General features: G+C 33.2%; 54 protein-coding genes (1 of these 54 running past the window's edge). 39 read left to right on the plus strand and 15 right to left on the minus strand.

The window, feature by feature from the left end; genetic code table 11:
* The first annotated feature begins 160 nt into the window (after positions 1-160).
* Positions 161-1,813 (plus strand): M1 family metallopeptidase, encoded by a 1,653-nt coding sequence (locus GXM16_RS11390; RefSeq protein ID WP_163394568.1) that lies wholly within the window; start codon positions 161-163, stop codon positions 1,811-1,813.
* Between the two features lie 50 nt (positions 1,814-1,863).
* Here GXM16_RS11390 and tpiA read toward each other — a convergent pair whose 3' ends face one another.
* Both tpiA and GXM16_RS11400 read right to left on the minus strand, forming a co-directional pair.
* Positions 1,864-2,616, minus strand: a complete 753-nt coding sequence (gene tpiA / locus GXM16_RS11395; RefSeq protein WP_163394569.1) for a triose-phosphate isomerase — start codon at positions 2,614-2,616, stop codon at positions 1,864-1,866.
* 59 nt (positions 2,617-2,675) lie between these two features.
* Positions 2,676-3,170 carry a TlpA family protein disulfide reductase gene (locus GXM16_RS11400; RefSeq protein WP_163394570.1) on the minus strand — a complete coding sequence of 165 codons (495 nt, stop codon included), beginning with the start codon at positions 3,168-3,170 and terminating at the stop codon, positions 2,676-2,678.
* Positions 3,171-3,522: 352 nt separating this feature from the next.
* Between GXM16_RS11400 and GXM16_RS11405 the strand changes: the two genes are divergently transcribed.
* From GXM16_RS11405 to GXM16_RS11420, 4 genes are all read left to right on the plus strand, one after another.
* Positions 3,523-4,941, plus strand: a complete 1,419-nt coding sequence (locus GXM16_RS11405; protein ID WP_163394571.1) for an amidohydrolase family protein — start codon at positions 3,523-3,525, stop codon at positions 4,939-4,941.
* A gap of 16 nt (positions 4,942-4,957) precedes the next feature.
* On the plus strand, positions 4,958-5,431 hold the full coding sequence (rlmH, locus tag GXM16_RS11410; protein ID WP_163394572.1) for a 23S rRNA (pseudouridine(1915)-N(3))-methyltransferase RlmH: 474 nt from the start codon (positions 4,958-4,960) through the stop codon (positions 5,429-5,431).
* 83 nt (positions 5,432-5,514) lie between these two features.
* Positions 5,515-6,828: an MFS transporter gene (locus tag GXM16_RS11415; RefSeq protein WP_163394573.1), complete on the plus strand. Its 1,314-nt coding sequence runs from the start codon at positions 5,515-5,517 to the stop codon at positions 6,826-6,828.
* A 90-nt stretch (positions 6,829-6,918) separates the two neighbouring features.
* The gene (locus GXM16_RS11420) at positions 6,919-7,491 is read left to right on the plus strand and encodes a pentapeptide repeat-containing protein (RefSeq protein WP_163394574.1); all 573 of its coding nucleotides are present in this window, start codon (positions 6,919-6,921) and stop codon (positions 7,489-7,491) included.
* Here GXM16_RS11420 and GXM16_RS11425 read toward each other — a convergent pair whose 3' ends face one another.
* On the minus strand, positions 7,492-7,989 hold the full coding sequence (locus GXM16_RS11425) for a GNAT family N-acetyltransferase (protein WP_163394575.1): 498 nt from the start codon (positions 7,987-7,989) through the stop codon (positions 7,492-7,494).
* A gap of 43 nt (positions 7,990-8,032) precedes the next feature.
* Positions 8,033-9,073: a GMP reductase gene (gene guaC / locus GXM16_RS11430; RefSeq protein WP_163394576.1), complete on the minus strand. Its 1,041-nt coding sequence runs from the start codon at positions 9,071-9,073 to the stop codon at positions 8,033-8,035.
* A gap of 198 nt (positions 9,074-9,271) precedes the next feature.
* On the opposite strand from guaC, the gene GXM16_RS11435 reads away from it, so the two are divergent.
* The 20 genes from GXM16_RS11435 to GXM16_RS11530 all read left to right on the plus strand — a co-directional run bounded on the left by GXM16_RS11435 (position 9,272) and on the right by GXM16_RS11530 (position 33,214).
* On the plus strand, positions 9,272-10,501 hold the full coding sequence (locus GXM16_RS11435; protein ID WP_163394577.1) for an HD domain-containing protein: 1,230 nt from the start codon (positions 9,272-9,274) through the stop codon (positions 10,499-10,501).
* Between the two features lie 130 nt (positions 10,502-10,631).
* On the plus strand, positions 10,632-11,675 hold the full coding sequence (gene lpxD / locus GXM16_RS11440) for a UDP-3-O-(3-hydroxymyristoyl)glucosamine N-acyltransferase (RefSeq protein ID WP_163394578.1): 1,044 nt from the start codon (positions 10,632-10,634) through the stop codon (positions 11,673-11,675).
* Positions 11,668-13,056 (plus strand): bifunctional UDP-3-O-[3-hydroxymyristoyl] N-acetylglucosamine deacetylase/3-hydroxyacyl-ACP dehydratase, encoded by a 1,389-nt coding sequence (locus GXM16_RS11445; protein WP_163394579.1) that lies wholly within the window; start codon positions 11,668-11,670, stop codon positions 13,054-13,056. The genes lpxD and GXM16_RS11445 overlap by 8 nt, the downstream gene beginning before the upstream one ends.
* 68 nt (positions 13,057-13,124) lie before the next feature.
* Positions 13,125-13,910, plus strand: a complete 786-nt coding sequence (gene lpxA, locus GXM16_RS11450; protein WP_163394580.1) for an acyl-ACP--UDP-N-acetylglucosamine O-acyltransferase — start codon at positions 13,125-13,127, stop codon at positions 13,908-13,910.
* Between the two features lie 84 nt (positions 13,911-13,994).
* Entirely contained in the window at positions 13,995-14,561 is a 567-nt protein-coding gene (gene efp, locus GXM16_RS11455; protein ID WP_095929274.1) for an elongation factor P, read from the plus strand.
* Positions 14,562-14,680: 119 nt separating this feature from the next.
* Positions 14,681-15,610, plus strand: coding sequence for a UDP-3-O-(3-hydroxymyristoyl)glucosamine N-acyltransferase (locus GXM16_RS11460; RefSeq protein ID WP_163394581.1), 930 nt, complete (start codon positions 14,681-14,683; stop codon positions 15,608-15,610).
* Between the two features lie 2 nt (positions 15,611-15,612).
* A complete protein-coding gene (locus tag GXM16_RS11465; protein WP_163394582.1) occupies positions 15,613-15,975 on the plus strand; it encodes a nuclear transport factor 2 family protein in 363 nt (120 codons plus the stop codon).
* Positions 15,976-16,061: 86 nt separating this feature from the next.
* Positions 16,062-16,934 (plus strand): succinate--CoA ligase subunit alpha, encoded by an 873-nt coding sequence (sucD, locus tag GXM16_RS11470; RefSeq protein ID WP_110308046.1) that lies wholly within the window; start codon positions 16,062-16,064, stop codon positions 16,932-16,934.
* Positions 16,935-17,070: 136 nt separating this feature from the next.
* Positions 17,071-17,499 (plus strand): hypothetical protein, encoded by a 429-nt coding sequence (locus GXM16_RS11475; RefSeq protein WP_163394583.1) that lies wholly within the window; start codon positions 17,071-17,073, stop codon positions 17,497-17,499.
* Positions 17,500-17,829: 330 nt separating this feature from the next.
* The gene (locus GXM16_RS11480; RefSeq protein WP_163394584.1) at positions 17,830-18,438 is read left to right on the plus strand and encodes an RNA polymerase sigma factor; all 609 of its coding nucleotides are present in this window, start codon (positions 17,830-17,832) and stop codon (positions 18,436-18,438) included.
* 91 nt (positions 18,439-18,529) lie between these two features.
* Positions 18,530-19,639, plus strand: a complete 1,110-nt coding sequence (locus GXM16_RS11485; RefSeq protein WP_163394585.1) for a FecR family protein — start codon at positions 18,530-18,532, stop codon at positions 19,637-19,639.
* Between the two features lie 186 nt (positions 19,640-19,825).
* Positions 19,826-23,554 (plus strand): SusC/RagA family TonB-linked outer membrane protein, encoded by a 3,729-nt coding sequence (locus GXM16_RS11490; RefSeq protein WP_163394586.1) that lies wholly within the window; start codon positions 19,826-19,828, stop codon positions 23,552-23,554.
* Positions 23,555-23,565: 11 nt separating this feature from the next.
* A complete protein-coding gene (locus GXM16_RS11495; protein WP_163394587.1) occupies positions 23,566-25,038 on the plus strand; it encodes a RagB/SusD family nutrient uptake outer membrane protein in 1,473 nt (490 codons plus the stop codon).
* Positions 25,039-25,060: 22 nt separating this feature from the next.
* A complete protein-coding gene (locus tag GXM16_RS11500; protein WP_163394588.1) occupies positions 25,061-25,921 on the plus strand; it encodes a zinc-binding metallopeptidase in 861 nt (286 codons plus the stop codon).
* Between the two features lie 32 nt (positions 25,922-25,953).
* Complete coding sequence (locus tag GXM16_RS11505) at positions 25,954-27,324, plus strand: DUF4302 domain-containing protein (protein ID WP_163394589.1); 1,371 nt, start codon at positions 25,954-25,956, stop codon at positions 27,322-27,324.
* A 270-nt stretch (positions 27,325-27,594) separates the two neighbouring features.
* The gene (gene fabG, locus GXM16_RS11510; RefSeq protein WP_163394590.1) at positions 27,595-28,341 is read left to right on the plus strand and encodes a 3-oxoacyl-[acyl-carrier-protein] reductase; all 747 of its coding nucleotides are present in this window, start codon (positions 27,595-27,597) and stop codon (positions 28,339-28,341) included.
* 79 nt (positions 28,342-28,420) lie between these two features.
* Positions 28,421-30,448 carry a hypothetical protein gene (locus GXM16_RS11515; protein WP_163394591.1) on the plus strand — a complete coding sequence of 676 codons (2,028 nt, stop codon included), beginning with the start codon at positions 28,421-28,423 and terminating at the stop codon, positions 30,446-30,448.
* A gap of 33 nt (positions 30,449-30,481) precedes the next feature.
* Positions 30,482-31,270 carry a hypothetical protein gene (locus GXM16_RS11520; RefSeq protein WP_163394592.1) on the plus strand — a complete coding sequence of 263 codons (789 nt, stop codon included), beginning with the start codon at positions 30,482-30,484 and terminating at the stop codon, positions 31,268-31,270.
* A gap of 6 nt (positions 31,271-31,276) precedes the next feature.
* Positions 31,277-32,173 carry a LysR family transcriptional regulator gene (locus tag GXM16_RS11525; protein ID WP_163394593.1) on the plus strand — a complete coding sequence of 299 codons (897 nt, stop codon included), beginning with the start codon at positions 31,277-31,279 and terminating at the stop codon, positions 32,171-32,173.
* 75 nt (positions 32,174-32,248) lie between these two features.
* Positions 32,249-33,214: a YeiH family protein gene (locus GXM16_RS11530; protein ID WP_163394594.1), complete on the plus strand. Its 966-nt coding sequence runs from the start codon at positions 32,249-32,251 to the stop codon at positions 33,212-33,214.
* Position 33,215: 1 nt separating this feature from the next.
* On the opposite strand, the gene GXM16_RS11535 is transcribed toward GXM16_RS11530, so the two are convergent.
* Positions 33,216-34,172, minus strand: a complete 957-nt coding sequence (locus tag GXM16_RS11535; protein ID WP_163394595.1) for a hypothetical protein — start codon at positions 34,170-34,172, stop codon at positions 33,216-33,218.
* Positions 34,173-34,356: 184 nt separating this feature from the next.
* Between GXM16_RS11535 and GXM16_RS11540 the strand changes: the two genes are divergently transcribed.
* Positions 34,357-35,358: a zinc dependent phospholipase C family protein gene (locus GXM16_RS11540; RefSeq protein ID WP_163394596.1), complete on the plus strand. Its 1,002-nt coding sequence runs from the start codon at positions 34,357-34,359 to the stop codon at positions 35,356-35,358.
* A 67-nt stretch (positions 35,359-35,425) separates the two neighbouring features.
* Here the strand turns inward: GXM16_RS11540 and GXM16_RS11545 are convergent, their stop codons facing one another.
* From GXM16_RS11545 to GXM16_RS11555, 3 genes are all read right to left on the minus strand, one after another.
* The gene (locus tag GXM16_RS11545; protein WP_163394597.1) at positions 35,426-36,328 is read right to left on the minus strand and encodes a right-handed parallel beta-helix repeat-containing protein; all 903 of its coding nucleotides are present in this window, start codon (positions 36,326-36,328) and stop codon (positions 35,426-35,428) included.
* Positions 36,329-36,729: 401 nt separating this feature from the next.
* The gene (locus GXM16_RS11550; protein WP_163394598.1) at positions 36,730-37,362 is read right to left on the minus strand and encodes an MCP four helix bundle domain-containing protein; all 633 of its coding nucleotides are present in this window, start codon (positions 37,360-37,362) and stop codon (positions 36,730-36,732) included.
* A gap of 188 nt (positions 37,363-37,550) precedes the next feature.
* The gene (locus GXM16_RS11555; protein ID WP_163394599.1) at positions 37,551-39,641 is read right to left on the minus strand and encodes an LTA synthase family protein; all 2,091 of its coding nucleotides are present in this window, start codon (positions 39,639-39,641) and stop codon (positions 37,551-37,553) included.
* A 204-nt stretch (positions 39,642-39,845) separates the two neighbouring features.
* Here GXM16_RS11555 and GXM16_RS11560 point away from each other — a divergent pair, with 204 nt between their 5' ends.
* The 11 genes from GXM16_RS11560 (at position 39,846) to hisIE (ending at position 50,325) form a co-directional block, all read left to right on the plus strand.
* Positions 39,846-40,508 (plus strand): response regulator transcription factor, encoded by a 663-nt coding sequence (locus tag GXM16_RS11560; protein ID WP_163394600.1) that lies wholly within the window; start codon positions 39,846-39,848, stop codon positions 40,506-40,508.
* A gap of 3 nt (positions 40,509-40,511) precedes the next feature.
* A complete protein-coding gene (locus tag GXM16_RS11565) occupies positions 40,512-41,915 on the plus strand; it encodes a sensor histidine kinase (protein WP_163394601.1) in 1,404 nt (467 codons plus the stop codon).
* A 295-nt stretch (positions 41,916-42,210) separates the two neighbouring features.
* Positions 42,211-43,068, plus strand: coding sequence for an ATP phosphoribosyltransferase (gene hisG / locus GXM16_RS11570; protein WP_163394602.1), 858 nt, complete (start codon positions 42,211-42,213; stop codon positions 43,066-43,068).
* Positions 43,069-43,202: 134 nt separating this feature from the next.
* Positions 43,203-44,486, plus strand: coding sequence for a histidinol dehydrogenase (gene hisD, locus GXM16_RS11575; RefSeq protein WP_163394603.1), 1,284 nt, complete (start codon positions 43,203-43,205; stop codon positions 44,484-44,486).
* A 77-nt stretch (positions 44,487-44,563) separates the two neighbouring features.
* Complete coding sequence (hisC, locus tag GXM16_RS11580; protein WP_163394604.1) at positions 44,564-45,613, plus strand: histidinol-phosphate transaminase; 1,050 nt, start codon at positions 44,564-44,566, stop codon at positions 45,611-45,613.
* A 133-nt stretch (positions 45,614-45,746) separates the two neighbouring features.
* The gene (gene hisB, locus GXM16_RS11585) at positions 45,747-46,883 is read left to right on the plus strand and encodes a bifunctional histidinol-phosphatase/imidazoleglycerol-phosphate dehydratase HisB (protein ID WP_163394605.1); all 1,137 of its coding nucleotides are present in this window, start codon (positions 45,747-45,749) and stop codon (positions 46,881-46,883) included.
* Positions 46,884-46,964: 81 nt separating this feature from the next.
* Complete coding sequence (locus GXM16_RS11590) at positions 46,965-47,315, plus strand: nuclear transport factor 2 family protein (RefSeq protein WP_163394606.1); 351 nt, start codon at positions 46,965-46,967, stop codon at positions 47,313-47,315.
* An 89-nt stretch (positions 47,316-47,404) separates the two neighbouring features.
* The gene (gene hisH / locus GXM16_RS11595) at positions 47,405-47,986 is read left to right on the plus strand and encodes an imidazole glycerol phosphate synthase subunit HisH (RefSeq protein WP_163394607.1); all 582 of its coding nucleotides are present in this window, start codon (positions 47,405-47,407) and stop codon (positions 47,984-47,986) included.
* Positions 47,987-48,110: 124 nt separating this feature from the next.
* Positions 48,111-48,839 (plus strand): 1-(5-phosphoribosyl)-5-[(5-phosphoribosylamino)methylideneamino]imidazole-4-carboxamide isomerase, encoded by a 729-nt coding sequence (gene hisA, locus GXM16_RS11600; RefSeq protein WP_163394608.1) that lies wholly within the window; start codon positions 48,111-48,113, stop codon positions 48,837-48,839.
* An 86-nt stretch (positions 48,840-48,925) separates the two neighbouring features.
* Entirely contained in the window at positions 48,926-49,681 is a 756-nt protein-coding gene (gene hisF / locus GXM16_RS11605) for an imidazole glycerol phosphate synthase subunit HisF (protein WP_163394609.1), read from the plus strand.
* Positions 49,678-50,325 carry a bifunctional phosphoribosyl-AMP cyclohydrolase/phosphoribosyl-ATP diphosphatase HisIE gene (gene hisIE / locus GXM16_RS11610; RefSeq protein WP_262892357.1) on the plus strand — a complete coding sequence of 216 codons (648 nt, stop codon included), beginning with the start codon at positions 49,678-49,680 and terminating at the stop codon, positions 50,323-50,325. The genes hisF and hisIE overlap by 4 nt, the downstream gene beginning before the upstream one ends.
* An 82-nt stretch (positions 50,326-50,407) precedes the next feature.
* On the opposite strand, the gene GXM16_RS11615 is transcribed toward hisIE, so the two are convergent.
* The 7 genes from GXM16_RS11615 to GXM16_RS11645 form a co-directional block, all read right to left on the minus strand.
* The gene (locus GXM16_RS11615; protein ID WP_163394611.1) at positions 50,408-51,340 is read right to left on the minus strand and encodes a transglutaminase-like domain-containing protein; all 933 of its coding nucleotides are present in this window, start codon (positions 51,338-51,340) and stop codon (positions 50,408-50,410) included.
* A gap of 21 nt (positions 51,341-51,361) precedes the next feature.
* Positions 51,362-52,213, minus strand: a complete 852-nt coding sequence (locus GXM16_RS11620; RefSeq protein ID WP_163394612.1) for a substrate-binding domain-containing protein — start codon at positions 52,211-52,213, stop codon at positions 51,362-51,364.
* Positions 52,214-52,323: 110 nt separating this feature from the next.
* Positions 52,324-52,800, minus strand: a complete 477-nt coding sequence (locus tag GXM16_RS11625) for a DUF4265 domain-containing protein (RefSeq protein ID WP_163394613.1) — start codon at positions 52,798-52,800, stop codon at positions 52,324-52,326.
* Between the two features lie 8 nt (positions 52,801-52,808).
* On the minus strand, positions 52,809-53,189 hold the full coding sequence (locus GXM16_RS11630; protein WP_163394614.1) for a VOC family protein: 381 nt from the start codon (positions 53,187-53,189) through the stop codon (positions 52,809-52,811).
* Between the two features lie 45 nt (positions 53,190-53,234).
* Positions 53,235-54,104 (minus strand): nucleoside phosphorylase, encoded by an 870-nt coding sequence (locus GXM16_RS11635; RefSeq protein ID WP_163394615.1) that lies wholly within the window; start codon positions 54,102-54,104, stop codon positions 53,235-53,237.
* A 64-nt stretch (positions 54,105-54,168) separates the two neighbouring features.
* Positions 54,169-54,501 (minus strand): translation initiation factor, encoded by a 333-nt coding sequence (locus GXM16_RS11640; protein WP_163394616.1) that lies wholly within the window; start codon positions 54,499-54,501, stop codon positions 54,169-54,171.
* Between the two features lie 108 nt (positions 54,502-54,609).
* Positions 54,610-55,560, minus strand: a complete 951-nt coding sequence (locus tag GXM16_RS11645) for an isopenicillin N synthase family dioxygenase (RefSeq protein WP_163394617.1) — start codon at positions 55,558-55,560, stop codon at positions 54,610-54,612.
* A gap of 245 nt (positions 55,561-55,805) precedes the next feature.
* Between GXM16_RS11645 and GXM16_RS11650 the strand changes: the two genes are divergently transcribed.
* Positions 55,806-56,555, plus strand: a complete 750-nt coding sequence (locus tag GXM16_RS11650) for a 4-hydroxy-tetrahydrodipicolinate reductase (RefSeq protein WP_163394618.1) — start codon at positions 55,806-55,808, stop codon at positions 56,553-56,555.
* 147 nt (positions 56,556-56,702) lie between these two features.
* A protein-coding gene (locus tag GXM16_RS11655; RefSeq protein WP_163394619.1) for an alpha-ketoacid dehydrogenase subunit alpha/beta crosses the window boundary here: on the plus strand, positions 56,703-57,671 show its 5' end (the start). The gene runs 1,008 nt beyond the window's last position; only the first 969 of its 1,977 coding nucleotides appear in the window; the start codon lies at positions 56,703-56,705; its stop codon lies beyond the right edge, outside the window.

Genomic DNA, 57,671 nt, shown 5'->3' on the forward strand with positions numbered 1-57,671 from the left:
TGCAGTTTTGTGGGAGAGTATGTCGTCGCCTTTCTTTAAGAACCCTATTCTGGATAAGAATAGGGTTTTTTGTTTTATAAAAGTTTCTGATTTTGAGTTAGAAATACATAATTAAATGAATTGAATGTTTACTTTTGTTATAAATTTCAAATTTGTATTAATGAAAAGTTATATTATTACTTTTATCTTCCTATTTATAGTTTTTACTTCAAATGCACAAGGACTTCTTAATAAGTTAGAAAAAACGTTTACCCATCAGGATACTTTGAGAGGAAGTATAACAAAAGAAAGGGCGTGGTGGGATTTAAAATATTATCATTTGGATATAAAAGTAAATCCGGTTGATAAAACTATTTCAGGGTCAAATAAAATTCGGTATACAGTTTTAAGCAAGTATAGTAAAATACAAATTGATTTGCAGGAACCAATGCAGATATACAAAGTCACCCAGGATGGAAAAGAGTTGAAATTTGAAAGAAATGGAAATGCTTTTTTTATTGAGCTGGTTGCGGATCAAAAAGCAGGAGAAGTTAAAGAAATTATTGTTTCATTTGGGGGAAAACCAAAAGAGGCTGTTAATCCGCCATGGGATGGCGGAATTACCTGGCAAAAAGACAAAAATGGGAAAGATTTTATAGCTTCGTCCTGTCAGGGATTGGGTGCTAGTGTTTGGTGGCCATGTAAAGATCATATGTATGACGAAGTAGAAAATATGTTGATAAGTGTAAATATCCCTGGAGATTTGACAGATGTTTCAAATGGAAGATTGCAGAGTGTCAAAAAACAAAAAGATGGTACAAAAACATTTAATTGGTACGTTTCTAATCCTATTAATAATTATGGCGTAAATATAAATATTGGTGATTATGTAAGTTTTTCTGAGAAATATAAAGGAGAAAAAGGTAATTTAGACTGCAGTTATTATGTTTTGAGTTATAATTTAACTTTGGCTAAAGAACAATTTAAAGATGTTCCAAAAATGTTGAAGGCTTTTGAAAATTGGTTTGGACCATATCCTTTTTATGAAGATAGTTACAAACTTGTTGAAGCACCTTATTTAGGAATGGAACATCAAAGTAGTGTGACTTATGGGAACCAATACAAAAATGGATATTTAGGACGTGATTTGAGCGGAACTGGGTGGGGATTAAAATTCGATTTTATCATTATTCATGAATCAGGGCATGAGTGGTTTGCAAATAATATTACCTATAAGGATATTGCAGATATGTGGATTCATGAGAGTTTTACTAATTATTCGGAAAGTCTTTTTCTGGAATATTATTATGGCAAAGATGTTGGAGCGGAATATGTTATAGGATGCAGAAAAAATATTGAAAATGATATTCCAATTATAGGGAATTATGATGTAAATGATGAAGGATCAGGTGATATGTATCCAAAAGGGGCAAACATGCTACATATGATTCGTCAGGTAATTAATGATGATACGAAATGGAAATCTATTTTAAGAGGTCTGAACAGTACGTTTTATCATCAGACTGTTACATCGAAGCAGATTCAAGATTATATTAATAACCAGTCTGGAATTAATTTCAACAGAGTATTTGTACAATATTTGACGACGACTAAAATTCCGGTTTTAGAATATATTTTTAAAGACGGATTTTTTGGCTATCATTGGTCTAATTGTGTAGCTAAATTTGATATGCCGGTAAAGGTAAAATTAAATGGGATTGATATTTGGTTAAAACCAACAACGGAATGGCAATCTGAAAAAACTAAAGGCGATCAAAAAACAATTGAAGTAAGTAAAGATTTTTATGTGACTACATCTAATATTACGGAATAATAAAAAAACCGATAAATTAAGTTATCGGTTTTTTTTATTTTATGTAATAATTAAATAGCTGTTACAATAGCAAGAAAATCCTCTGCTTTTAAAGCTGCTCCTCCAATTAGTCCACCATCAACATCAGGTTTAGAGAAAATTTCTTTTGCATTTTCCGGTTTTACTGAACCACCGTATAATATAGAAACAACATCAGCGATATCATTTCCAAAAGCTTTACGGATTGTTTCTCTGATAAATTCGTGCATTTCCTGTGCCTGCTCTGGAGAAGCTGTTTCACCTGTACCAATAGCCCAAACTGGTTCATAAGCCAAAACTACCTTTGACCATGATTCTTTTGAAATATGGAATAATCCATCACGTAATTGATTTTCAACAATATTAAAATGATTGTCTGATTGACGGTCTTTTAATTCTTCTCCAAAACAAAAAATAACAGTCATTTCATGTTTTAAAGCTGTATCAACTTTATTAGCGATTAGAGCGTCAGTTTCGTTAAAGATAGCTCTGCGCTCAGAGTGTCCTAATATTACAGTATTTACTCCAACACTTTTAAGCATGTCAGCAGAAATTTCTCCTGTAAAAGCGCCACCTTCTGCCTGATGTACGTTTTGTGCGGAAACTCCAATTGGCGTATTTTTTAATTTATTAGCTGCAGCAGCTAAATTTATAAAGGTTGGTGCAACAATAACCTGTGCGTTTGTTTTTGCAGGAATTTTTGAAATTAATTCATTTAGTAACTCTTCTGTTTGACTAGCATTTTTATGCATTTTCCAGTTTCCTGCAACAATTTGTTTTCTCATTTTGGATAGGTATTAATTTTTGTTTTTTATGAATTTTAAAGGTTGTTTTAAATTGAAATTTATTTAAGACTTTTTAGTGTCTCATTGATTTTATCAAAGTCGGTTTCTATGGCACGATACAAAACTATTTTGCCGGTTTTGTCAACAATAATGTATCTTGGAATCCAGTCTAAATCTATTGCTTTTCCAAAAATACCTTTCATTCCATCATTCATCATATAATGATCTCCTTTCAACTGGTGTTTTTCAATTCCGATTTTCCATTTGTCAGCGGTTTTATCAGCTGAAATGAATAAATAAGATACATTGGTATTGTTGGCTTGAAGTTCTTTTACCTTCGGCATTGCTTTTACACAGTCACCACACCAGGAAGCCCATACTTCAATTACTAAAGTTTTTCCTTTGTATTTATTTAATATGTTTTTAAATGCAATCTGACTTTCATCTGTAGATAATAATTTTTCAGATAGTGCTACTTCTGAAAAAGTGTTCTTTTGAGCATTTGTACATGAAAATGTAGCAAAAGCAATAAGTAATATAACTAATTGTTTCATTTTTATATGTTTCGAACAAAGTTAAACAAACAAATTGAAACATATATACCCAATATAAAAATTCAGAAAACGCTCAATTTTATATTCAAAAAGAGAAAAATTGCTTATTAAAGAAAAAATGAAATCGTAATAGTTATATCTTAAATTTTAATTTTTTGATAATTCTATAAATCAATCTAATAATAAAAGATTATTTATTCGCTTTTTTATCTATAAAAACAGAAAACAAATGTCAAAAAGGCTTCTTTGAGGTAATTAAAATGTCGGTTTTTAAAGAATATGATTGTGTAATATAATTGTCATCCAGATTTTTCAAAATTAGCTATATTTGTATGTAATTTAAACTTAAAGTATGACGAGGATAATTACACTTTTCTGTGTTCTGATAGTACAATTTAATTTTTCTCAATCTGCTGAGAATTATTTAGAAAAAATTAGAAACAATGAAGCAGCCCTAACTGCTTTTTTTCAGCAAATGCCAAAAGGAGGCGATTTACACCATCATTTTTCAGGGTCTATTTATGCAGAACCTCTTTTAGAAAGAGTTATTGCAGAAAATTTTTATCTGAATTTAGAAACGATGGAAGTTTCCAAAACAAAACAGGCAAAAGGATACTGGGAAAATTTTTCTTCTTTAAGAAATACAGGAAAACTTCCTTTTTATAAACAGCAGATAATGCAAACCTGGTCTGCCAAAGACTTTAATGGTGTGTCTGTACCTTCTGATGATTTGTTTTTTGATTCTTTTGAAAAGTTTTCTCCTGCGATTGAAGGTCATTTTGCAGAAGGCTTGACAGAACTAAAAAAACGTGCACTTTCTGAGAATGTAAGTTATATTGAAACACAATTGTCTACAATCCCGTGTGATATGAAAGTAGATGATTTAAATGATTTTAACTTTAAACTTCGTCAGACAGCCAGTCAAAAAGATGAAAAAGCGGTTTTAAAACTTCTTGATGATTTGTATAAAAACATCCAACAAAGAAATGCTAAAAAATATGCCGAAGATTTTAATAGCAATTTTATAGCAAAGCTTCACAAAGATTTAAAAATTGATGATGACCGATTTACAATGCGTTATCAAAATTTCGTATTGCGTTTTATGGAACCTGTTGATTTGTTTAAAAACCTAAGTATTGCTTTTATTTCTGCAAATGAAAGTAAACTGGTTGCTGGCGTAAATATTGTTTCTCCTGAAGATGGAGAAACTTCGATGAAAGATTATTGGCTCCATATGGTGATGTTTAAATATTGTCATTCGCGTTTTCCTGATGTAAAATATACACTTCATGCAGGTGAATTGACACTGGGACTGGTACAGCCGGAAGATTTAACCTGGCATATTAATTCAGCGATTTATGTTGCTGGGGCTAATAGAATTGGTCACGGAGTTGATATTGCTTATGAAGCAAATTCGTATGATTTATTACGTTATATGTCAAAAAATAATATTCCTATTGAGATTAATTTGGCAAGTAATGAATTTATTTTGAAAGTAAAAGAAGGCAGGCATCCTTTTACACTTTATAAAGAGTTTAATGTGCCAATTTTAATAAGTACAGATGATGCGGGAATTTTAAGAACTAATATGACAGAGCAATATGTTTTATTGGCAAAAAGATATCCTGATGTTTCATACCAAGCTATAAAACAGTATGTTTATAACAGTATTAAGTATAGTTTTATTCAGGATATATCTGTAAAAGAGCAATTACTTAAAGATTTGAATGAGAGGTTTAAAACTTTTGAAAATCAATTTTCTAAAAAATAAAATTTAAATTTCTAAGATGAATATCAAACTCATAGCCATCGGTAAAACCGATAATAAATCACTTCAAACCTTAATTGACGATTATACTAAACGTTTGTCATTTTATATCAAATTTGATTTGGAAATTATTCCGGATATTAAAAACGTAAAGAATTTATCTGAAAGCCAGCAAAAAGAAAAAGAAGGAGAGTTGATTTTATCTAAATTAACGCCAACAGACCAACTCGTTTTATTGGATGAAAACGGGAAAAATTTCTCTAGTGTTGGTTTTTCTGAAGAGTTGCAGAAGAAGATGAATTCCGGAATTAAAACGCTGGTTTTTGTAATTGGCGGTCCATATGGTTTCTCAGAGACAGTTTATAAAAAGGCGCAAGGCAAGATTTCGCTTTCGCTGATGACTTTTTCACATCAGATGGTGCGTTTATTTTTTATTGAACAATTATATCGCGGTTTTACTATTTTAAGGAACGAGCCTTATCATCATCAATAAAACAAATCATTGATTATTTATTAATGAAGATTCAGTGATGTTTATAAGAAAAAATAAATAAATTAGCCGTCAAAACCTAAACCATGACAAACTTACCAAAAGGGAGTAAAAAATTATTGAACGCCTGGGCCTTTTACGATTGGGCAAATTCAGTTTATACTCTTACAATTGCATCTGCTGTATTTCCTATTTTTTATGAAGCCTTATTTTCTGAGCAAGGACATTATATAGAAGTTTTTGGATTGGAATTGAAAAATTCAGCCCTGATTAGTTTTGTAACTGCATTTGCCTTTGTATTTGTAGCCGTTTTTTCTCCATTATTATCCGGTATTGCAGATTATGTTGGGAATAAAAAATCATTCATGAAATTTTTCTGCTATGTGGGAGCATTATCCTGCATGGGTTTGTATTGGTTTGATCTTGAAAATATTTACATCGGATTATTGTTTTACTTTCTGGGGCTTATTGGTTATTGGGGAAGTTTAGTTTTTTATAATTCTTATTTGCCGGATATTGCTTTTCCTGAGCAGCAGGATAAAATCAGTGCCAAAGGATATTCTTTAGGATATGTTGGAAGCGTAATTTTGTTGATTATCAATCTGGCAATGATTATGAAGCCAAGGATATTTGGAATAACAGGTACAGATGGTGAAGCAGCTATGAAAGCCATGAGATATTCTTTTGTTATGGTGGGTGTTTGGTGGATTCTGTTTAGTCAGTATACTTATTTTTATTTGCCAAAGGGAAGTAAGGAAACCAATCAAAAACTAACGAAGTCAGTTGTTTTTAATGGATTTAAAGAGTTAAAGAAGGTCTGGGCAATATTGAAACAGAATATTCCTTTAAAAAGATATTTAGGCGGATTTTTTGTATCCAGTATGGCAGTTCAGACTGTAATGCTGGTTGCTACTTATTTTGGTGCACAGGAAATTCAATGGGCGTCTAAAGAAGAAAGTACCATCGGTTTGATTATTTGTATTTTGATCATACAGTTAGTTGCTGTAATAGGTGCTGTTTTAACATCCAGAGCTTCTGAGAAGTTTGGTAATATTCCAACTTTAATTGTAATCAATGCGATTTGGGCAGTCTTTTGTGTACTTGCTTTTTTTATTACGTTGCCTATACATTTTTATGTTATGGCTACAGTAGCCGGGTTTGTAATGGGTGGAATTCAGGCTTTGTCACGCTCAACGTATTCAAAATTATTGCCTGAAACAGAAGATACAGCCTCTTTTTTCAGCTTTTATGATGTTGCAGAAAAAATAGGAATTGTTATCGGAATGTGTCTTTACGGAATAATCGATCAGATTACCGGAAGTCCTCGTTTGGCGATTGTATTTTTAGGGCTCTTTTTTGTGACGGCTATTTTTCTTTTAAAAAGAGTGCATAAAAAATAATTAGTAAAAAAAATAATCTTAATCTAAACGCAATTATCATACATTTGATTCTTGCGTTTTTATTTTAAATTATATAAGAATTAATCTTTAATGACTAGTCAATATTTTCTTGATAAAGAATATAATAACATCATTTATGATAGGGATGGAGCTAATTTCAAGGAATTTGAGTGCTGTGTTTTTAATAATTGCAATTTTTCAGCCTGTACTTTTTTAGCCGTTACATTTATTGACTGCGTTTTTAATGACTGTACTTTTTCTGAAGCAAAAATCAATTATGTGGCTTTTAGAACAGCAACTTTTAATCGGTGTGAAATCAAAGATGTGAATTTTGCCATGTGTGACAAACTCATTTTTGAAATTCATTTTAATGATTGCGTATTAGATTTTTCGAAATTTTATACCCTAAAAATAAAAGGAACTACATTTACAAACTGCAGTTTAATTGCTGTTGATTTTATGGCTGCCGACCTTTCAAATGTATTTTTTGATAATTGTGATTTGTATCGGTCGGAATTTGACAAAGCAATTGCCAACAAAGCCGATTTCAAAACGAGTTATAATTATACTATTGATCCATCTAAAACGAAACTTAAAAAAGCTGTTTTTGCTTTAAGTGAAGTAAAAGGATTATTATTTAAGCATGACGTAATGGTAAGCTGATTACAATTTTTTCTCCATCACATAATCCTCCATTAGATAGCCATTTCCAATGTCAATATTAACTTCTCCTATGATTTGAAATCCTATTTTTTTATAAAAACTTAATGCCGAATTGAATCGGTTTACGTTTAAGGATAAGCTGGTTGAATGATTTTCTAAAGCCAGTTTTTGAATCTCTTCAATTACTTTTTTGCCAATACCTTTTCCTTGTGTTTCCGGCAAAAGATATATTTTATGAATTCGGGTTACTGTTTCATTTTTATAATGGTGTTCAATTCCGATAAAACCCAAATTTATTTCATCTTCTGAAATCAGATAAAATAATTGTTCTTTTTTCTCAATTTGACTTGATAAAGCTTCATCTGAATAAATTAAATCCAGCATATAATCTAATTGTTTCTTTGATAGAATTTTGCTATAGGTTATTGGCCAGGTTTTATATGTTATTTCCTGAATGATTTTGATGTCTTTGGTTGTTGCTTCTAAAATTGTAATCATTTTTTTAATTGAAAAATATTTTTTTTTTTAAATCTTTGAAAAGTTACTTAGAAAAAATCTGATTCTCCTGTTCACTCACTCTTATAAATGTCGTTCGTTTTGTCAATTCTTTTAGCCGGGAAGCACCCACGTACGTGCATGTACTGCGTAAACCGCCTAAAATATCCAAAACCGTGTTGATTACGTTGCCTTTAAAAGGAACCTGAACTGTTTTTCCTTCACTGGCTCTATATTCAGCAACTCCCCCCGCATGTTTGTCCATTGCAGTTGCAGAGCTCATTCCGTAAAACTGTTTGAATTTTTCGCCCTTTATTTCGATCAGTTCACCACCGCTTTCTGTATGTCCGGCCAGCATTCCGCCAAGCATTACAAAATCTGAGCCAGCGCCAAAAGCTTTTGCAATATCACCCGGAGTTGTACAGCCTCCATCGCTAATAATATGTCCGCCCAGGCCATGAGCAGCGTCAGCGCATTCAATTATAGCCGAAAGCTGAGGATAACCTACGCCGGTTTTAACACGTGTTGTGCAGACAGATCCTGGTCCAATTCCAACTTTAACAATATCAGCTCCGGCTAATAATAATTCTTCTGTCATTTCGCCGGTTACTACATTTCCGGCTATAATTACTTTTTCAGGATATTGTTGGCGTGTTTGTTTTAAAAACTGTACAAAATGTTCAGAATATCCATTAGCAACATCAATACAAATAAACTTTAATGATGGGTTTTCTTTAATGATTTCAGTAATTTTCATTGCATCTTCTTTTCCTGTTCCGGTGCTAATGGCAATATAATTATAGAAATCAGGTTCTGCGTTTTGTAAAAAATCATTCCATTCCTGAAGAGAATAATGTTTATGAATAGCTGTAAAAAGCTTTTCTTTCGCTAAAATAATAGCCATTTCAAATGTACCTACAGTATCCATATTTGCAGCCATAATTGGAATTCCTGTCCATGCTGCGGAACTGTGCAAAAATTTAAAATTTCTTTCTAAAGATACTTCAGCTCTGCTTTTTAAAGTAGATCTTTTGGGCCTGATCATAACATCTTTAAAGCCTAATTTAAGATCGGTTTCTATTCTCATGATTTTCTAAATTTTTGTTACTTTCAAATATATTAATTTTGAAAACGTCAAACTTTATAAGAATTTAAAAACTATTCTTAGTTATCAACATTTCAGCATGCCGATAAAATTTAATTTAGAATGCAAAAATCCTTTTTGACTTTTAAATGTCTTTATAGTTAATTACTTATATTTGCTGACTTAAAAATTACCAGCATAGTGAATCATATTAATAAGTTAAAAATATTCAATGACCCGATTTATGGCTTTATTTCTATCCCCAATGAGCTTATTTATGATTTAATTCAGCATCCGTATTTTCAGCGTTTGCGACGTATTTCTCAAATGGGATTGTCGTATTTGGTTTACCCAGGGGCTAACCATACACGTTTTCATCATGCTTTGGGCTGTATGCATTTGATGCAAAAAGCAGTGGAGACACTTCGTTTTAAAGGGGTTGCTATTTCAAATGATGAAGAATGTGCCTTATTAATAGCTATTTTACTGCATGACATTGGCCATGGACCTTTTTCGCACGCAATGGAGAAAAGTATTGTAGAAGATGTTAACCATGAATCCATTTCATTATTGTTTATGAATCAGCTAAACAATGAATTTGATGGAAAGTTGAGTTTGGCAATTCAGGTTTTTAAAGGAGAATACCACAGAAAATTCATGCTGCAATTGATCTCGAGCCAGCTGGATATGGACAGAATGGATTATTTGAAACGGGATAGTTTTTACACCGGAGTTGCAGAGGGAAATGTAAATTCTGAGCGACTGATCCAGATGATGAATGTGGAAAACGATGTTTTAGTTATAGAAGAAAAGGGAATATATTCAGTTGAAAAATTTCTTTTATCAAGAAGATTAATGTACTGGCAGGCTTATTTGCATAAAACAAGTCTGGTAGCTGAATTAATTTTGATGAAAGTGCTTAAACGGGCGAAGGAATTAACATTAAAAGGAGTTAAATTACCTTGTAGTGAACCTCTTTCCTATTTTATGCATAATAAAATTTCACTTGAAAATTTTGATGCAGAAAAATTAGACTTGTTTTCTCATTTAGACGATTTCGATATCATAAGTGCCCTTAAAGCCTGGCAAAAGCATAATGATTTTATACTTTCAACTTTAAGCAAAATGATCATTAACAGGGATTTATTGAAGATTAAAATGAGTGCTGATAAAATTTCGATGGAAGAATCCCAGGCAATGAAAGAAGAATTTGCAGAGGAACATAATATTTCTCAGCTGGAGGCAGGATACTTTATTTTTAGAGGGAAAATTAAAAATCAGGCATACAGTAAAGAAGCAGAACCCATACGGATTTTGAAAAAAGATAAAACAATTGAAGATGTTGTAGAGGCATCTGACCAGTTGAATTTGAAATCGTTATCTAAATTGGTGACAAAATATTACATCTGTTTTCCAAAACAACTTATTTAAAATTAACATTTAAAACCTATTTTTTATATTTTTGTCGGGATGAAACGAACTTATACATTTTTTTTGAATACAAGTAGAACGTTATGTAGTGAGTTCCATCTTATTCGTATAAAAAATAGAATCAAATAAGATGAAATTTACAGCAGAACAAATAGCAGGAATTTTAGAAGGAGAAGTTGTTGGTGATCCCAATGCAGAAGTTTCCCGGCTTTCTAAAATAGAAGAAGGAGAGGAAGGTTCTCTTACTTTCTTGGCAAACCCAAAATATATCAACCACATTTATACGACAAAAGCATCCATTACAATTGTTAATGATTCTTTTGTTCCGGAATCTGAAATTACTACGACTTTAATCAAAGTTGAAGATGCATATGCCTCTTTTTCAAAGCTTTTAGAATTTTATAATCAGGTTAAATTAAATAAAAGCGGAATCGAGCCTCAGGCTTTTATAACTGAAGGGACAAAATATGGTGAAAATCTGTATTTGGGAAGTTTTAGTTATGTAGGTCAAAACGTGAGTCTGGGGAATGATGTAAAAATATATCCAAACAGTTTTATTGGTGATAATGTTGTTATTGGCGATAATGTATATATTTTTGCAGGCGCTAAAATTTATTCTGAAACTATAATTGGTAATAATTGTACAATTCATTCAGGAACCATTATAGGAGCTGATGGTTTTGGTTTTGCCCCAAATGAAGATGGGGAATATAACAAGGTACCACAAATTGGCAATGTTATTATTGAAGACAATGTAGATATTGGAGCTAATACTACAATAGATAGGGCAACACTTGGATCTACAATTATTAGAAAGGGTGTTAAATTAGACAATCAAATCCAAATTGCTCATAATGTAGAGATTGGTAAAAATACTGTAATTGCAGCTCAAACAGGAGTTGCGGGCTCTACAAAAATTGGAGAAAATTGTATGATTGGGGGTCAGGTTGGTATAGCAGGACACTTAGTAATTGGAAATAATGTCCGTGTTCAGGCTCAGTCAGGAATTGGGAGAAATATTAAAGATGATGAAGTTTTGCAGGGAAGTCCAACTTTTGGTTATACTGATTTCAGTAAATCCTATGTGCACTTCAAGAATTTACCTAAGATTGTTGCCGAATTAGAAGAATTAAAAAAACAAATAATAAACCCAAAAAATGGAAATAATGGTTAAACAGAAAACCATCAAGAATGAAATTTCACTAACTGGAGTTGGATTACACACAGGAAAAGAAGTTACAATGACTTTTAAGCCAGCTCCTATTAATAATGGTTTCACTTTTGTTAGAATTGACTTGCAGGGCCAACCGGTAATTGAGGCTGATGCGAATTATGTAGTTAATACACAAAGAGGTACCAATTTAGAAAAATTAGGTGTAAAAATTCAAACTCCTGAACATGTTTTAGCAGCCTTAGTAGGGTGTGATCTGGATAACGTTATTATAGAATTAAATGCTTCAGAGCTTCCAATTATGGATGGTTCTTCAAAATATTTTGTTGAGGCTATTGAAAAAGCCGGAATCGAAGAACAAGACGCAAAGCGTAATGTTTATGTGGTAAAAGAAGTAATTTCATTTACTGATGAGGCTACAGGTAGCGAGATTTTAGTTATGCCAAGCGATGATTATCAGGTTACTGCAATGGTAGATTTTGGTACTAAAGTTTTAGGTACCCAAAATGCTACTTTAAAAAGCATTGCCGATTTTAAAGAGGAAATTTCAAATTCAAGAACCTTCAGTTTTTTACATGAATTGGAGTCGTTATTAGAAAACGGATTGATAAAAGGCGGTGATTTAAATAATGCTATTGTTTACGTAGATAAGGAAATTTCCGATTCTACAATGGAAAGTCTTAAAAAGGCTTTCGGAAAAGAGGAAATTTCGGTTAAGCCAAATGGTGTGCTTGATAATTTAACGTTGCATTATCCAAACGAAGCGGCAAGACATAAACTTTTGGATGTTATTGGTGATTTATCTTTAATTGGAGTTAGAATCCAGGGTAAAATCATTGCGAATAAACCGGGCCACTATGTGAATACGCAATTTGCCAAAAAATTAGCAAAAATTATAAAAATAGAGCAAAGAAACCATATTCCTGTTTATGATTTAAATCAGGAGCCTTTGATGGATATTCATAAAATTATGGCTGTTTTGCCTCACAGGCCTCCATTTTTATTGATTGACAGAATTATTGAAATGTCCTCAAGCCATGTAGTTGGATTGAAAAATGTAACAATGAACGAAAATTTCTTTGTTGGACATTTTCCTGATGCTCCGGTAATGCCGGGTGTGTTAATTGTTGAAGCAATGGCACAAACAGGCGGAATTTTAGTACTAAGTACAGTTCCGGATCCGGAAAATTATTTGACTTATTTTATGAAAATAGATAATGTTAAATTTAAACATAAAGTTCTACCGGGGGATACCCTAATTTTTAAATGTGATTTGATTTCTCCTATCAGAAGAGGAATTTGTCATATGCAGGCGAATGCTTATGCTAATGGTAAATTAGTGGCGGAAGCAGAATTGATGGCTCAAATTGCAAAGAAACAATAATAATTAATCAAATTTATTGTTTAGGTTTGTTGCCAAAATAGATTTTAATTAAAATATAAAAAATACAGATGAATCAACCATTAGCATATGTTCATCCTGGCGCGAAAATCGCTAAAAATGTTGTAATAGAGCCTTTTACAACAATTCACAATAATGTTGTTATTGGTGATGGTACTTGGATAGGTTCAAATGTAACCATTATGGAAGGTGCGAGAATTGGTAAAAATTGCAATATTTTTCCTGGAGCAGTAATTTCAGCAGTTCCTCAGGATTTAAAATTTGGTGGCGAAGATTCATTAGCAATTATTGGAGATAACTGTACAATTAGAGAATGTGTAACCATTAATAGAGGAACAATTGCTTCAGGTCAGACAGTTCTTGGAAATAATTGCCTTGTAATGGCTTATGCCCATATTGCACATGACTGTGTAATCGGAAATAATGCAATTATTGTAAACGGAGTAGCGTTAGCAGGACACGTAGTGGTTGGAAACCATGCAGTAATTGGTGGTTTGGCTGCGATTCATCAATTTATTCATATTGGTGACCACGCTATGATTTCAGGAGGTTCTTTGGTGAGAAAAGATGTTCCGCCTTATACAAAAGCAGCAAAAGAGCCATTGTCTTACGTTGGAATTAATTCTGTAGGTTTAAGAAGAAGAGGTTTTTCTACCGAAAAAATTAGGGAAATTCAGGAAATCTATAGAATTTTATACCAAAAGAATTACAATACAACCCAGGCTTTAAGTATAATCGAAGCCGAAATGGAAGCAACTCCTGAAAGAGATGAAATTTTAGATTTTATCAGAAATTCATCAAGAGGAATTATGAAGGGATATTCAGGAAATTATTAAAATAAATTTATTCGTTAATTTGATATTCGTTTACTAATCAAGTTAGAATAAATAAAAAAACATTAAATAAAAACAAAAAACAAAATGGCATCTACATCAGATATTAGAAACGGATTGTGTATTAAATTTAATCACGATATTTATAAAATCATTGAATTCCTTCATGTAAAACCTGGAAAAGGCCCGGCCTTTGTAAGAACTAAATTAAAAAGTTTGACTTCAGGGAAGGTATTGGATAATACTTTTTCAGCAGGTCATAAAATTGATGTTATTCGAGTTGAGACACATACTTTCCAGTATTTATATCCTGAAGGTGATGAATTTCATTTCATGAATGCTGAAACATTTGAGCAGATTTCTTTAAACAAAAACATCCTTGATGCTCCGGATTTATTGAAAGAAGGAACAAATGTAATGGTTCAGATTAATACTGAAACAGATTTACCATTATCAGTAGATATGCCGGCATCTGTAATTCTTGAAGTAACTTACGCAGAGCCAGGAGTAAAAGGAAATACAGCTACAAACGCAACAAAAAATGCTACAGTAGAAACTGGCGCTAATATTAACGTTCCGTTGTTCATCAATGAGGGCGATAAAATAAAAATAGATACAGCTTCAGGTTCTTACATGGAGCGTGTGAAAGAGTAATTTTTGATTAAGGTAATTTGATAATGAGTCAATTAGGTGATTTTTGAATAAGCATAATTTTGTATATTCACATTCTAATTGGCTCATTTTATGATTGATACATTTTTTAATTATAAAATATGAAATTTTCAAAGGTTCACTCTTTAGAAGAAATTGCAGATTTGCTTAACTGCGAATTTATTGGTGACCAAAACTTTCCGGTTTTAGGTATGAATGAGATACATATAGTTGAACCAGGAGATATCGTTTTTGTTGACCATCCGAAATATTATGATAAAGCTTTACAATCGGCTGCAACTATTGTCTTAATCAATAAGAAAGTAGATTGTCCGGAAGGTAAAGCTCTTTTGATTTCTGATGACCCTTTCAGGGACTTTAATATCCTTACCAGGCATTTTAAGCCTTTTCAGTTTGCTAATGTTGCTATTGCTTCATCGGCAAAAATTGGAGAAGGAACCGTTATTCAGCCAAATTCTTTTGTTGGAAATCACGTTACAATTGGTAAAAACTGCCTCATCCATTCTAATGTTTCTATTTACGATCATACAGTAATTGGAGATAATGTGATTATTCATGCCGGAACTATTTTAGGAGCTGATGCATTTTATTATAAAAAACGTCCTGAAGGTTTTGACCAGTTAATATCAGGTGGAAGAGTTGTTATTGAAAATAATGTTGGTATTGGTGCTCTTTGTACTATTGACAAAGGTGTAACAGGAGACACGACTATTGGAGAAGGAACAAAAATCGATAATCAGGTTCATGTTGGACATGATTCTGTAATCGGAAAAAAATGTTTAATTGCTTCTCAAACAGGTATTGCAGGCTGCGTAATTATTGAAGACGAAGTAACACTTTGGGGACAGGTTGGAACTACCAGCGGAATTACAATTGGTGCAAAAGCTGTAGTTATGGGGCAAACAGGTGTAACTAAATCAGTAGAAGGGGGAAAATCTTATTTTGGTACTCCAATAGAAGAATCAAGAGAAAAATTGAAACAGTTAGCCAATATCAAAAAAATTCCTGAAATTTTAAGTAAATTGAAATAACTATGTCTATTAAAGAATTTGTACAAAAATTTTATAAATCGGATGCTCTGATTGATAGTGAAATTTTTAAAACCTATCTGCATCCTGAAGTTACAATAGAGTGGAATAGCAGCAGAGGGTTGATCCACATGGATTACGATTCGATAATAAACATGGCTAATGAATTAAATCGTGCTTATGTTCGTTCAAAAGTCAGAATAAGTCATATAATCGCTGAAGATGATTTAGTTTCAGTACGTTATTCTCATTATGTAAAAACTATTGAAAATCCTCGGGAAGAAATGTTGTTGGCCCATTTTTTTACAATTTGGCAGATAAAAGACGGTAAATTGTATCGTGGTTATCAAATGAGTCAATTTTCGTGATATTTTTTGCCGATAAAAAAGGTGAAAATAAGTTACAAAACCTTACTTTTGCATCACAATTTTAAAAACTACATAAAATATATATCATGAGTGTTTTAGTTAATAAAGATTCCAAAATAATTGTTCAGGGATTTACAGGAAGCGAAGGTACTTTCCACGCTTCTCAAATGATTGAGTACGGTACTAATGTTGTTGGTGGTGTAACTCCGGGAAAAGGAGGGACTAGCCATTTAGACCGCCCGGTTTTTAATACAGTTAAAGATGCTGTAGATCAGGCTGGAGCTGATACATCTATCATTTTTGTTCCGCCGGCTTTTGCTGCTGATGCAATTATGGAAGCTGCTGATGCCGGAATTAAAGTAATTATTGCTATTACTGAAGGAATTCCTGTTGCAGACATGATTAAGGCTAATAATTATGTTAAAGAAAGAAATTCAAGATTAATCGGTCCAAACTGTCCAGGTATTATTACTCCGGGTGAAGCTAAAGTTGGTATTATGCCAGGTTTCGTTTTCAAAAAAGGATCAGTTGGTATCGTTTCTAAATCAGGAACTTTAACTTACGAAGCTGCTGATCAGGTTGTTAAACAAGGTTTAGGAATTACTACAGCTATTGGAATTGGTGGAGATCCAATTATTGGAACAACAACTAAAGAAGCTGTAGAATTATTAATGAATGACCCTGAAACTGAAATTATCATCATGATTGGTGAAATTGGAGGTCAGTTAGAAGCTGATGCTGCTAAATGGGTAAAAGCTGATGGTAACCGTAAACCAGTTGTTGGTTTTATAGCCGGAGAAACTGCTCCAGCAGGTAGAACAATGGGGCACGCTGGTGCTATTGTTGGTGGTTCTGATGATACCGCTGCTGCTAAAAAACAAATCATGAGAGACAACGGAATCCATGTTGTTGATTCGCCAGCTGAAATTGGTAAAAAAGTAAAAGAAGTATTAGGATAATCTCCGAATATTCAAAATAACAAATTCTAAAAAGTCTCAATATTTGTTGAGACTTTTTTCCATTTTAAAAAGGATAAAAACAAAAAAACTTAGCTCCTTAGGTTCTTAGATACTTAGCAGCTTGAAAGAAAAAAATATGTACAAAGAATTAAAAAAGTTTAAAGTAAGCAATAGTTTTACTTTTACTGTTGAAGATAGTTTAGAACAAGCTTGTAATGCTCCGGAATCTGGCTCCGGAATTTTTGTTGTTTATGCTGTTGAGGATAATGAAAAAGAATTAATAATGGTAGGTTCTACCGGAACTGTTCAGAATGACGGAACGTTAAAAAGCAAAAATGGTGGTTTGTATGATAAAATCGTAAACGGTCATCAATTCGCAAAAACAGGAAGAAAGTATTCCTGGCCAGCGCAGATGAAATTAGAAAATATATCAGAGCTTGAAGTGGCTTGGTATGAAACTTTTAATGCAGATGCCAAAGCTATTCCAACTGCAGTTGAAGGACAGGTTTTGCAGAATTTTTTAGATGAGAATGGAAAATTACCTAGATGGAATGTCGCTTTTTAAAAGCAATTAATAAATTCATAAAAAAAAACCTTGCTAAATAATAGTAAGGTTTTTTTTTTGCGGATGGAATAAGAAAATCTAAAAAGTTTAAATAAAACTTTACTTTTTTGTAAAAAAATTGGATTTGAATTTTAGGCTCCCTATATTTATAAAACAAAAACCAAATATAATGTTAAATAATTATTTTGTTTTTGTAATTATTTACTTTCATCCTCATATGCGATTATATTTTAGGCTTAATAATTTACTTTTTAAATAATTAATAAACTAAAAAATGCTGAATTTTTAGAAACTCATTTGGATGACATTCTAATATAAACCGAAAATATTATGAAGACCCAAATCTTAACATTAAAAAGCTACGACGATCATAAACTTTGGAGCAAACTTAAAGCCGGGGATGAAAGATCATTTTCATTACTTTTTGAAAAGTATTATGGAGATTTAATTCATTATGGAAATTCATTTTCCCCTTTTGCAGAAAAGGTTCAGGATTGTGTTCAGGATGTATTTGCAGATATCTGGCTGTATCGTGAATCATTACAGGAACCTGATTTAATAAAAGCTTATCTGCTGTCAAGTGTCCGAAAAAGAATTGCGCGGCTGTATGAACGTGACCATATTTTTAAAAAAATCAGTACCACAGATTCAATTGAATTTCTTTTTGATTTTTCTGTGGAACACGAACTTATTGATGATGAAGCTACAGCAGAAAGTGTTCTATATCTCAATAAATTACTAAATGAATTGCCTTCACGCCAAAAAGAAGCCTTGTTTTTAAGATATAATCAGGGATTGTCAGTTGAGCAGATTTCAGAAATGTTAAATGTAAATTATCAATCGGCAAATAATCTTTTACACCGCGGCTTACTTAAGCTTCGTAAAGAATGGAAGGGAAGTTTTCCTGTTTTGGTGTTACTGTCTTCAGGTATTTTGTAAATTTATCTTAAAAAAAAATAAAAAAAATCATAAATAAGTGAGTATATAATAAGAAAACTGTCCTCTATGTTTTTGTAACCTTATTTCATAGATGCAAAAACGTAATTATTATATCGAAATTGAAGATTTTTTAGCCGATTCATCATTTCAATTGTGGATTCTGTTCAAAATTGATGAGCAAGGCTGGGAAGAATGGACTTTAGAAAATCAGCAACGGGCAAAATTGGTTGAAGATGCCCGGCTTTTATTGTTAGCAATGAAAGTACCAGCCAATAAAATTTCTTCTTCAGAACTTACTGCCGCAATGCAAGCAACGTGGATTAAGATTGAAGAAAAAGAAAATGGCAATAAAACTATTAAACATAATCCGGTCAGATATTTAAAACAGTACTGGCCTGGTGTTGCCGCTACTTTATTTTTTGCTTTTTTATCTCTTTGGTCTTACCATAATCAATTAGATAGGGATAATTCTATTATAACTTATAAAGAGCTTATTGAAGATAATAAAGAAGGACTGGTTGAACAGACAAACAATTCAGATAAGCCACAAATAATTACCTTATCGGATGGTAGTTCTGTTTTATTACAGCCAGACAGTAAATTAAGCTATCCTAAAATTTTTACCGGAAATGAAAGAAAAGTGTATTTATGCGGAGAAGCTTTCTTTGAAATTAGTAAAAATACCCAAAAACCTTTTTTTGTTTATGCAAACGAAATTATTACAAAAGTGGTAGGTACGAGTTTTCGGGTAAAAGCTTATTCAGATCAGCCAAATGTAGAAGTACTTGTTCGTACAGGTAAAGTTAAGGTGAGTTCAAATGAATTGACAGGAACTTCAAAAAATGAGATTGTTTTATTACCTAATGAAGCCTTGCGTTTTTTAAGAAAAGATTTAAGTTTTAATAAAATAACTAATATAACTGAAGATAAGGCATTAGTTAGTAGTGTTGGCAATATTGAGCAATTGAGTTTTGAGTTTACCGATATTCCGGTTGAGCAAATCTTTAAAACAATCGAACAGGCCTATCTGGTCGAAATTGATTTCCCCAAAGATAAATTAAAAGATTGTCATTTAACCACATCATTAAGTGACCAGCCTTTATCAGAAAAGCTCAAAATTATCTGTAAAAGCATAGGTAATGATACCAATTTTGAAATGAATGGAAATCAAATTGTAATAACATCACAAGGCTGTAACTAAGTTTTTGAAAATGAAATGTATAATAATAAATAAAATCAAATTATTGCCTATGTAAAAAAAACACAAAAAGTGCCGAAATGCTGTAACATATTCGACACTTATAAAAATTAAATGACTCTCTGTAAAGAGTTATTTATTCGTTTCTAAAATACACTTGAACAGTATTAATCAAAACAAACCAAAATTATGAAAAAACCAGTTGTGAAACAACGATTACTCCATCGAATCATGAAAATAACGCTATTTCAGTTCGTCTTAGCACTTGTGTTTTCAAGTGTTACCATGGCAAACAGTGTGAGTGGACAAAGAAAATTAGATACGAAAGTTACTATTGCAATAGAAAATTTAAGTTTAGACAATACGCTCTCAAAACTTGAAAAATCTGCCCGTGTAAAATTTTCATATAATTCAAGATTGCCTCAGCTAAATCAAAAAGTTAGTATTGAAGCTAATCAGGAAACTTTAGAAAGTATCCTTAGCAGAATTTTAAAACCATTCAATATTACATATGCAGAAATAAGTAATCAGATTATTTTGCAGAAAAGCACAAAATTAGATGGTTTTAACAATGATGAATCTCATAATCCTTTATTCGAAATTTTATCTGCAGGGCCAATTATTAGAGGGAAAGTAACAGATTTGAGCGGGAGCCCATTACCTGGAGCTACAGTGCTTGCAAAAGGAACGAAAGTAGCTGTGCTAACGGATTTTGATGGTAATTTTTCTATAGAAATGCCAGCAAACAGTGACAGATTATTGATTTCTTATGTAGGTTTTGAAACTAAAGAAATTGGAATAGAAAATACTTCTCCAACAGTTTTATTAACAGAAGAGGGACAAAACCTGAAAGAAGTAATAGTAACTACTGGTTATGAAAAAACATCTAAGAGAACTTTTACAGGTGCAATCAGTAAAATATCAGGATCTGAATTGAAAGTAGATGGTGTGGTAGATATTAGCAGAATGATTGAAGGTAAGGCAGCAGGGGTAACTGTTCAGAACATTACAGGTACTTTTGGTACAGCACCAAAAATCACAGTACGTGGATCGTCTTCTATTTTTGGAGATACAAAGCCATTATGGGTTATTGATGGTGTTGTACAGGAAGATATTATTAATATATCTTTTGCAGATCTTGCTTCAGGAAATTCCGAAACATTACTGAGTTCTTCTGTGGCAGGATTAAATTCAAATGATATTCAAAGTATTGAAATTCTTAAAGATGCATCAGCAACTTCTATTTACGGATCAAGATCTTTAAATGGTGTTGTTGTTGTTACTACTAAACAAGGGCGTAGAGATGCTCCTTTAAAAGTCACGTATTCAGTCGAAAATACTGTTAGAACAGTTCCAAGTTACACACAATACGATATTTTAAACTCTCAGGAATCGATGAGTATTTTTCAGGAAATGAGAGAAAAAGGTTATCTTGATATGCCTTCATCCTTTCAGGGCAGATCTGGTGGTGTATATAATATTCTTGCAAAACAAATTGATCTTTACGACAGATCAGGAGGAGAATTTGGAGTTAGGAATGGTCAGCCTGATATAAATTACTTTTTAAGGAAATATGAGTTGGCAAATACTGATTGGTTTAGTGTTTTATTTAGGCCTTCTATTACCCAAAATCACTCTTTGAGTTTTTCTGGAGGAGGAAAAAACAATACATTTTATGCATCATTAGGATATTATACAGATCCGGGATGGACAATTGCTGATAATGTAAAACAATTGTCATCAAATTTAAAAGGAACATTCTTTATAAATGACAGATTAAACATTACTTTATCGACATTGTCTTCTATTCGTAAACAAGAAGCTCCCGGAAGTTATGATAGTAAAAAAGATGAAGTTTTTGGTAAAGTAACCAGAGATTTTGATATTAACCCTTTCAATTATGTTTTAAGTACAAGCAGGACTCTGAGGCCTTATGACGATGAAGGTAATTTAGAATATAGCAGAAATAATTGGGCACCTTTTAATATTATTAATGAATTAGAAAATAACGTTTTAGAGATTGATGTAAAAGATATTCGTTTCCAAATGGATTTAGAATATAAGATAAACAAGAATTTAACTTATAATTTTACAGGTTCAGCACGTTATGCCAATACTACCCGTGAACATAAAATCTATGAGAATTCTAATGTTGCAGAGGCATATAAAGCAGGAACAGAATATGGGGTAGATGGTGAAAATGACATTGTAAGGGAAGCAAACGTATTTTTATATAAAGATCCTGAAGACTTAACAGCATTGCCAATTTCGGTATTGCCTAATGGTGGATTCTTAAGAAAATTTACAAATGAACTTACATCTTACAATGTTAGAAACAGTGTAAATTACCGAAATACTTTTAGCGAGAAACATGAAGTTGAAGGATTCTTTGGAACTGAATTACGTTCTTTAGACAGAAATAGTGATAATTTTACTGCAGCAGGATTGCAATATGACAGAGGGCTTACACCTTTCACAGATCCTAGAATAATTGAAAAGATTATAAATGAAGGAAATTCTTATTTTGCTTTTAATGAAGAAAGAGAAAGAACTGTCGGATTTTTTGGAAAAGTAGGATATACCTATGATCGTCGTTATACCGGCTCTATAACAGGTCGTTATGATGGTTCGAACCGACAAGGAAATAGCGGTTCTTCCAGATGGCTTCCAACTTATACTTTCAGCGGTAAATGGAATGCTACAGAAGAAAAATTCATGCAAAACGTTAAATCAATAAACAATTTAGCTTTAAGAGCTTCTTATGGACTTACTGCCACTGCTGGCCCTGCAACAAATTCATTGGCTATTTATAAAAGTTATATTACCGATCGCTTAGGTATTTCTGATAGAGAAACCGGTATTAGTATAGATGAATTGCAAAATTCTGATTTGACTTGGGAAAAGCAGTTTGAAACTAATATTGGTTTGGATTTAGGAATGTTCAACAACCGAATACAATTCGTAACAGATGTTTATAGTCGTAAAGCATTTGATTTAGTAGATTATGTTGTGACATCAGGTATTGGTGGCCAAAGAATAAAACAAGGCAACAATGCCAATATGGAAACAAAAGGTATAGAGGTTGGTTTTACTACTCAAAATATAGTAACTGATAATTTTAAATGGTCAACAACATTGAATTTTTCTGTATTTGATCAAAAGATCACCAAGTTGGAGAATCAGCCTACTGCTTTTGATCTGATAGACGGAAACGGAGGAAATACAATAGGGCATCCAAGAAATTCATTATATTCCTATCAGTTTACCGGATTAAATAATCAGGGACTTCCAACTTTTATCTTACAGGATGGAGAAGAAGATAATGTTGCAGGTGCTAATTTTCAGGATAATGAAAATGTTACTGATTATTTAAAGTATGAAGGTTCTATTGAGCCAAATAAATCAATAGGACTAGCCAATACATTTACCTATAAAAACTGGTCATTATATGTGTTTGTTGTAGGTTCCGGAGGAAATAAAGTTCGTTTGAACCCTGCTTTTGATAGTCAGTATGATGATTTAACAGTATTTACAAAAGACTTTACAAATCGATGGATTAATCCTGGAGATGAACAATTTACCAATGTGCCTGTTATTGCTGATAAGAGATTGGTTCAGAACTACGGAACTCAGGATCAATTATCAATAGCTTACAATACCTATAATTATTCAGACGTACGAGTTGCCGATGGTGATTTTGTAAGGCTAAAAAATGTATCCTTAAGTTGGGAGTTCCCTAAAGATTTTAAAAGAAAATTAGGCCTGAGCACATTTACACTTAAAGGTTCTACTGTAAATCCTTGGTTAATCTACTCAGATAAGGCATTAAATGGGCAAGATCCTGAATTTCGAAACACAGGGGGAGTAGCTTTTCCGGTTACAACACAGTACAGTTTTACAATAAATCTTTCATTTTAATATAATTGATTATGAAAAATATAAAAATAGCCATATTACTATTAGTTCTTATAAGCATTAGTAGTTGCGATGATTTCCTTTCTGAAGTGCCGGATAACAGAACACAAATAGATACACCGGAAAAAATTTCAGAATTATTAGTTTATTCGATTCCGGAAGCATCTTATATGGATATAGCGGAAACTATGTCTGATAATGTTGGAGATGGCGAATTAAGCAACATAGCCCGTAAAAACGAACAAAGTTATAATTGGGAAATGCACGACCAAACGGATATAGATACAGAGGCAAATTATTGGGATGCCTGCTATAAAGCTATTGCGCATGCTAATCAGGCGTTAAGATCAATTGAAGAATTAGGAAGTCCTGCAAATTTAAATCCTCAAAAAGGTGAAGCATTACTGGCCAGAGCTTATTCTCATTTTATGTTAGTTTCCCTTTGGTCAAATCGTTATAATCCTGCAACTGCTGCAACTGATTTGGGAGTTCCTTATGTAACTGAACCGGAAACCGTATTGTTGAAGCAATATAAAAGAAATAGTGTTAAGGAGGTTTTTGATTTTATTCAGAGAGACATTGAAGAGGGGCTGCCTTATGTCACAAATGATTATGCAGAACCTAAGTTTCATTTTAATAAGGAGGCTGCAAAAGCATTTGCAAGCCGGTTCTATCTAATAAAAGGAGACTGGGACAAAGTACTCGAAGTTTCAGACGGATTAGGTTCTAAACCGGACAAGAAGTTAAAAGATTATGCTACTCTCTCTACTCTGGCTCCGGATATACAGTTTGTAGAGTATGGTAAGTCGTCTTATACTTCGAATTTGTTAATAGCTTCTCCCAACACTCTTATTGGAAGATCTGCGAGTTCAAGTAATTTCTATCTTAACAATGACAAACAAAATGAAATTTTTGACTCAAGTAATCCATTTGGAAAAACATGGTATTTTGATTTTTATTCTTACAACAGCAGTAGAACGCTCTTTACCCCTAAGTTTGAAGAATATTTTAAATATACCAATATAAGTGCCGGAATCGGTGAGCCTTATTGCGGAATTGTGCTGCTTTCTAACGATGAGTTTTATTTGAATCGTATAGAGGCACTTGTAATGAAAGGCAGGATTGCAGAGGCCAATACCGAATTAGTTTTCTTTTTAGGAACAAGAACAATAGGATATAATGAAGCCACAGATGTATTAACTACAGAAGACTTTATGTTTCTTTATCCTGAAATTGAAAACGAGCTAACACCATTTTATGACATGACATCAGAACAAACCTCTTATGTTAAAGCCATTCTGGAAGCGAGAAGAAGAGATTTTGTACACGAAGGCTTAAGATGGTTTGATGTAAAACGTTTTAATATTGTTGTAGAACATGAAACTTTCGGAAAACCGACTAATACCCTTGTAAAAGATGATAAACGCAGGGCTTTACAAATACCAATCAGCGCATCAAATTACGGTATTGAGAAAAACCCAAGATAAGTTGAATCAAAATTAAAATATTATGAAAATAGTAGAAAAATACAGAATAATAGTTTTGCTTGCAGGTGTTTTGTTTTTTGGTGCCTGCGCACAGGAAGAACCATTGACAGAGAGTCAGCTAGATTACACAGTTCCGGAAAAAACTGCATTAGATAATTGGATAGAAGCAAATTATTTAGATCCTTATAATATTAATGCACAATATAAATGGAATCAAAATACTGTAGACAATACCAGATTTTTGTTTCCGCCAATGGTTGATAAAGTCCAGCCGGCTTTAGATGTTGTGAAGCAAATATGGTTAGATAGCTATAGTGCAGTTGGCGGTAGTGATTTTGTAAAAATAATTGCTCCCAGAGAAATAGTTCTTGTGGGAGGAGTGAATTCAAATTCGAACGGAACAAGAACGTTAGGTATTGCAGATTCCGGACAAAGAATAACGCTGTTTGAAGTCGATTATTTAAATACAAAAAATCGCGCGAATGTAACAGAATTTATTCATACCATTCAACATGAATATGTCCATATTTTAAACCAAAATAAGTCTTTTGACAAGCAGACATGGCAAAAAATATCGCCTGGAGATTACACAGGGACCTGGCATTTAGAAAATCTTACCGTTTCAAGAAATCTGGGCTTTGTAACAAATTATGCCAGGAATAATATTACAGAAGATTTTGCAGAAACAGCTTCTATAATATTAACCAGTTCAAAAGCTGAGTACGAAGCTCTTCTTGCAAGTATTACTGATCCTAACGGAAAAGCAAAACTTAAACAAAAAGAAGCTATAGTAGTGCAGTACTACAAAGATGCCTTTAATATAGATTTTTATGCTTTGAGAGATGCAGCCGAGATAAACACAAATAAGGTTATTAATAATTAATTATCGCCAACGTATAATTTAATATAAATATTATGAAACTAAAAAATATATTCAGGTATTTAATGATGGCCATGCTTATGGTTAATCTAAGTGCTTGTAACAGCGATACAGATGCGGAACAGAAATTTGATGTAACCCCAACGGAACGATTAAATGCCCAGAAAAAAGAACTGAACGACTTGCTGCTCTCATCAGAACAGGGTTGGAAAGCGGTGTATTTTACAGATGATACCCAATTAGGCGGTTTTACCCACTTGTTTAAATTTTTACCTGGTAAAAAGGTTGAAATGGCATCAGATTTTGATGCTGATACAGAAAAGCATACCAGTGATTATGATGTAGTTTTGGGTAGTACTGTGAGTGTATTATTTAACACATTCAATAGAATTCATCTTTTGTCAGATTCAGGTAATTCCCCTACTACTGCTTTAAGAGGAAAAGGATATTTAGGAGATTTTCAGTTTTTGTACTATGGTCAGGAAAATGGTGATATCATTTTTAAAAGCAACAGATTAGTACGTGAAGTTCGTTTTGTTAAAGCCACAGCACAGGATTGGGTAGATTTAGAACAAAATTTAGTGATGGAACAAAATGTAATCGGAGGAGACACACGACCACTTTTTAGATTTTTAGAAACAAATGACGGAACAACAGCTAAAAAATATGATTTTTCTTTTTCATCTGTTACCAGATTTTCAAATTCAGAAGCCATCGATAATTCAGGAGAAGTGATTAGCATGGGTGTTGGCTATACACCAACAGGAATTGTGGTTAGTCCTGCAGTAGAAGTTAAAGGTCAGAAACTGACTAATTTCATATATAATGATGCTGATGGAAGTTTTACAGCTACAGGAACGTCAGGCGTAACAGCCTCTATTAAATACAGCAATGCGCCATTGGTATTAACTGATGATTATAAATTGCTGTTACCAGGAAGCGGGAATAATGTGTATGCTTATATCTATAATACAACAAAACCAGAACCTGCTAATTCAGCTTTATTCCTATCCTTGTTAGCAAATGCAGAGGCGGCTGCAGGGACAGGTTTATTGATTCAGAGAATACAGCCATGGTTTAACAATGCTGATGGATCAGGTTATATCGAGTATAGATTTGCTGCTGTTGCAAATCCAGCCGTAACAATTGCGAGAAGATATCATTATTTTACTGTAAGCGCAGATGCAGTAAACAAAACAGTAACTTTAATTCCGGGTGTTTGGAAATCAACTGCTACAGCAGCTTCTCCGGCAATAGCAACACCGTCTTTCCTGAAAGCGCTTGATGATCAGTTTATGAACCCTCAGGGATTGTATTTTGCAGAAATATCTGGTTTAGGTTATAAAGCTTATACTTTCACAAGTACAACAACACCTTTCAGAATGGTTGCGTACTCATTCCAATAGTAAACGATTAGTTTTAATTTTTTATTTTGAAGTAAGAGCAGTTCACTTTTTGGACTGCTTTTCGTTTATAACCAGGTTTGGCAGTTTTTTATTATATTAAAAGGTTATTGCAATTGTTATTTTTTTAAAAAAAGGAATTGTTCTATATTTGACAAGTCGTTTTTTAGCCCTGATAGAAGCGGTATCCTTTTTATCTGATTTTTTTGCAGATAAAAAGATATAGCGGATAGCAGGAATAGCTACAAATAAATATTAAAATTAATTTTAAATATGAAATTACTAGAAGGAAAAGTAGCCATCGTTACAGGTGCGAGCCGTGGAATTGGTAAAGGAATTGCCGAAGTTTTTGCTAAACATGGTGCCAATGTGGCCTTTACATACAGTTCGTCTGTAGAATCAGCTCAGGCTCTGGAAGCAGAATTGAACAGTTTGGGAGTTAAAGCAAAAGGATACCAGTCGAATGCAGCGGATTTTAATGAAGCGCAGACTTTTGTTGATGCTGTTTTAGCAGATTTTGGAACAGTTGATATTTTGATTAACAATGCCGGTATTACAAAAGACAACCTATTAATGCGTATGTCTGAAGCTGATTTTGATCAGGTTATCGATGTAAACTTGAAATCGGTATTCAATATGACTAAAGCGATTCAGAAAACTTTTTTAAAGCAACGTGCAGGTTCTATCGTGAATATTAGTTCTGTGGTTGGAGTTTCAGGAAATGCGGGACAAACGAACTATGCAGCTTCAAAAGCGGGAGCAATTGGTTTTACAAAATCAGTAGCTTTAGAGTTGGGTTCACGTAATATTCGCTGCAACGCAATCGCACCGGGATTCATTGAAACTGAAATGACGGCAAAATTACCTGAAGATGTAGTAAAAGGATGGAGAGACGGAATTCCGTTGAAACGTGGTGGAACAACTGAAGATGTAGCCAATGCATGTCTTTATCTGGCTTCAGATTTGAGTGCTTATGTTACAGGACAAGTGCTTAATGTTTGCGGAGGAATGCTTACTTAATATGTAATAGTTTTATGGTTTGTTGTTTATCGTTCACAGCCAAAAACTATAAACTAACAACTATAAAATAAAATAATATATGACTACAAACACGATTCTATTATTACTACTTTCTTTAGTAATAGCTGGTGGATTGTCGTATTTTCAATATTTTTATAAAGCCAAAAGTTATTCGAATGTGAATATACTTTTGGCTTTTTTACGTTTTTTAGTCATTTTCGGATTATTGGTTTTACTGATTAATCCTGTTATGACGAAAAATTCGCTTCAGGTTACCAAAACGCCCTTGGCAATTGCGGTTGACAATTCGAGTTCTATAACAGCTTTAAAATCTGATAAAAAAGTTACTGAATTATATCAGAAACTGATTTCAAATCCTGCTCTTAAGGACAAATTTGAAATCCAGTCGTATCAGTTTGATGCCGATTTTAAACCTTCGGACAAGTTTGATTTTAAAGGAAAACAGACTAATCTTGATGAAGTAGCAAAGAATTTAAAAAGCATCAATAAAAACCTGATTTTTCCAACGGTTATTATCACGGATGGAAATCAGACTACAGGAAACGATTATGTATATCGTTTTGATCCTGTTAATAAAGTTTATCCTTTGGTTGTGGGAGATACAGCCACTTTTTTTGATTTAAAAATCAATCAGTTAAACGTAAACAAATACGCTTTTCATAAAAATAAATTCCCGGTTGAGATTTTTCTGCAATATGCGGGCACTAAAGCGGTAAATGCAGATTTTACAATTTCGCAGGGAAATTCAGTCTTAACCAGAGAGAAAGTTTCTTTTTCTCCTTCTAAAAAAACAGCTTCTTTAAATGTATTGCTCCCTGCTGATAAAGTTGGGCTTCAGATTTTCAGGGCAAATGTTTCTTCTAACGTAAAAGAGAAAAACAGTTACAACAACATCAAGAACTTTGCAGTTGAAGTAATCGATCAAAAATCAACCATTGCAATCGTTTCCACAATAAATCATCCGGATATCGGGGCTTTAAAACGTTCGATTGAAACCAATGCACAGCGCAAAGTAATATTGGCTAAACCTAATGAAATCGATAAATTAAACGATGTGTCTGTTTTGGTGCTGTATCAGCCAAATGGAGCCTTTAAGCCGATTTTTGATAATAATAAGTTAGCCGGAACAAATACTTTTATCATTACTGGGAATAATACAGATTTTAATTACTTAAACCAAAAACAAAATAATCTGGTTTTTAAAATGAGCGGTCAAAGAGAAGATTATTTAACCGAATTTCAATCGCAGTTCAATTTATTTGCCATTGAAAATATTGGTTTCGAAAATTTTCCGCCGCTTCAGAATTTATTCGGAAATATTACCACTAACGGAAATGTATCGGTTTTGCTTTCGTCAAAAATCAGGAACGTTTCTACAAATGCACCTTTGTTGGCTTTCGCCGAAAATCAAAACAAACGTACTGCTTTTCTGTTAGGAGAAAACAGCTGGAAATGGCGTTTACAAAGTCATATTGACAATCAGTCGTTTGAAAAATACGATGTTTTTACAGATAAGATAATTCAGTTTCTGGCTTCCTCGGCTTCCAGAAAATCATTGGTTGTAACACACGAAAATTTTTATAATTCAGGAGAAGCTATTGTGATTAATGCACAATATTTCAACAAAAACTATGAGTTTGACGAAAAAGCCAGACTGACAATTACAGTTACAAATACTGAAACGAAGCAAAGCAAAAACTACGATTTATTAAAAGGAAATAACTCTTTTTCAGCCAATTTGGATGGTCTGTCTGCAGGAAAATATACTTTTACGGTAAAAGAATTAAACAGCAATACGGTTTATTCCAGCCGTTTTGAGATTTTAGATTTTGATATCGAAAAACAGTTTGTAAATCCGGATGTTCAAAAACTGAAACAACTGGCTTTGCAAACCAATGGAAAAGCCTTTTTCGAAAACCAGGCAGATGATTTGATTCAAACTCTTCTGGAAAATAAAGAATACAAATCGATAGAGAAGAATATTTCAACCAAGACCCCTATAATTGACTGGGTTTGGTTATTGGTTTTAATTGCTGCTTTATTGACTACGGAATGGTTTGTCAGGAAGTATAATGGGCTTTTGTAAATCTTTTAAATAGTATGAAATTAAATTTTGCTAATGACGAATTTTTCCAAAAAGAATAATCAAAAAGAAGATCTTGTTTTTAATAAATTTAAAAACAAACTGGAAATCAAAGGTTTAATTATTGAGTCTGTTGATGAAGATAGATTTATTTATATAAATATAGGAGAATCTGATTTGAAAATTAGCTTAGAAAATGTTAGGCGTAATTATGAAAGAGATTCTGATGAAAGTCATATTGATGAATTAGTTGATGTAATTGTGGCACATTCATTAAAAAATGAGGATTGGGAAAGTATAAAGGATAAAATCTACATTCAATTTATTCCAAATGATTTTGATTTTGAAAACATAGTAAATGAAAAAGTCACTAATGAATTTAGTAAAGTTTTTGTCCTTAATATAAATAATGGTTTTTCATTTATAACTAAAGAAGACTTATTTGATTGGAAAAAAGATTTAAGCGAATTAGAAAAACAAGCTGATTATAATTTAGAAAGGTTATTAGATAAAGTAAAAATAGAGTTTGAAGATGTTGATAATCATAAGCTTGGAATGATTAATATTGAAGAGGTTTCACTTAAGAGTTCTTGTCTATTTTATTCAAAAATAAAGAGTTTAGTTCAGGATAATATTGGTTTTCCATTTTATGCTGTCATTCCTGTAAGAGATTTTTGTTATATTTTTGCCGAAGAAGATTTAGAATATTTCTCTCAACGCCTTGGCTCGGTTGTTCTTGATGAATACAATAATTCGGGATATCCAATTACAACAGAAATATTAAGATTTTCTGAAACTGGTGTTGATGCAATAGGAAAATATTAATAAAATATGGATTTCCGCCTAAAAGTTTTCTATACCGTTGCGCTTCGCCTTAATTTTACTAAAGCGGCAACAGAATTGTATATCTCGCAGCCGGCAGTTTCAAAACACATTCAGGAACTTGAAGAAACCTATAAAATCAAGCTTTTTGAACGAAACGGATCCAAAATAGCCTTAACTCCGGCAGGAGAAATTCTGCTGAAGCATACTAAAAACATCTTCGAAATTTATCGCGAAATCGACTTTGATATGAGTTCGTTTCGCAATGAGCGTCAGGGATTACTACGATTGGGTTCAAGCACCACCATTTCACAGTATATTATTTCGCCTGTTTTGGCGCGATTTCATCAGAAACAACAGGATATTAAAGTTAATTTACTCAATGGAAATACGGAACAGATTGAAAATGCCTTAATCAATAAGGAAATCGAAATCGGAATCGTAGAAGGACAATCTAAAAATCAGTTGATTAAATATGTCCCGTTTATAAAAGATGAGCTAGTTTTGGTCTGCAGTGCTCAAAATCCTTTGGCAAAGCAAAACGAAATTTCACTTGAAGATTTAAAAGCAATAAAATTCATTACAAGAGAGCGCGGTTCCGGAACACTTGAAGTTATAGAATATGCTTTGAAACAAGTTGGTGTAAAATTATCCGATCTGCAAATCGAAATGCAGTTAGGAAATACAGAAAGTATCAAATCTTATTTGTTGAATTCAGATTGTTTTGCTTTTATGTCAATACATGCAGTAGGAAAGGAACTTAAAAATAATGAACTGATAGTTTTAGATGTAGAGAATTTAACAATTGAAAGATACTTTTACATCATTACATTATTAGGAAAATCAGATGCTTTGTCTGAACTGTTTATTCAAAATATTTTGGCTTACTATAACCTGAAGTTATAGCCGATTGTATTTTACAATTGGCGAATTACCTATAAACGGAAGACCTTTGTAAGGAAATATCAAAATTCCTTATTTTTGAAAACGAATCAGCATACCGTCGCCCATTTATTTGAAGTCAATCCTTTTCTTCAACAGCTTATTTTTGGAGCAGTAATCGTATTGTGTTTATTTTCAGTTATTTCACCACCAGTTGCTTTATTATTGGGAGTCCTGATTGTAAATGTATTCGGAAACCCATTTGTAGCCTTCAATCATAAAGCCATCACATTTCTATTGCAATTTTCGGTAGTAGGTTTAGGTTTCGGAATGAATGCTTCATCAGCCATTTCTGCAGGGCAAGAAGGATTTTTATTGACTGTTCTTTCAATTTTCAGCACACTTATCTTCGGAACACTTTTAGGGAAATGGCTGAAAACAGAGAAAAAAACATCACACTTGATTTCGTGTGGTACCGCAATCTGTGGTGGAAGTGCCATCGCAGCCATTTCGCCAACAATCAAATCGAATGAAAATCAGACTTCAATCGCATTGGGGGTTATTTTCATTTTAAACGCTATTGCCTTATTTGTTTTTCCGTTCGTCGGTCATCAATTGGATTTATCGCAGAGAGAGTTTGGTTTATGGTGTGCCATTGCGATTCATGACACGAGTTCAGTTGTTGGAGCGGCCAATAAATATGGGGCAGAAGCTTTACAAGTAGCTACAACCGTAAAACTCGCAAGAGCTTTATGGATTATTCCGATTTCAATTCTAACCGCAATTATTTTTAAAAATAAAAATTCAAAAACCAAGATTCCGTATTTTATTGGATTGTTTATTTTGGCCATGATATTAAATACTTATGTACCACAAATCGCTATTCTGACGCCGGGTATTGTAGGAATAGCTAAGATTGGTTTAACAATAACACTGTTTTTAATTGGGGCAACCTTAAATAATGAAACTTTAAAATCAGTAGGGGTAAAGCCTTTACTGCAAGGCGTTTTTCTTTGGATCTTTATTGCGGGTTTTGGTCTGCTGTCAATTTTTTATCTGAAATGATTTATTTAATATTTGAGAATTTTACAGCAGGTTTACCAACAACTGTATACCATTTTCCATCAAATGAAAATCGCCTTTCAATAACAAAATTAAATTGCTTTTTCGTCTTTACCATTTCGCTTAACTCTTTTGGCATATCAATTTCAAAGTCATCTTCTGTTCCTTTGGCTTTTTTATAGAATCCGGTAGTAGTAATGGCAAAATCCCTAAAAAACTTTTTCTTACCATCATTTACAACTTTGTATGTACTGGACCATTCCGTACTGCCTTCTGCATTATTAGAAAGTCTGTAATCTGGTACTTCCATTAAAGTCTGGTATTTTCCGTTGAAACCTGCAATAAGGTAGAGGAAAGCATTATAGGGCCCGCCCGCACCTCCATTAGCATGTATGAGCGAAAAAGCAAATTGATCTTCGCCTATTTCTGCCAGTTTCAAAACTGGAACTCTTGAAAAAGCTCCAAAAGCAGCAACTGCCGGCTGAAACGATTTCATCTCCCAGATATTCCCGGTTTTTGAAAATTTTGCTAATCCTAATAGCCCTCCACTAAAACGACCTGTTTGCAAGCCATCGGCATCATAAACGGAGTGATTGAAAACCAGCATTTTGAATTCATTTCCCTTAGAGTCTTTGTAGCTTATTGTATTTTCAAGCCTTGTTGCCACACCTTCAGCATAAGGAAATAATGGGTCTTCTTCAACTCCATTCACATCTTTGTAATATTCAGGACTACAGCTCGTGCATTTCCAGCTCATAAAAATATTATCATCCGAAAGGTTATAAAAATTTCCGGGAAATAGTTGCTGCATGGTTTTTATTCCATTTAGAGGATCAGGAACTGTTAAAATTCTCTTTGTATTCAGAATCGTATCACTCACATTTTTTAATTGTACAATATCGTCCTGTGCGGAACAAATCGAAATAGCAAGAAACAGAATACCTGAATAAATTTGGCGCATATACATTTATTTTTTTAAGTAAAAATAGTACAAACTTTTGAAAAACGTTATAAAAACAACTTTAATGCAAACTTGTTGATAAACCAGGGTTGGATTTGATTAAAATTAAATTAGCGTAATATTAATCAGCACTATTTTGAATTATCTCTAAAATAAATAAATTTGCAGTTCAAATAAACTTCAAATGAAAAACTTTAAAATTAAACCCAAACTAATTGCATTTTTCGCCATTGGAATTGGATTTATGACCCTGTCATGGGGAATTGTCGGCCACGAACGGATCAATAAAGCAGCAGTAATGGCACTTCCAAAACAATTACAAGTCTTTTTTTACAATCATATCGATTTTATAACGCAGGAAGCTTCTGTTCCGGATATTCGAAAGTATGCTTTAAAGTACAAAGATGAAAACCCGAGGCATTATATCGATTTGGAAAATTTCAGTACTTCAATTGATAGCCTGCCTAAGACTTTAGAAGAAGCAACTAAAAAATATGACACAAAATTCCTGAACGATAACGGAATTTTACCCTGGTATATTGAAGAAATGATGGTAAAATTGACAAAAGCTTTCAAAGAAAAAAATAGGGCAGAAATTTTATTTCTGGCTGCAGATTTAGGGCATTACATTGGCGATGCGCATATGCCACTGCACACTTCTGCTAACCATGATGGACAGTTGAGCAATCAAAAAGGAATTCACTCTCTTTGGGAAAGCAGACTGCCTGAGTTGTTTGTTAAAAATTATAAATTAAATGTACCGGAAGCTCAATATTATGAGGATGTTCATAAAGCAACATGGGACATGATCAGAGATACCCACAGTCTGGTTCAGACACTATTGGCAGTGGACAAAAAACTAAGAACTTCAACTCCTGAAAATCAGGTTTTCTTAGTGAATGCTGAAGGTAAAATCGTGAAAAGCAAATATAATTCGGCCAGATTTTCAGATGAATATGCTGCAAAATTGCACACTGAATTAAACGGAATGGTCGAAAAACAAATGAAAAAAGCCATTACAGCAACAGCGAGTTTTTGGTACACAGCCTGGGTAAATGCCGGAAAGCCTGATTTAAGTGATTTAGATTCGAAGGAACTTACAAAACGTAACAGCAAAGCTTTAAAAGAAGATTTGAAATTATTCCAAAAAGGAAATCTTTTCGGAATGCAGAATCAAAATGATTAAGAATATTTATTAAGAAAACAAAGGCAGCTCTATAAAAGCTGCCTTTGTTTTAGTATTTAATGATAGTTTAATATAGTCTTGTAAATAATCCTTTTTTATTTCCTGATCCTCCACTGCCGGTAATTGTAATATGTCCGGTGTTTCCATTACCATCATAACCCCATGCTAAATTATTTGTTGCAGTATTATTTGTTACTGTATGCGCTACCTTTTGTCCGGCACTTCCTAATTTAAAGCCATTTCCATCTCCATTACTTCCAAAACCATTGTTACTGGCTGTGCAGTTTTTAATTGTAACAGTATATGGCTGGCCATATAAATCCCATCCGTCATCAGAATTATGATTGGCAGAGCATTTTTCAAATACATTGTTTTTGCCTGCAGATAATTTACATGCATAACCATCAGCATTTTCTCCGGCATTAGCGGCATCGTAATTATCGTTTGATTTACAGGAAAGAATATAGTTATCATGTCCGCCATTGTAAATTTGCAAACCTGAATCACCATTTGATAATGTAGATACATTATAAACATAATTATATCCGCCATTTTGAAAAACTATGCCACAGTCAGGAGCATTTCTAATCGTCATATTGGTGATGTTCCAATAGCTGCCATTTACTTTTACACCCCAGCTGCCAGAAGGTAGTCCGGAACAATTCAGGGTACCACCTGTAAGACTGATTTTTGAACTTGAGCTTCCGCTTTTGGCTAATTCTAAAGTCTTTGTAAGGTTTATTGTTCCGCTAATTGTAATAACGTCCCCTGCAACAGCAGCAGCAACAGCAGATCGTAATGCATTTTCATTTGTAACGGTACTGTTTTTTGCTGTCAGAGACTTATTTTCTGTTGTTGTTTCCTGAGATTCTGTAGCCATTTCGTTTTCTTTTACAGGAGTATCATTTGTTTCACAAGAAGCGAACAAAATAATGGAACACATGATAAATAACTTAAAATTTGTTTTCATAATAATTTGGTTTGGTTAAAATGAGGTTGTAAAACTGAAATTTCAAATACGTTAAATTGTTGATTTTCAATAATTATTCATTTTGTAAACTTAAATAAAATTTTAATACAAAATTAAATTATATTTAAAAAAAATACTAAAAAATTATCAATAATAAATTTATTTTAAAAAAACATTGAACTAATTCAATATTTTTTTAATTTTTTAGATATTTTTATCTGAGATTTTTATTCTGTATTTATGTTTTACAAGAAATATATAAAACATGTAATTGTGTTTTGAATTTGTAAGCATGAAAAAAAAATATCAAAGCGGATATTTAGTTTATCATAAATAACGGAATCTGAAGAAGATTGACAAAGAGGCCGAAAAATTTAATAAAAAGCAGAAATAAGAATTGGTTAATTAAGACTTGGCGATCCTGGAATTTTAATATTTCTTTTATGTTTTTTTATAATGAGCAAATAAAAAGTAATTCCGCCCAAAACAACAAGTAAAGCAATTTCAAGTTGTCCCAGCGTATTATTACCGCTATGCATAGCATTGGCACTGGCTAATTTTACTTTTCCTTCCTTTACCTGAATTTCAGAAAGCTGATTCAGTGTGTTTAAAGCTTTGTCGCATAGGGGATCAATATGACTCCAGTTTTTATTCTGCACATCTTTGTTAATCGCAGAACAGGAAGCCAGAAAACTGTCAAAATGAATTTTTTCCTTAGGAGTCAGCACCGTTTTAAAATACAAATCATCAATGGTATGTATAATTTTCAAGGCGTTTTTAATTTCGTCATTTTTCGTAATATCATTCAGATTTTCTTTCTGTGCTTCCGCCTTTATATAATGAAGCTCATTTGCATATTGAAAAATATAATAAGCAACTACAAGCCTGTCATTATAAATAGTGTTAATATTTTCGTTGACATTTTTGGAATTCCGTAGTGTATTAAAGTTGTTTAGTAAAATGATTAGCATTACAATCAGTAATATAAAAGCGGCTTTTGTTTTGTTGCTGTATTTTTTTAAAACGTTTCTCATTATAAAAAAGCTCTTTCTCTCAAAGGTAAGAATTTGTATCAAATATAAGGTTTTGATATGTAGTAATTTAGGGTTTTATTAGGAGCATTTTCCTGCTGTCCGCTATATCTTTACTGCCGAACCCCGGCAGCAAAGGATGTCGCTTCCATCAGGGCTAGAGTTTAGGTTTCATAACACCAAAAGTCTTATTATTTTTGGTATGCTTTTCGTTTCAATATATCTGAAACAGTCTGATAGAATGAAATAGTTTCATTTACTAAATCGGTTCTTTCTGGGTTTAATGGCTTTTCTTCGTAATGAATTTGATATTCAGGTGAAATTCCTTTTGTCAGAACCAAATTAAGCTGATATTGTCTGACCTGGTGTTTTGGAGATAAAATAGTCAGTATGTTGTCCCTTATCATTCCCAAATCCTGATAAGTAGCAATAAATGCCCTGGGCTTATAATCTGATTTAAAAACATCCTGCCCGTAAAACTTGCTTTCATAGTCAAAATGCAATAATCCAAAAAGTGTAGGCATTAAATCTATTTGCGACATCAGTTTATTGTACTTTTCTGCCTTAATTCCCGGACTGTAAATAAAAGCCGGAATTCGGTATTTTTCTAATGGAAGCTGGGTTTTTCCCGCACTCGAAGCACAATGATCAGCAACTATCACAAATACAGTGTTTTGAAACCAGGACTGTTTGCGTGCCATTGCAAAAAATCTTCGCATTGCATAATCTGTATATTTTACACCTCCGTTGCGTGATTTTGAATCTCCCGGAATATCAATTTTACCGTTAGGATAAGTAAAAGGCCTGTGATTGCTCACTGTCATGATATGATTAAAGAAAGGTCTGTTTTCTTTTGCTTCAATATTCATGAGCTTTATTGCTTTATTGTACATATCTTCATCACAAACGCCCCAAACATTCGAAAACGAAATTTCTTCGGGAGCAAAGTTTGATTTGTCAACGATTTCATATCCGTTACCTGAATAGAAATCTTTCATATTATCAAAAAAAGCATCGCCTCCATACATGAATTTTACAGTATATCCTTTTTGTTTAAAAATGTTTCCGGTAGAAAATTTGTTTTTATTGTCTTCGCGTTTTACAATACTTTCTCCTGCAGAAGGAGGCAAACATAAAGTTACGGCTTCGAGACCACGAACAGTGCGGTTTCCTGCAGCATACAAATTGGTAAATTGCAAGCTCTTTCGTTCCAGACTGTCTAAAAAAGGGGTGATATTATGAGTGTTTCCGTATGATTTCAGAAATTCGGCGCTATAACTTTCAATTGTAATCAGGACTACGTTTTTATGGTTCTCACGAGAATCGCTTTTAATATTTTGATTTGTGTTTTGTCCTGAAATAGCGGGCAACTGCTGTTTTAGAATTACATATGCCTTTTTATTTGGCAGCGTTTTGTAAAATTTAAAATAATCCAGTTTATTATTCTTAAAAGCCAGATAAAATTTATAGATACCATTAGATTGCAGTTCATTAACAAAGACATTTTTTGAATTTTCTGTTTTGGCTAAAGCTGGAATTGCAGCTAAGGAAACTAAAAACAATACAATATAAATCCCTGAAATCGTAAGTTTCGTTTTAAAATCCGGAATTTCATCAATATAGATACCTGATTTTTTTACAATAAAATAAGTAATGATTGTTGTCGCTAAAAACAGCGTGGAGAATATAGGAATAACAGGATAAGACTGCATGATGTTTCCGATAACTTCAGTGGTGTAAATCAGATAATTTACAGCAATAAAGTTGTATTTGACCCCAAATTCATTCCAGAAGAAAAATTCACTTATTCCATTTTGCAGAATCAATAGAACATAAAGAAAAATAACAAACGTAAATAACCAGAATCTGATTTTTCCTTTCAGTTTCGGAATAAACAAAAAGACTGCAAAAAACACCGTTTTGATTCCGATAAAAAGCAGAACAATTTCTGGTAATACACCACCGTATTCATCTATAATACTTTTTCCTGAGGCTGCATATAAGAATAATAGAGTTAGAAAACTCAAAATAATATAACCTGAAGGCTTATTGTATTTAGAATCTGAAATAAAAATTAAATAAAGCCATAAAAAAAAACTCAGAACCACAAACACAAAAAAGTCACTCAACAGACCCAGACTAAAGATTTTAATGCTGTCTGATAAAGAAAAATTACTTTGTGTTATAGGATGAAACAAAAGCACAATCCGCAATAGAAGACTGATAACAAAATAAAATAGGCCAAGGTTGTAAAAAGGCGAAAATTTCTTGTAGAAAGTCATAGGTTTTTTTTACAAAATTAATTCCGGTTGATTAATTGGTGATTAAGATAAAACTTAACCTTACTTAGTGTGAACTTAATATTTACTTAAGATAATGGCTTTTTTTTTCTATTGTGATGATTTTAAGTTTTCCCGAATACAAAACATTTATCTTTGACAAAAAATAAACTTAAATCCGAAAATTAATCTTAATTAAAAGTAGCGATGCATATTTTAATAGTTGAAGATGAGTTAGGAATTGTTCAGTTCCTGCAACAGGGACTACAGGAAGAAGGCTATCAGATAACAACTGCAAATGATGGTTTAAAAGGTTTTGAATTGACTCAAAACGAACAATTTGATTTGATTTTACTGGACTGGATGCTGCCCAAAATTAGTGGAATAGATCTGTGCAAAGCCATAAGGATTAAAAATCAGACAACCCCCATTATTTTTTTGACGGCAAAAGACACTGTAAAAGAAACGATTGAAGGTTTAAAAGCAGGGGCCAATGATTATATCAAAAAGCCATTTAGTTTTGAAGAACTGGCTGAACGCATCAAAGTACATTTCAGATATCAAAAAGGTTCGGAAACATTGTCGTTAGGGGGAATTAAAATTGATTTGTCGAAATATATCGTTTTAAAAAATAATGAAGAAATCCCACTCACACAAAGAGAGTTTGAATTGTTGGTTTATTTAATTAAAAATAAAGGAAAAGTATGTACGCGTGACCAGATTTTAAAAGATGTCTGGAATATCAATTTTGAATATGATACAGGTGTAATTGACGTTTTTATTAACGCTATCAGAAAAAAACTGAATTTAAAAATTGAGGAAGATTATATAAAAACAATACGCGGTGTTGGTTACATCGCCAATGATTAAGTAATGATACAGCTCTCTTTTAAAAACAGAATTGCCTTAAATTATATCCTTATAACTGCTTTGTTAATTCTGGTGGTTTTCTCCGCTATTTATTCAACAGTAAAATTTACTGTTTATAAACATCTTGATGAAAACTTAATGATCGAGATTGAGGATCACTTAAAGGAAATCAGAATTGAGAACAATGTGGTAATTTTAATGGATGCTGAAGAATGGGAAGAACGAGAACATAATTCGGTAGACGTAAATCCGGTTTTCGTCCAGTTTTTAAATGTGAACAAAAAAATAATCGAGAAATCACCTAATTTAAAAAATGAAATACTGATATTCCATGAGGACGCTGGGTTTTATAAGACATTTGACACCAAGTTATTAAACAGTACAGTCAGACAAATTCAGGTTCCACTTCATATAAAATCAAAAAAAATCGGTTATTTGATAATTGCAATGCCCCTGACCGATTCAGCTAAAGTTTTACATAATCTTTTTGAGACGCTGTTAATTGCATTTCCTGTAATTTTAGTGATATTGTTTTTAATTGCACGTTTTTTCGCTGGACGAAGCATTAAACCAATCAATGCAATTACAAGTATTTCCGGGATGATTACAAAGGACAATCTAAAAACCAGGATTCCTTTGCCTAAACAGCGTGATGAATTATATACACTTTCAGAAACCATAAATAATTTGTTAAACCGTATTGAGGATGCGGTGGAGCGCGAAAAACAATTCACATCAGATGCTTCCCATGAACTCAGAACACCTTTGACCGTGATTAAAGGAACGCTGGAAGTATTGGTTAGAAAGCCCAGGGACAATAAAGAATATCAAGAAAAAATAAATTATTGTATCAATGAAGTCGATCATTTGAATACACTAGTTGATCAGCTTCTTATGCTGGCAAGGTTTGAGAATCAAAAACAAAATATTTTGCATGAGTCAATTTATCTCAACGCTGTAATTTTGGATGTTATAACTTTAAATTCTGGCAAAATAAACAGCAAGAAAATCAATGTAAAATTTGATGCTCAAAAAGATTATTACATCAATTCAGATAATTATCTTGTTGCAACTATTTTAAGGAATATCATTTCAAACGCTGTCAAATATACAAATGAAGGCGGGGAAGTATCTGTTTCTGTTTATAAAAATGATAATAAAATAATTTGTAAAATCTCAGACAACGGAATCGGGATTGAACAAAGAGATTTAGAAGCCATTTTCAGTCCCTTTTTCAGGTCAAATTCATCAGTACATCCGGAAATTAAGGGAACAGGGCTGGGATTGTCTATCGTAAAACGTTTTACAGAACTGCTCGATATTAAATTTCAGATAGAAAGCAGAATTAATGAAGGCACAACAGTAGTTTTAGAATTTAACGAAGAAGCAAACAGTTTTCTTTTGTAAATGGTGAGATAAGAGGTGTAATCTTTTTTTTAACAATAAACTGTTGTTAAGTTAAAATAAAAATTGCTTTTTTATGAAATTAACCTGTATATTTGCAACCGAATCAAAGAATAAAATAACAACCAACAATGTTTATAAACCAATTGCATCATCATCATTTTCATAATTGCTCTCAGGCGATGTGTTAATGTATGGATGTAAATCATCATATTTTAAAACCCGTTTGAGTACATCAAACGGGTTTTTTATTCCCTATTCTTTGTACTCAAACTATTAATCAAACAAAAAAAGAAAAATGAGTACTTTAAAAATTGCAATTCAGAAATCAGGTCGTTTAAACGAAGACAGCATCCAAATCCTAAAAGACTGTGGTATTTCAATCAACAACGGCATCGATCAGTTAAAAGCCGAAGCTTCGAATTTTCCTCTTGAAGTTTTATATTTAAGAAATTCAGATATTCCACAATATTTAATTGACGGAGTAGTAGATTTGGCAATTGTTGGTGACAATCTTTTGGTTGAAAAGGGAAAAGGAATCGAAGTGGTTCAGAAGTTGGGATTTTCAAAATGTAAAGTTTCTGTTGCGGTTCCTAAAACTTTTGAATACAATTCGGTTCAGGATCTGGCGGGTTTAAGAATTGCAACTTCGTATCCAAATACGGTGAATGAATATTTTGGTTCATTTGGATTAACGGTTGATATTCATCAGATTTCAGGATCGGTAGAAATTGCACCTAATATTGGTCTTGCCGATGCGATTGTTGATATTGTTTCAAGCGGAAGTACTTTGTTTAAAAACAATCTGAAAGAAGTTGAGGTAATTCTGAAAAGTGAAGCCGTTTTAGCGGTTTCTCCAAAAGTTTCTCCGGAAATTCAAAAACACATTGATACCTTAAAGTTCAGAATCCAGTCCGTATTAAGAGCCCGTAATTCAAAATACATTTTAATGAACGTTCCAAACGATAAGATTGATGAAATTGGCAGAATTTTACCCGTTTTAAGAAGCCTTACCGTTCTTCCATTGGCAGAAGAAGGATGGAGCAGCGTTCACTCAGTAATTGATAAAGATACTTTTTGGGATGTAATCGATCAGTTGAAAGAAGCCGGAGCTGAAGGAATTTTAGTTTGCCCAATCGAAAAAATGGTACTTTAAAAAGAATTTACAAATTTTTAAATTGTTTCGCTGTTCGCTATCGCTCGAGTCCAAATTCCAAACTTTGTGGACTTTGCAATCATACAGAATTGGGATTTTGAATTTAAAATTTGGAATTTAATATTGAAAATATTATGAATAAAATAAATAATCCAAAACCGGATACATGGTCCCAAATATTAAAAAGACCTACGAAAACAATCGATGATATTGAAGTTACGGTTAAAGAAATATTTAAAGAAGTACAGAAAAAAGGAGATGAAGCGGTTGCTAAATACACTTCTGTCTTCGACGGAATTGCTTTAGACAATTACGAAGTAACCCCGGCAGAAATTCAAGAAGCAATTACTTTAGTTTCAACAGAATTGAAAGAAGCAATCCAACTGGCAAAAAACAATATTTATAAATTCCATTATGCACAAAAAGCAGAAAGAATTTCGATTGAAACGATTGAAGGTGTTAACTGCTGGCAGGAAAAAAGACCAATCCAAAAAATTGGTTTATATATCCCGGGTGGAACTGCTCCTTTGTTTTCAACGGTTTTAATGCTGGCTGTTCCTGCTGAAATTGCAGGTGCTAAAGAAGTTGTTTTATGTTCGCCTCCTGATAAAACCGGAAAAATTAATCCTGCGATTTTATATGCTGCGAATTTATGCGGTGTAACTAAAATATTAAAAGTTGGCGGAATCCAGGCTATTGCCGGAATGACGTTTGGAACAAAGTCAATTCCGAAAGTGTATAAAATTTTCGGTCCCGGAAATCAGTTCGTAACGGTGGCCAAACAATTGGCAACTCAATTTGGTGTTGCAATCGATATGCCTGCAGGCCCATCAGAATTATTAGTGGTAGCTGATGATACAGCTGTTCCTGCCTTTGTAGCTTCAGATTTATTATCACAGGCAGAACATGGAGCTGACAGTCAGGTAATTTTAGTTTCGACTTCGAAAAAACTTATTGCTGCAGTTGAAAAAGAAATTGAGATTCAACTGGAAGAACTTCCAAGAAAAGAAATTGCTAAAAAAGCAATCGCCAATTCTAAATTGATTTTCGTTGAAAATGACAAAATTGCTTTGGAGCTTATCAATGAATACGGTCCGGAGCACTTTATTATCTGTTCTGAGTACGATGATTTTTACTGTAATGGTGTTGTAAATGCAGGTTCTGTTTTCATTGGAAATTATACTCCGGAAAGTGCCGGTGATTATGCTTCGGGAACCAATCATACGCTGCCTACAAACGGTTATGCCAAAAATTACAGTGGTGTGAATCTGGACAGTTTCATGAAATCAATGACATTTCAGAAAATTTCAGAAAAAGGAATCCGGAATATCGGACCGGCTATTGAACGCATGGCTGAAGCAGAAGGTTTACAGGCGCATAAGAATGCTGTGACCTTGAGATTAAAGAATTTAGAGTAAAAAGAGAAAAGAAGCAAGAAAAAAGAAAATGAGCAAGATGAAAGTCTTTCTTCTACATTTCTAAAAAAAATAAAACAATGAGTACCTTCGATATAAATACAATCACACGTGAAAACGTAAAATCTTTAAAACCCTATTCGTCCGCACGCGATGAATTTGAAGATTTTGATACAGCTGAAATGATTTTTCTGGACGCGAATGAAAATCCGTTTCAAAATGGAGTAAACCGTTATCCGGATCCACAACAAAATTCGGTTAAGGCAATTTTAGCTAAGAATAAGAATGTAAAACAAAGCCAGATTCTACTAGGAAACGGGAGTGATGAGGTTTTGGACTTGCTTTTCAGGGCTTTTTGCGAACCGAAAATTGATAATATTATTTCGTTGCCGCCAACATACGGAATGTACAGCGTTCTGGCGAATATCAATGCCGTAGAAAACAGGGAAGTTTTGCTTTCGACAGATTTTCAGCCTCAGGTTGAGAAAATTTTAGAAGCAGTAGATGACAATACAAAAATCATCTTTTTATGTTCGCCAAACAATCCAACCGGAAACTCATTTTCAGATGAAAGTGTAGTGAAATTGCTTCAGAACTTTAAAGGTTTAGTGGTAATTGATGAAGCTTACATAGATTTTTCGGATAAAGAAAGCTGGCTGATTGAAATTGATGAATATCCAAATCTGGTCATCACACAGACACTTTCAAAAGCGTACGGTCTGGCGGGAATTCGTTTGGGCGTTTGTTATGGTTCAGAAGCTGTTATTTCAATTTTAAATAAAATCAAGCCTCCGTATAATGTAAACGAACTGACGCAGCAAAGAGCAATTGAACGTTTGAAGGATGGTGAAAAAATAAAACAGGAAATAGCTTCTATCATTGAACAACGGTCAGCATTGCTTAAAGTTTTGGCAGATGTCTCTTTTGTTGAAAAAGTATATCCAACAGAAGCTAATTTTGTGTTGGTAAAAGTGGATGATGCGAATAAACGATACGATCAGTTAATTGAAAAAGGAATTGTGATCAGGAACAGAACTACGCAGCCTTTGTGCGAAAACTGCCTTCGTTTTACCATTGGTATTCCTGAAGAAAATGCTGTTTTGATTAAGGAATTGAAGTCGTTGAAATAGATTTTTGAAATTATAAATATCTCGAAACCGTTTTGCGTGAGGGATAGAGGCGGCATCCTTTTGTGAAGAGAAAACGGAACAAAAGATATAGCCGAAAGCCCGACCCGGAGGGACACGCCCAAAATAATATAATATGAAAAAAGTACTTTTTATCGATCGTGACGGAACGATTGTTTTAGAACCTGAAGGATATCAATTGGATAGCTTGGATAAATTAGAGTTTTATCCGAAAGCGTTTCAATATCTGGCTAAAATCGCCAATGAACTGGATTACGAACTGGCAATGGTAACCAATCAGGACGGGTTGGGAACTGATAGTTTTCCGGAAGATACGTTTTGGCCAACACAGAATTTTATTTTAAGAGCCTTTGAAAACGAAGGTGTTTTGTTTGATGATATTTTTGTAGACCGCTCATTTCCTCAGGATAATGCACCAACACGCAAACCCAGAACCGGAATGTTGACGAAATATATAGACAATCCAAACTATGATCTGGCTAATTCTTTTGTTTTGGGAGATCGTTTAACTGATGTTGAACTGGCTAAAAACCTGGGAGCAAAAGCCATTTTCATGAACCTGACTGAGGGGGCGGGAAGTACTGAAATTGCATCGAAACGTGAAGAGTTAGATGAAACGATTATTTTGCAGACAACCGACTGGAAAACGATTTATGAGTTTTTGAAATTAGAGTCTCGTTCTGCTTCGATTACCCGTAAAACACATGAAACGGATATTTACATTAATCTGAATCTTGACGGAACAGGAAAAAGTAAAATCGATACCGGAATTGCTTTCTTTGATCATATGTTAGATCAAATCTCCCGTCATGGCCAAATGGATTTGGAAATTCTTGTTAAAGGAGATTTAGAGGTTGATGAACATCATACAATCGAAGATACAGCAATTGCGCTTGGAGAGGTTTTTGCAAAAGCGTTAGGAAATAAATTAGGAATTGAACGTTACGGTTTCTGTTTGCCAATGGATGATTGTTTAGCGCAGGTTGCCATTGATTTTGGAGGAAGAAACTGGCTGATTTGGGAAACCGAGTTTAAACGTGAAATGGTAGGCAAAATGCCAACTGAGATGTTTTTCCACTTCTTTAAATCGTTCTCTGACGGCGCAAAAGCTAATATCAACATCAAAGCGGAAGGCGATAACGAACACCATAAAATTGAAGCTATTTTTAAAGCTTTCGCAAAAGCCATAAAAGTAGCGGTAAAAAGAGATACAGAGAAAATGATTTTGCCTTCAACGAAAGGGATGCTGTAAAAAAAATTGTTTCAGGTTTAAAGTTTCAGGTTCTGTTGAATAACGTGTAACTTTAAACCTGAAACCTGAAACAAAAAAGAAATGGAACCGAAAAAGTTTGCCAAAGTATGGATTGAATCCTGGAATTCGCATGATTTAGAAGATATCATGAAGCATTATGCTGATGATATTCAAATTACAACGCCAATGTTAAAATTGGCTGCAGGAATAGAAAGTGGCTCAATCCAGGGAAAAGAAGAAGTGAGGGCATACTGGGAAAAAGCGTTAACCAAAATTCCTGATTTGCATTTTGAATTGATAGAAGTTACATCCGGTATTGATTCGGTTGCACTTTATTATAAATCGGTTATGAATAAAATGGCAGTTGAAGTTATGTTTTTTAATGAAAACGGATTGGTGAATAAAATGATCGCTCATTATACTGATTTGTAACAGAGTTAAAAATTGTTTTTAAGTTTAAAGTTTCACGTTCTGTAAAGCAGCTGAAACATGAACCTGAAACAAAACAAACAAAAAATTAAATGAAAATAGTTATCATAAATTACGGAGCAGGAAATATTCAGAGCATTATGTTTGCTATTGAAAGACTTGGTTTTAAAGCAGTTTTGAGCAATAATCCCGAAGAAATTCAGTCGGCAGATAAAGTGATTTTTCCGGGTGTGGGCGAGGCGAGTTATGCTATGAAAAAACTGAAAGAAAGCGGTTTGGATAGTTTGATTCCAACATTAAAACAGCCTGTTTTCGGGATCTGTCTCGGAATGCAATTAATGTGCAATTCAACGGAAGAAGGAAACACAAAAGGTTTAGGGATTTTTGATGTTGATGTGGTTAAATTTACTTCTAAAGTTAAAGTGCCACAAATGGGGTGGAATCAGATTTACAATTTAAAGACCGATTTGTTTAAAGGTGTTTCTGAAAATGAATTTATGTATCTGGTACATAGTTTTTACGCTCCAAAATGCGCTGAAGCCATAGCTACAACAAATTATGATGTAGAATATGCATCAGCTTTGCAAAAGGATAATTTTTACGGAACACAATTTCACCCTGAAAAGAGTGGGGATGTGGGGGAGAAAATATTGAGGAACTTCTTAAAAATTTAATCAATATCAAGTTCAAAAATCAATTACAATATCAATTTAGAAAATCTGAAATCAAAAATCGTTAATCGACAATCAAAAATTAAGACTTTACGACTTTAGACTTTCAACTTTAAGACTTAAATAAATGAGAATAATACCAGCCATAGATATCATTGACGGAAAATGCGTTCGTTTGTCCAAAGGTGATTACGATACCAAAATAATTTATAATGAAAATCCACTTGAAGTAGCGAAATCATTTGAAGCGCACGGAATTGAATATCTGCATTTGGTAGATCTTGACGGTGCAAAATCGAGTAAAATTGTCAATTATAAAATATTGGAGCAAATTGCAACACAAACTAGTTTAAAAATTGATTTTGGAGGCGGATTAAAAGCTGATTCCGATTTGAAAATTGCTTTTGAAAGTGGTGCCAATCAAATTACAGGTGGAAGTATTGCTGTAAAAAACAGAACAATCTTCGAAAAGTGGATTGCAGAATATGGTTCTGATAAAATTATTTTAGGTGCTGATGCGAAAGATGAAAAAGTAGCTGTTTCAGGATGGCTGGAAGATTCAGATGAGGATTTGGTTCCGTTTATTCAGGGTTACCAAAACAAAGGAATTCAGTATGTAATTTGTACTGATATCGCAAAAGACGGCATGCTGGAAGGACCAAGTTTTGATTTGTACGGCAAAATTTTAGCTGAAGCGAAAGGAATAAAATTAATCGCTTCGGGTGGAATTTCAACTTTCGATGAACTCCCAAAATTAGCCGAATTAGGCTGTGAAGGAACGATAATCGGAAAAGCGATTTATGAAGGAAGAATTACGTTGAAACAACTAGAGAATTATATTATTGGTAAAGTGTAAAAGGTGAAATGTAAAATGTAGTGTGAAATTTGATATTTTACAAAATAACATTTCACATCTACATTTATCAATTAACAAAAAAGAAAATGTTAGCAAAAAGAATCATACCCTGCTTAGATATAAAAAACGGAAGAACCGTAAAAGGCGTAAATTTTGTAGATTTGCGTGATGCGGGCGATCCGGTTGAACTGGCTGAAATTTATTCGGCTGAAGGTGCGGATGAATTGGTTTTTCTGGATATTTCAGCAACGGAAGAACGTAGAAAAACGTTAGTTAATATGGTACGAAGTGTGGCGGAGAAAATCAATATTCCGTTTACTGTTGGTGGCGGAATTTCGTCTGTTGAAGATGTTGAAATCCTATTGAATAATGGTGCTGATAAAGTTTCAATCAATTCATCGGCAGTGAAAAATCCACAATTGATCAACGATCTGGCTCAAAAATTTGGAAGCCAATGCGTTGTAGTTGCAATTGATGCTAAACAAATTGACGGACAATGGATCGTACATTTGGTAGGAGGGAAAGTACCAACAGAATTAAATTTATTCGATTGGGCTGTAGAAGTTGCTGAACGCGGTGCAGGAGAAATATTATTTACTTCTATGGACAATGACGGAACTAAAAAAGGTTTTGCAAACGAAGCTTTGGCTAAATTGTCAGGATTAATTAATATTCCGATCATTGCTTCGGGAGGAGCGGGGAATATTCAGCATTTTGTTGATTCGTTTAAAGAAGGAAAAGCAGATGCGGCTTTGGCTGCGAGTGTTTTTCATTTTAAAGAGATTGAAATCAAAGCCTTAAAACAAGAACTTAAAAATAATAAAATAGAAGTTCGAATATAGTTTTATCTTTAAGACTTTCGACTTTCCAACTTAAGACTAAAAAAAATATGAACATAGATATCAAAAGCTCTCACGGACTGATTCCGGCAATTATTCAGGATTCAGAGACCAAAAATGTCCTAATGATGGGCTATATGAATGAAGAATCAATTCAAAAAACAATAGAAACGCAAAAAGTGACTTTTTTCAGCCGATCCAAACAAAGGCTTTGGACAAAAGGGGAGGAAAGCGGTAATTTTTTGAATCTGGTAAGTATTAAAAATGACTGCGATGGTGATACGCTTTTGATTCAGGCAAAACCTGTTGGGCCAACTTGTCACACGGGTGCAGATACCTGCTGGCAAGAGCCAAATGATGCTAATTATGGCTTTATTTCCCAGTTAGAAAATACAATCAAAACCCGCAGGGAGAATGCTGATTCTGAGAAAAGTTATGTCGCTTCTTTATTCGAAAAAGGAATTAATAAAATTGCTCAAAAAGTAGGAGAAGAAGCTGTAGAAGTAGTTATTGAAGCCAAAGATGATAACGATGATTTATTCTTAAGCGAAAGCGCCGATTTGCTTTTTCATTACCTGATTTTATTGCAGGCAAAAGGATATCAGTTAAATGATGTTATTGAAGTTTTGAAGAAACGTCAGAAGTAGTTTCTGCAATATGTATCAAAAGCCTGTCTGGAATTTAAATTTCTTCTAACAGGCTTTTTTATTTTCTTCAGATAAGAACCTTCTAATTAAGCGTCAAAGCCCCCAAAATTTCTTCATACATAAAAGGACCTCCCGGATATTTGGCGGTATAATCAAGATTCATCCAGACCTGACCGCGTTCATCAATATGGTAATGAATTATTTTTCCTTTACTTTCTTTTACAAAAAGTACATTTTTAATCAGATAATTGACTTTTTCCAGATCAATTAAGGATCCTATCAGTATTTCGGGATAAATGTGTCCTTTGGTATGAATTAATCTAGGTGTTCCGCCAATAGAGCGAACTGCTGCTGCCATCAAAATCGAATGATCATCACAATCTCCTGAAAAATATTCTAAGGATTCAGTAGCTGTAGCAATGTAATCGCCTTCTTTTGGGTCATTAACATAATTCCATCGGTGATTAATTTCTTTGAAAACCGCAAAACACTGAATGATGGTTCTGTAATCTGAATAACCTTTTATGCCTTTGAAATGTTTTGTAGTTGCCATAATCGCAAAATTCCGAACCTTAGGATTCTGATATTCTATGGCATTTATAATTTTGGTTTTATTAGGAAACGGAAGCAATTTTGCCACAATGATATCCTGAGGGAAAGGATTGTCAGACATGGTATAAATCATCGAATTGTAGTCTTCAGATATCTCGGTAAAACCATAATTTCCGATGACTGTTCCGTAAAATAAAACTAGTAAATATAAAGCAATACAAATTAATATAATAGTTCTTAACAGCATCAGGAGAAAGTAAATAACTGCAAAAACAAAAACAAAAATAAAAATACGGTCTAAATTAAAAGACCATTTTAAGTCAATCAGGTTTTGGTGCAATATGATAAAGACCGGAATGGTAATCAAAAGACTTAATAGCATAATAATAATCCTATCCCAGGGAGATTTCACCTGTAATTTGGATTTTAATTGTGGAAAGTCAATTTTTGGAAATTTTATCATAGCATTAAAAAGCAGTGTTTATTACATTGCTTTTACGGTTTCAACAAAAGTACTTTTTTTATCAATAATACCCAGATCAAATAACTGATTTTGAATCTTAATAAACGCTTTTTCGGTTAGATTTTTTTGCGACCATTGTGTCAGTTTGAGCCATTCCTGAATATCCTCGAGTTTTTGATTGAAAATATCAGCTAAGGTCTGATCAATATCCGGAATTTGTGTAAAATTGTGGGTTGTAGTATTTATGATTTCAAGGATCTTCTGCACTATTTTTGGATTTTTTTTCAAAAATTCATCCCGAACTGTAATTACAAATGAAGGCCATGGACTTGGACAATCTCCCACACGTCTGAAAATTCCCTGATCTACAAGAGGTTTGGTCATAAAACGTTCCCACATAAAGTAATCAGCATTGCCGTTTGTCAGGGCTTCAACAGCACCATCTATTGTATTGATGATTTCAAACTGTAAATTATCTGTTTCCCAACCCTGTTCATGTGCGTTTACATAAGCCATTAACTGCGATCCGGAACCTAATCGTGATATGGCTACTTTTTTATTCTCCAGATCTTTTATGGTATGAAAATCAGATTTTGCAGCAACATGAATACCCCAAATCAAAGGAGACTGAACATAAATCTGAACAATTTTACTTGGATTTCCGGCAATAATATCTTTTATAATTCCTTCAGTTAAAATTACAGCAATATCAGCTCCACCATCACGCAGCATCTGGCACATTTTACCAGTACCTTCGGGAATATTTTTCCATTGTAAATCAATATTTTCAGCTTCAAATTCGCCATTTTCAATGCAAATCTGCCATGGCAAATTGAAGTGCTCGGGAACACCTACAATTTTTACTGTTTTCATTATAGTTTTAAGTTTAAGTTAAGTTGTTTGATATGTTTTTAAGCTGTTTAGGTTTTAGATTGTTTAATTCTCAGATTTAAAAATATCTCATTATCAAATTGCCACATTCTCTAATTTTTTAATAAATCTGTTCTGTGTTTTTCTGAAAGGCACGGCTCGGCAAATTCTATAATTTCCTGCAACTCGTATTGGCTTAAAAGATTTTTTACAATTGAATAATCGGTATCGTATAAAACTTCTACTGCAAATAAGGTTTCGTTGAGACCTTCAGACTCACAATTAATAGATTTTAATTCTTCTCTGATTATTTCCTTATCAAAACCTTTTTCTAAAATGACTACCTGAAGAATTGAATTTCCAAAACTTTCTATTGTTTTTCTGTAAACGAGCGTTTCTTCGTCTTCGTCATATTCAGCGTAGAAAATATCATCTGTGGCAATTAAAGGTCCGAAAAAAGGAATATTATCTAATTTGAAGATTCCTTTTTCCAAATCAATAATTTCCGCCCACATCGTTTCAACGACTGTATCTTCCAATAAATCGCTATAGTATCTGAATAATATTTTTTTATGTGTTTCCTGTTCCATTATTTAATTCAATTTGCTGCTTTTAAAGGAGATATTATAATGCGATAACCATCCGGATCTAAAAACATTTTGCCGTTTTCATTCCAATACGGATTTACAGCTTCTATTATTGGAATATTGTTTTTTAAAATAGTATTAATTAGTGTGTCGTGTTCTGAAATCGTATCCGGATAGAGTACTATGATATCATCTTCATCAAAAATATGATTCGCTTTCGTTTCAGATTCTGTAAATTCAAAATGCCAGCCCAAATCAGGTTTTCCAATAAAAACACCATCGTAATTATTGTGATTCTGAAATCCTCCCAAAAGTTCAAAACCTAAGATCTTGATATAAAAATTTTCAATTTCCTTGAGATTGTTAGTATGTCTGGCAACTCTTAAAATCATGATTTAGAATAATTATCTAATTTTCAAATTGACTAATTCTCTAATTTAAGAACCAGCTAATTTATTCAACGTATAAGCAATAAGTTCATCAACCGCTTTATACGGATCTTCACTAAAAGTTCCCGAAGCGCGATTGGCAATAATGGCGTTTAAAGATAACGCATTATGACCTAAAAGCGCCGAAAGCCCATAAATGGCAGCGGTTTCCATTTCTAAATTGGTAATTCGTTCACCATTGAAATCAAAATTATCCATTTTGTTGTTTAATTCTTCATCCTGAATATTCAAACGCAAAATACGTCCCTGAGGGCCATAAAAGCCACCGGCTGTAGCAGTAATTCCTTTAAAAATCCGGTCGCTTTCAATAATTTTTTCCAGTTTTTCAGAACAGGTAATCGCGTAAGGCTTTCCTTTTCGGATATCCCAGTTGGTGTGCATGATAAAAGCATCTTCTATGGCAACATGAGAAACCTTATCAATGAGATAGGAGCGAAGCATATTGTCTAATCCTAACCCGAATTTAGACATTACAAAACTGTCTACAGGAATGTCTGCCTGCAAAGAACCAGAAGTTCCAATTCGGATGATGTTTAATGAAGTCAGTTCTTTTTTTGGCCGACGGGTTTTCAAATCAATATTAACTAAAGCGTCCAATTCGTTTAGAACAATATCAATATTGTCAGGTCCAATTCCGGTTGACATTACTGTAATTCTTTTGCCTTTATAAATTCCGGTTTGGGTTTTAAATTCTCTTTTTTGTGTTGAATATTCAATTGAGTCAAAAAACTGAGTGATTTTTTCCACACGGTTTTGATCTCCCACAAAAATTATATCGTGTGCAATATGTTCAGGACGAAGGTTCAAGTGATAAACACTTCCGTCGGGGTTAAGTATTAATTCTGATGCCTGGATCATTTTTTTGAATTGCTAAAGTTCGAAGTTGATGAGATTATAATAAATGATTGGAATTTAAAACCTTTTAACCACCAACACGTTTTGTTTTAAAGCCTTTTTCTTTTAAAATTGCCATAATTTTATCACGGTAATCACCCTGAATGATAATTGAATCATCTTTAAAAGTTCCGCCAACGCTTAGTTTGGTTTTAATTTCCTTCGCCAGAATTTTAAAGTCTTCGTCACTTCCTTCGTAACCTTCGATAATCGTTGTTGCTTTTCCCTTTCGTTTTTCGAATTTGCAGATCATTGGCTCTTTTTGAACATATAATACATGTTCTTGTTCCTGAACTTCTTCAGGTTCATGAGACTCAATATGATCGGGAAATAAATTTTTAAGTTGGTCTTTAAAGTCCATAAATTTTGTTTTAAAAAATAAATTCCAATAAATGTAATTTATAAAAATTAAATTCCAAACCCCGGATTAAATTGGGATTTGGAATTTTAATATTGGAATTCAATAAGTTTATTTTTTTATTAAACCTAAATCTACTAAGCGTTCGTATAGATAATCTCCAGCCGTAATATCTTCAAATTTCTTAGGATTTTCGGCATCAATACAGTTTTCTAAGCAATCCAGACGCATATCGCTTACAGGATGCATAAAAAACGGAATAGAATAACGGGAAGTTCCCCATAATTCCCTTGGCGGATTTACAACCTGATGAATAGTTGATTTTAGTTTATTGTTAGTATGTCTTGACAACATATCTCCTACATTAATTACTAATTCATCATCTTCAGCAATAGCGTCAATCCATTCGCCGTCATGATTTTGAACCTGAAGTCCTTTTCCCTGAGCGCCCATCAATAAAGTGATTAAATTAATATCGCCGTGAGCAGCTGCACGAATTGCGTTTTCAGGCTCAGTAGTAATTGGTGGGTAATGAATTGGTCTTAAAATAGAGTTTCCTTCTTTTGCATATTCATCAAAATAAAACTCATCCAGACCAAGATGTAAAGCCAAAGCTCTTAAAACATAAACGCCTGTTTTTTCAAGCATTTGATAGGCTTCTTTTCCAACTTCATTAAAACGCGGTAATTCTTTAACCTCAACGTTGTCAGGATATTCAGAAGCCCATTTCGAATCCTTGTCAACGTACTGGCCAAAATGCCAGAATTCTTTCAAATCTCCCTCTTTGCGTCCTTTGGCATGTTCTTTTCCAAAAGAAACATAACCTCTTTGTCCGCCAATTCCGGGAATTTCATAATTATGCTTGGTTTCTAATGGCAAGGCGAAAAATTTTCGAATTTCGCCATAAAGTTCGTTTACCAGTTTGTCATCTAAGAAATGACCTTTTAAGGCAACGAAGCCAATGTTTTCAAATGCACTGCCGATTTCATTTACAAATTTTTGTTTACGTTCCGGGTCGTCCGAAAGGAAATCACGTAAGTCTACACTAGGAATGTTTTGCATACTTTACATTTTTATTTAAGAAAAAGGTTTCAACCTTCTATAACAAAGGTAGAGAATATTTTAGTTTGGAATTTTAAAATTTATTATAAAAATGCGTTTTTCATGCGATAATTTAACATTAAAACAGTATGCCGTAATTTGATTAAACTTTAATTTCAAGGTTATTTTACTTTAAAAACATGTTAATAATTCTGAAAATCACCAGTTTTTAAATAGAAAATTCTATTTTTATAAAAAAGAGCATTATGAAAGTAGGACTAATCGGATTTGGAAAAACAGGAAAAGCAGTCGCTTCGGTATTATTGCAAAACAAAAATTTTACGCTTAAATGGGTAATGAAAAGAAGCTCTACTTTGGAGAATCGTACCACTGCAGAATATCTTGGAATTGATTCTGATGAAACAGGAAAAATATATTCAAGTGAAAACACTCCGATAGCAGAACTGTTGGATAAACAGCCTGTTGATGCAATAATTGATTTTTCTTCAGCTTCGGGAATTTATAGTTATGGAGAAGAAGCCAGTATTCGAAAGATAAAAATCATCTCTGCAATTTCTCATTATTCAAACAAAGAAAAAACATTTTTAAAATCTCTTTCTAAACTTACAACTGTATTTTGGAGCCCAAATATTACACTTGGTGTCAATTATTTATTATTTGCCTCTAAATTTTTGAAGAAGATAGCTCCCTGGGTTGATATCGAAATAATTGAAGAACATTTTAAAGGAAAAGACGGGGTTTCAGGGACAGCCCTCAAGATTGCAGAAACGCTGGATTTAGAAGAAAATGATATAAATTCAGTTCGGGCCGGCGGAATTGTAGGCAAACATGAAGTTGTTTTTGGATTTCCTTTTCAAACAGTAAGGTTGATTCACGAAAGTATTTCCCGTGAAGCTTTTGGCAGCGGAGTTGTATTTGTAGCCGAAAATTTAAAAGATAAAGAAGAAGGATTATATAATTTTGAAGATATATTGTCTCCTTATTTTGTTGCTTAAATAAATTTTATGCTGAAAATTACTTATCCTCATTTGTATTTCTCGTTTTAGTAAAACCTACCTAATTTGTTTAAAAATGTATTTATTTAACTTTTGGTTTTGAATTGTTAAAATTTAATATATTTGGAAGACTAAAAACAGAACCCAATGATCTTTTACAGACAAGACCTAACCGATGCTCAACTATTAGATTTATATAAAAAAATTCTGAAACCCCGTTTAATCGAAGAAAAGATGCTCATCCTGATTCGACAGGGAAAAGTATCCAAATGGTTCTCCGGAATTGGTCAGGAAGCAATCGCGGTTGGTGTTACAGCTGTTTTAGATGAATCGGAATATGTATTGCCAATGCACCGAAATCTGGGTGTTTTTACTTCAAGAAATATTCCGCTGCACCGATTGTTTTCGCAATGGCAGGGAAAAGCAAATGGGTTTACAAAAGGAAGAGACCGCAGTTTTCATTTTGGAACTCAGGAATATAAAATTATCGGAATGATTTCGCATCTGGGGCCTCAACTCGGAATTGCTGATGGCATAGCCTTAGCGAATAAACTTCAGAATAATAAAAAAATCACAGCCGTTTTTACCGGAGAAGGCGCAACCAGCGAAGGTGATTTTCATGAGGCTTTAAATATAGCAGCAGTTTGGAAATTGCCAGTGATGTTTATCATCGAAAATAATGGTTATGGACTTTCAACACCAACAAACGAACAATATTGCTGTGAAAATTTAGCAGACAAAGGTGTTGGTTATGGTATGGAAAGCCATATTATTGACGGAAATAATATTCTCGAAGTTTACAACAAACTCTCAAAACTGAAAGCGCAGATGCAGGAAAATCCGCATCCCGTTTTATTAGAGTTTAAAACTTTTAGAATGCGTGGTCATGAAGAGGCGAGCGGTATAAAATATGTTCCCCAGGAATTGAGGGATGAATGGAGTGAAAAAGATCCGGTTACAAATTATCGAAAATTCCTGATAGAAACCGGAGTTTTAACCGCAGAATTTGATGATCAGCTTCACAATGAAATTAAGCAGGAAATTGAGGATAATTTTGCCATAGCTAATGCAGAACCTGAAATTGTACCAACTTATGAAGGAGAATTAGACGACGTT

The organism is Flavobacterium limi, assembly GCF_010645075.1.
Lineage (GTDB): Bacteria > Bacteroidota > Bacteroidia > Flavobacteriales > Flavobacteriaceae > Flavobacterium > Flavobacterium limi.

What these genes read in the sequence shown, in the direction of transcription:
- GXM16_RS11390 (WP_163394568.1), top strand. Translation starts at nt 161, where the DNA reads ATGAAAAGTTATATTATTACTTTTATCTTCCTATTTATAGTTTTTACT.
- tpiA (WP_163394569.1), bottom strand. Translation starts at nt 2,616, where the DNA reads ATGAGAAAACAAATTGTTGCAGGAAACTGGAAAATGCATAAAAATGCT.
- GXM16_RS11400 (WP_163394570.1), bottom strand. Translation starts at nt 3,170, where the DNA reads ATGAAACAATTAGTTATATTACTTATTGCTTTTGCTACATTTTCATGT.
- GXM16_RS11405 (WP_163394571.1), top strand. Translation starts at nt 3,523, where the DNA reads ATGACGAGGATAATTACACTTTTCTGTGTTCTGATAGTACAATTTAAT.
- rlmH (WP_163394572.1), top strand. Translation starts at nt 4,958, where the DNA reads ATGAATATCAAACTCATAGCCATCGGTAAAACCGATAATAAATCACTT.
- GXM16_RS11415 (WP_163394573.1), top strand. Translation starts at nt 5,515, where the DNA reads ATGACAAACTTACCAAAAGGGAGTAAAAAATTATTGAACGCCTGGGCC.
- GXM16_RS11420 (WP_163394574.1), top strand. Translation starts at nt 6,919, where the DNA reads ATGACTAGTCAATATTTTCTTGATAAAGAATATAATAACATCATTTAT.
- GXM16_RS11425 (WP_163394575.1), bottom strand. Translation starts at nt 7,989, where the DNA reads ATGATTACAATTTTAGAAGCAACAACCAAAGACATCAAAATCATTCAG.
- guaC (WP_163394576.1), bottom strand. Translation starts at nt 9,073, where the DNA reads ATGAGAATAGAAACCGATCTTAAATTAGGCTTTAAAGATGTTATGATC.
- lpxD (WP_163394578.1), top strand. Translation starts at nt 10,632, where the DNA reads ATGAAATTTACAGCAGAACAAATAGCAGGAATTTTAGAAGGAGAAGTT.
- GXM16_RS11445 (WP_163394579.1), top strand. Translation starts at nt 11,668, where the DNA reads ATGGTTAAACAGAAAACCATCAAGAATGAAATTTCACTAACTGGAGTT.
- lpxA (WP_163394580.1), top strand. Translation starts at nt 13,125, where the DNA reads ATGAATCAACCATTAGCATATGTTCATCCTGGCGCGAAAATCGCTAAA.
- efp (WP_095929274.1), top strand. Translation starts at nt 13,995, where the DNA reads ATGGCATCTACATCAGATATTAGAAACGGATTGTGTATTAAATTTAAT.
- GXM16_RS11460 (WP_163394581.1), top strand. Translation starts at nt 14,681, where the DNA reads ATGAAATTTTCAAAGGTTCACTCTTTAGAAGAAATTGCAGATTTGCTT.
- GXM16_RS11465 (WP_163394582.1), top strand. Translation starts at nt 15,613, where the DNA reads ATGTCTATTAAAGAATTTGTACAAAAATTTTATAAATCGGATGCTCTG.
- sucD (WP_110308046.1), top strand. Translation starts at nt 16,062, where the DNA reads ATGAGTGTTTTAGTTAATAAAGATTCCAAAATAATTGTTCAGGGATTT.
- GXM16_RS11475 (WP_163394583.1), top strand. Translation starts at nt 17,071, where the DNA reads ATGTACAAAGAATTAAAAAAGTTTAAAGTAAGCAATAGTTTTACTTTT.
- GXM16_RS11480 (WP_163394584.1), top strand. Translation starts at nt 17,830, where the DNA reads ATGAAGACCCAAATCTTAACATTAAAAAGCTACGACGATCATAAACTT.
- GXM16_RS11485 (WP_163394585.1), top strand. Translation starts at nt 18,530, where the DNA reads ATGCAAAAACGTAATTATTATATCGAAATTGAAGATTTTTTAGCCGAT.
- GXM16_RS11490 (WP_163394586.1), top strand. Translation starts at nt 19,826, where the DNA reads ATGAAAAAACCAGTTGTGAAACAACGATTACTCCATCGAATCATGAAA.
- GXM16_RS11495 (WP_163394587.1), top strand. Translation starts at nt 23,566, where the DNA reads ATGAAAAATATAAAAATAGCCATATTACTATTAGTTCTTATAAGCATT.
- GXM16_RS11500 (WP_163394588.1), top strand. Translation starts at nt 25,061, where the DNA reads ATGAAAATAGTAGAAAAATACAGAATAATAGTTTTGCTTGCAGGTGTT.
- GXM16_RS11505 (WP_163394589.1), top strand. Translation starts at nt 25,954, where the DNA reads ATGAAACTAAAAAATATATTCAGGTATTTAATGATGGCCATGCTTATG.
- fabG (WP_163394590.1), top strand. Translation starts at nt 27,595, where the DNA reads ATGAAATTACTAGAAGGAAAAGTAGCCATCGTTACAGGTGCGAGCCGT.
- GXM16_RS11515 (WP_163394591.1), top strand. Translation starts at nt 28,421, where the DNA reads ATGACTACAAACACGATTCTATTATTACTACTTTCTTTAGTAATAGCT.
- GXM16_RS11520 (WP_163394592.1), top strand. Translation starts at nt 30,482, where the DNA reads ATGACGAATTTTTCCAAAAAGAATAATCAAAAAGAAGATCTTGTTTTT.
- GXM16_RS11525 (WP_163394593.1), top strand. Translation starts at nt 31,277, where the DNA reads ATGGATTTCCGCCTAAAAGTTTTCTATACCGTTGCGCTTCGCCTTAAT.
- GXM16_RS11535 (WP_163394595.1), bottom strand. Translation starts at nt 34,172, where the DNA reads ATGCGCCAAATTTATTCAGGTATTCTGTTTCTTGCTATTTCGATTTGT.
- GXM16_RS11540 (WP_163394596.1), top strand. Translation starts at nt 34,357, where the DNA reads ATGAAAAACTTTAAAATTAAACCCAAACTAATTGCATTTTTCGCCATT.
- GXM16_RS11545 (WP_163394597.1), bottom strand. Translation starts at nt 36,328, where the DNA reads ATGAAAACAAATTTTAAGTTATTTATCATGTGTTCCATTATTTTGTTC.
- GXM16_RS11550 (WP_163394598.1), bottom strand. Translation starts at nt 37,362, where the DNA reads ATGAGAAACGTTTTAAAAAAATACAGCAACAAAACAAAAGCCGCTTTT.
- GXM16_RS11555 (WP_163394599.1), bottom strand. Translation starts at nt 39,641, where the DNA reads ATGACTTTCTACAAGAAATTTTCGCCTTTTTACAACCTTGGCCTATTT.
- GXM16_RS11560 (WP_163394600.1), top strand. Translation starts at nt 39,846, where the DNA reads ATGCATATTTTAATAGTTGAAGATGAGTTAGGAATTGTTCAGTTCCTG.
- GXM16_RS11565 (WP_163394601.1), top strand. Translation starts at nt 40,512, where the DNA reads ATGATACAGCTCTCTTTTAAAAACAGAATTGCCTTAAATTATATCCTT.
- hisG (WP_163394602.1), top strand. Translation starts at nt 42,211, where the DNA reads ATGAGTACTTTAAAAATTGCAATTCAGAAATCAGGTCGTTTAAACGAA.
- hisD (WP_163394603.1), top strand. Translation starts at nt 43,203, where the DNA reads ATGAATAAAATAAATAATCCAAAACCGGATACATGGTCCCAAATATTA.
- hisC (WP_163394604.1), top strand. Translation starts at nt 44,564, where the DNA reads ATGAGTACCTTCGATATAAATACAATCACACGTGAAAACGTAAAATCT.
- hisB (WP_163394605.1), top strand. Translation starts at nt 45,747, where the DNA reads ATGAAAAAAGTACTTTTTATCGATCGTGACGGAACGATTGTTTTAGAA.
- GXM16_RS11590 (WP_163394606.1), top strand. Translation starts at nt 46,965, where the DNA reads ATGGAACCGAAAAAGTTTGCCAAAGTATGGATTGAATCCTGGAATTCG.
- hisH (WP_163394607.1), top strand. Translation starts at nt 47,405, where the DNA reads ATGAAAATAGTTATCATAAATTACGGAGCAGGAAATATTCAGAGCATT.
- hisA (WP_163394608.1), top strand. Translation starts at nt 48,111, where the DNA reads ATGAGAATAATACCAGCCATAGATATCATTGACGGAAAATGCGTTCGT.
- hisF (WP_163394609.1), top strand. Translation starts at nt 48,926, where the DNA reads ATGTTAGCAAAAAGAATCATACCCTGCTTAGATATAAAAAACGGAAGA.
- GXM16_RS11615 (WP_163394611.1), bottom strand. Translation starts at nt 51,340, where the DNA reads ATGATAAAATTTCCAAAAATTGACTTTCCACAATTAAAATCCAAATTA.
- GXM16_RS11620 (WP_163394612.1), bottom strand. Translation starts at nt 52,213, where the DNA reads ATGAAAACAGTAAAAATTGTAGGTGTTCCCGAGCACTTCAATTTGCCA.
- GXM16_RS11625 (WP_163394613.1), bottom strand. Translation starts at nt 52,800, where the DNA reads ATGGAACAGGAAACACATAAAAAAATATTATTCAGATACTATAGCGAT.
- GXM16_RS11630 (WP_163394614.1), bottom strand. Translation starts at nt 53,189, where the DNA reads ATGATTTTAAGAGTTGCCAGACATACTAACAATCTCAAGGAAATTGAA.
- GXM16_RS11635 (WP_163394615.1), bottom strand. Translation starts at nt 54,104, where the DNA reads ATGATCCAGGCATCAGAATTAATACTTAACCCCGACGGAAGTGTTTAT.
- GXM16_RS11640 (WP_163394616.1), bottom strand. Translation starts at nt 54,501, where the DNA reads ATGGACTTTAAAGACCAACTTAAAAATTTATTTCCCGATCATATTGAG.
- GXM16_RS11645 (WP_163394617.1), bottom strand. Translation starts at nt 55,560, where the DNA reads ATGCAAAACATTCCTAGTGTAGACTTACGTGATTTCCTTTCGGACGAC.
- GXM16_RS11650 (WP_163394618.1), top strand. Translation starts at nt 55,806, where the DNA reads ATGAAAGTAGGACTAATCGGATTTGGAAAAACAGGAAAAGCAGTCGCT.